We start from the raw sequence: 56,405 nt of genomic DNA, 5'->3' as shown, positions 1-56,405 counted from the left end.
CCGCGACGTCCTCCGGTGTGCCCTCGCGCGGCAGCGGGCGGTCCTCCTTCATCGACGCGCGCACCGACCGGGTGAATCGCTCGATGCGTTCGGCCGACATGGTGGTGGCCGAGGCCGCGAGGAACGGGGTCGGCACGTTGCCGGGAGCGATGCAGTTGACGCGAATCCCGTACTGCGCCAACTCGATCGCCGCCGACTTGGTGAAGTGGATGACCGCGGCCTTGGAGGCGCGGTAGGTCTGTACTCCCCCGCCGGCCTGGACGCCGCCGATCGAGGACAGGTTGACGATGGACCCGCCGCCGTGCTCGACCATGTGCCGCGCCGCGAATTTCGTGCCCGCCATGACCCCGAGCAGGTTGACGCCGAGCACCCGGTGGAAGTCGGCGAGGTCGTCGACCAGCAGGCTCGGGTGCATGGTGCCCGGCACTCCCGCGTTGTTGCACATCACGTGCAGGCCGCCGAAGGCGCGCACCGCGAGTTCGACCAGCCGTTCGACCTGTTCGGGCTCGGCGACGTCGGTCTGCTGGAAGATCGCCGCGCCGCCGTGGTCGGCCACCGACGCCGCGCCGCGCTCGGGATCGAGGTCGCCCACGACCACCCGGGCGCCCTCGGCGACGAACCGCGCGACCGTCGCCGCGCCGATTCCCGAGGCGCCGCCGGTGACCACGGCGACCTTGCCGGCCAGTACGTCGGTCATGGTGTGTTCCTTTCCAGGAAGGTGAGCAGCAGGTCGTTGACGATCCGCGGCTGCTCGATCTGCGGGCAGTGCCCGGCCTGCGGGACGACCGCGTGGCGGCCGTCGGTGATCCGGCCCGCGATCTCCGCGGCCCAGCCGGCGGGGAGCAGTTTGTCGCAGGCGCCCTCGACGATCAGGGCCGGTACGCCGATGCGTTCGTACGCCCGCTTGCTCGAGGGGTTGGACGGCGGCTCCGCGCCGGGACGTCGAAAACGCGCGGCGGCCAACGCTTCCCAGGCGCCCGGCGCGATGCTCGCCTCGTAGCGTCGGCGCACGTAGGCCTCGTCCGCCGGGTACGACGCCGCGTGGAACAGGGCCGTGACGATGCGGCGCATGCCCTCGAAGGTGGCGTCGTAGTCGTAGAGGGCGCGCATGTGCTCGTTGTTCCGGATCTCGCCGCCGCCGCAGAGCGCGACCAGGCTGCGCACGGGCAGGCGGGGCGCGCCCGAGGTCACGTCGACCAGCAGGTTGATCGCGCCCATGGAGTTGCCGACGAAATGCGCGGAGCGGATTCCCAGGAGTTCGAGGAACCGCGCGATGTGCCGGATGCGCAGGCCGCGGCCGTCGGTGAAGTCGACGACCTTGGCCGACTCGCCGAAACCGAGCATGTCCGGCGCGAGCACCCGGTAGTGCTCGGCCAGGGCGTCGATGGTGTGCTCCCAGCCGATTTCGGCTCCCACACCGAATTCGCCGCCGTGCAGCAGCACGACCGGCTCGCCCGACCCGGCCTCCAGGTAGCTGGTCGTCGAGCCGTCGACCACCAGTGTTCGGCGCTGTGCGTTCACGAGGCCCTCCCTATCCCGCCGCTGACGCTCGTCGGAGACGTCGCGGCTGGTGCTCGGAACTCGTTGTCCCACAGCGCAATCAGGTCGAGGATGCGCACGGGATCAGCGATCGCGTCCCAGCTTCGCCCGGGTTCGGTACCCGAGCGTGGGATGGGCACGGGTGTGCTGTCCTGCCTCGGGGTCCGAGCTTGTTCGTTGGTGTCGCGAGCGGAGTCGGTCAGGAGCCGGATCTCGTGGAGGCCGAGGTCGTCCAGGATGTCGAAGGCGGTGCGGAGGTCCCACTCCTCGAGGGGATGTGCTGCGGGAGAGAGCGTTTCATAGCTTGCGGCTTGTGCGATGCCGTGCGTGAAGCCGCCCCGGGAGCGGAGGTAGACCAGTACGCCGTGGCCCGCGCGGGCGATGCGATCCAAGGCCCGGTCCAGGCCGGTGCGGCAATCGCACAGGAGGGAACCGAGGGCGTCGCCGGACAGGCATTCGCCGTGGACGCGGACGAGTGGCGTGACGGTGGAGACCGGGTGGCCGTAGACGAAGGCGATGTGCTCGCGGCCGAGCCCGTCGATGAAACCGTAGGCGCGGAACTCTCCAGCCGCCAACGGGATTCGCGCCGTGCCGCAGCGGCGCACCCGCGCCAGCTCGCGTCGGCGATACGTGACGAGATCGTCGATCGTGACGACGGGGAGCCGGTGGCGGCGGCCGAGTTCGAGCAGTTCGGGCAGGCCCGCCAGTTCGCCGTCCGCGGCGCACACCTCGCACAGCGCGGCGGCGGGCGCGGTCCCGGCGAGTTCGGCGAGTTCCGCCGCGGCCTCCGGCGGTTCCGGTACCGAGAGCACTCCCCCGGCCCCGCAGCCGAGCGGGAAGACGTGACCCGGGCGGGTGAAGTCCGTCGGCGCACTGGCCGGATCAGTCAGCGCGCGAACAACTTTCGCGCGCTCGGAGGCTCGCACCCCCGTGCCCGCACCCGCGAGGCCCACCGACATCCGGAACCGCTCCCGGCTCGGCCCGGTGGCACTGGGATCAGCAGGCGGAATCTCCAGCCGATCCAGCGCCGCCGCGGGCATGGCCACATGCACCAGCCCACGCCCGAGCGTCATCAGGGCATTCACCGCCTCGGCCGTCGCATGCTCGGCGGCCACCACCAGATCCCCGCGATATCCCCCGTCGGCGGCACTCACCACGAGCACCATCCGCCCGTTCCGCAGCGCGGCGACGGCAGCCTCCACGGACGTCCGCACCGACACCGCGCCCACGCCCGGCACGCTCACGCCCGGGCTCCGCCGGTCGGGGCGAAGGTCAGCACCTGGGTGGCCAATACCTCGAGCTGGCCGCCGACGGTGTCGTCGGTGAGGGTGCCGTCGGGGCCCCAGATCGGTTCGGCCGAATTGATGGCCACGCCGAGCGGGGTGGGCCAGGCGCGCAGGGCGTGGCCGACCGCGCGGAGCTGGCCGAGGGTGCCGACGGCGGCCTGCCAGCCGTAGGCGCAGGTGATGCAGCCCCACGGCTTGTTGTCGAGGTAGACGGTGGGTTCGCCGCGCAGGTCCTCGATGTAGTCCAGGGCGTTCTTCACCATGCCGGAGATGCCGCCGTGGTAGCCGGGCGAGGCGATCACGACGGCGTCGGCGCGGCGCAGCGCGTCGACGAGTGCGCTCGCGGCGGCGGTGCGGCTCGCGTCGTAGGGGTTGTACATGGGCAGGTCGAGGGCCGCGCCGCAGAACAGCGCGGTGCGCCCGCCCCGGCGCTCGACCGCCGCCAGGCAGTGCCGCAGCGCGCGCTCGGTCGACGAGTCCGCGCGCAACGTGCCGCCGACGCCGACGACGAACGGCCGTCCCTCGTCGGTGCCGACGGCGGTGGTCGCGTCGGTCGTACTTGCAGTCACAGCCGGAACCTCCTGGTTGGCTTACTTGATGGCGATCGGGTTGAGCGGCGAGCCGACGGCCCCGACCACCCGCAACGGCGGTGCGATCAACTGGAATTCGTAGACGCCGTCGGCGGCGCAGTCGGCGGCCAGCGCGGTCAGGTCCCAGTACTCGCCGAGCATGAGGCCGATGTCGCGCAGGCAGAGCATGTGCATCGGCAGGAAGGTGCCCTCGACGCCGGACACCACGTCCTCGACCATCAGGTTGTCCGCCGCCACCGCCGCGACCTCGCGTTCGTGCAGCCACGTGGCGCACATCCAGTCCAGGCCCGAGTACGGCTCCGCGCCGTCGCCGGTCTCCTGGAAACGGGACCACCAGCCGGTGCGGATCAGCACGATGTCGCCCCGCCCGATCTCGACGCCCTGCGCCCGTGCGACCTCGTCGAGTTCGTCGGGGGTGATCGGGTTCCCGGGTTCGAGGAAGACGTCCGCGCCCCGGTGACGGACCAGGTCCAGCAGCACGCCGCGGGTGGTGATGCCCTTGCCGTCGACCTTGTCGATGCCGCAGTGGAAGGCGCCCGCGCTGGTCACCGAGTCGGCGGGAAAGCCGTTGTACAGCTTGTCGTCGTAGTAGACGTGCGACAGCGCGTCCCACTGGGTGGCGGCCTGTAGCGGCATGACGATCATGTCGTCGTTGAACCGGAACGGGTTGTCCGCGCCCGCGAAGAAGCCGCCGAACTCCTGGCCGAAACCGTTGCCGGCCCACTTGGGACCGTACTCGGCCATCGTCCGGGCGTCGCCGCCGTCGACGGTCATCACGTGCACCGGGTTCTGCCGGAACTTGAACGCGCCCTGCGGTCCCGAGGAGTCGAAGTCGACGCCGAGCGGGAACACCCGCCCGTGCCGCACCAGCCCGGCCGCCGCGGCGATCTTGTCGGGGGTGATGAAGTTGAGCGTGCCGAGTTCGTCGGCGGCGCCCCACCGGCCCCAGTTGCTCACTTGCTCGGCGACGCGCCGGAATTCGGTCAGGCTGGCCATGACGACTCTCTCTCTGTGCTGCGCGCGGCCACGTTGCCGCCGTCCACCCACAGCACCTGTCCGGTCACATAGCTCGCGGCCCGGCTGTTGAGGAACACCAGGACGGCCGCCTGCTCGTCGGGCACACTGACCCGGCCGAGCGGTTTGGGGATGGTGTCGAGATACTGCGGCCCGTACGCCGAGCGCAGCTGGTCCAGGATCGGGGTCTCGGTGACGCCCGGTCCCGTGCAGTTGACGCGGATGCCGCGCGCCCCCAGGGGCACCGCCTGCCGCATCGTGTAGTAGATGACGGCTTCCTTCGACAGCCGGTAGCCGCCGTCGGCGAGGGCGTCGGGATGCGCCTCGCACCAAGCGATTCCGTCCGCCATGTCGGCGGTGTCGAGCAGGCCGAACACCTGGTCGCGGTGGTCGAGATAGCCGGCCGCGGCGAGCGAGGACACGCTGGCGACGGACGATCCCGGGGCCATGCCCGGGGTGAGCGCGTCGGTGAACCGGCGCAGGCCCAGGAAGTTGATCGTGACGACGCGCAGCGGGTCGCCGATGCCCGAAGAGACCCCGGCGACGTTGAACAGCGCGTCGACCGGTCCGCCGACGGCCACCACGGCCCGGTCGATCGACGCGGCGTCCGCCATGTCGACACGGTGGAACTCGTCGAGTTCGGCTGCGGGCGTGGCGATGTCGAGCCCGACGACCGCGCCGCCGAGTTCGCGCACCTGCTTCGCCACGCACGCGCCGATCCCGGAGGCGCAGCCGGTCACGACGACCCGCCGGCCGTCGTAGCGCCACAGTTCGTCCACACGTCCCATGCCGGGCACCTCGTCCTCGCGGTCGGCTACTGCTCGTCCTTGGCGCGCTGCGCGGCCTGCACGCGGCCCTCGTTGATCTCGGCCATCGCCTCGGGGATCTCGCTGGCGGTGAACTTGCCGCCGCGGCCGGTGGGCAGGCCGCCGAAGGCGTAGGACTCGTCGAAAGCGGGCGAGGCCAACGGCTTCCGCCGGGCCTCCACCTTCTCGATGATCGGTTCGAGCCGCTTGGCCTTGGCCGCGACCGCCTTCTCGTCGCGTTCGATGAACTCGGGCAGCACGTGCTTGCCCATCAGTTCGATGGACTCCATGGTGCCCTCGTGGCTGCGCGGGTTGAGCAGCAGGATGATCTCGTCGACGCCGCTCTCCTCGTAGCCGCGCAGGAACTCCCGCACGGTGTCGGGCGAGCCGATGGCACCGCGGCCGGGACCGTAGGCCAGCGTCTCGTCCTCCCGCACCGCGTCCAGGTAGCGCTCCCAGACCTTGGTGCGGCCCGGGGTGTGCTGGCCGGTCATGTAGTAGTGCATGATGCCGAAGGAGAAGAACCCGCCGCCGACGTCGAGGCGCTGCAGGGCCTGCTCGTCGGTCGGGGCGACCATCATCGACAGGTCGCCGCCGATGGCCAGGATGTTCGGATTGAGCTGCGGGATGGTCGGTTCCGCCTTGTCCTCGAACTCCTGGTAGTAGCCGCGCACGCGCTCGGCGAGCGGCCCCGGGCCGGTGTAGGCGAAACTCAATGCGCCCAAACCCTTCTGGGCGGCCATCTGCACCGACGAGGGCCGGGTACACGCCACCCAGACCGGCGGGTGCGGCAGTTGCTGCGGCTTGGGAATCACGTTGCGGGCGGGCATTTCGATGTGCTCGCCCTGGAAGCCGGTGAACGGCTCCTCGATCATGCAGCGGATGGCGACGTCGAGGGCTTCTTCCCACTGGCCGCGCTTGTCGGCGGGGTCGATGTTGAACCCGCCCAGCTCACCGACCGACGACGATTCGCCGGTGCCGAATTCCACCCGCCCGTTGGAGATCCGGTCCAGGGTGGCGACGCGCTCGGCGACGCGGGCGGGGTGGTTGATGGCCGGTGGCAGGTGCATCACGCCGAAACCGAGCCGAATGTCCTTGGTGCGCTGGCTCGCCGCGGCGAGGAACATCTCCGGCGCGGTGGAGTGGCAGTACTCCTCCAGGAAATGGTGCTCGGTGAGCCAGACGGTGGAGAACCCGGCCTTGTCGGCGGCCTCCACCTCGTCCAGGCCGTCCTGGAACATTTCGCGCTCGTCGTCGTGGGTCCACGGCCGCGGCAGCGCGAATTCGTAGAACAGCGAGATCTTCATTGGGTTCCTCCGTTGGAAAGGGACGACATGTGCTGGGCCGCTATGTATCCGAACGTCATCGCGGGCCCGATGGTCGCGCCCGCGCCGGCGTAGCTGCGGCCCATGACCGCCGCGGACGTGTTGCCGGTCGCGTACAGACCGGGGATCGGCGTGTCGTCCGCACGCAGCACGCGGGCGTGCTCGTCGGTGCGCAGGCCGCCCGAGGTGCCGAGGTCGCCGGGGACCAGGCGGAACGCGTAGTACGGCGGCTTGCCGATCGGATACAGATTGGGGTTCGGCAGCGTCGGGTCGCCGTAGTAGTTGTCGTACACGCTGTCGCCGCGGCCGAAGTCGTCGTCGTGGCCCTTGCGGGCGAGTTCGTTGAAGCGTTCCGCGGTAGCGCGCAAGCGATCCGGCGGAACGTCGATCTTGGCGGCGAGCTCCTCCCACGAGTTCGCGGCCTTCACCACGCCCGACTCCAGCCAGGCGCGCGGCATCTTGCGCCCGGTCGGCACGGGGGCGAACGGCACCTTCGGGATCGGAAGGTGCCCGGCCACGACATACCGCCGCCAGGACCGTGTGTCGGTGATGAGCCAGCTCGGGATGTGCGTGACGCCCGACTTCTGACCTTCGATCATCGCGTGCCCGAAGTCCATGTAGGGCGCGGCCTCGTTGATGTACCGCTCGCCCGCGCCGTTGACGATGAGCTGCGCGGGCATCATGCGCTCGTTGAGCATGAATTGCATACGCCCGTCGGGCCATTGGATGGCGGGGAACCACCACGCCTCGTCCATCAGGTCGGTGCCCGCGCCCACCCGCTCCCCCGCGCGGATGCCGTCGCCCGTCGACGCCGGGTTGCCGAAGCTCCAGTCCTGGTCGATGACCGGTTCGAGTTCTTTGCGCCAGGCCATGTCGTGCTCGAAGCCGCCGGTCGCCAGGATCACGCCGCGGTCGGCGCGCACGCGCAGCGCGCGGCCGTCCTTCCGGATCACCGCGCCCACCACCGCGCCGTCGGCGCCGGTGAGCAGCGAGGTCATGGGGGCGTCGAGCCACAGCGGAATGTCGCGCTCGCGCAACGCGAGTCGCAGCCGGGCCACCAGCGACTGGCCGATGGCGGCGATCCGGTCGCCGAACACCCGGGCCCGGAACATCCGCCACACCAGCTTCACCAGCACGGCCTTGCCGCGCCAGTGCTGCCGCACCTGATAGAACAGCCGAAGATCCTTCGGGCCCAGCCAGATTCCCTTCGGCGCGAGGGCGAGGGGACGCAGCAGCAGGTCCTCGTCGGGGCCCAGTGCGCGCAGATCGATGGGCGGCACGTTGATGGTGCTGCCTTCGGGCGAGCCGCCGGGCAGTTCCGGGTAGTAGTCGGCGTAGCCGGGCTTCCACACGAATTCCAGCCAGTCGCTGCGTTTTTCGAGGAAATCCATCATCTCCGGCGCGCGCTCCACGTAGGCGCGCAGCCGTTCCTCGCCGACCAGGCCCTCGGTGATGCGCAGCAGGTACCGGACGACGTCCTCCGGGTCGATCCGGTAGCCGTCGCGGCGCTGGGCGGGCGCGCCCGGCACCCAGATGCCGCCGCCGGACAGGGCCGTGGAACCGCCGTAGTGCGAGGACTTCTCGACCACCAGGGTGCTCAGGCCCGCAGCCTCGGCGGTGAGCGCCGCGGTGAGACCGCCACCGCCGGAACCGATCACCAGGACGTCCACGGTGTGGTCGAAGGAGGTGCCCGGCGTGGCGGACGACGACCGTCCTGCGGGCGGTGCGGGCTCGGAGGCCTGGGCTCCGTTCGGTTCAGCTGTCACGCTTCCCTCCTGGGAATGGGTCGGCGGCGTGCGCGGGCAGCGCGGTGCGCACGGCGAATCCGGCGATCAGCGCGGGCGCGGGCCGGTAGTAGCGCACGGTGGTCCGGTACGGCCCCTGGCTCGCGAGCGCGGCGAAGGCGGCGACCCAGGTGCGCACCTCGTGCGCGGAGTTGCCGGCGACCTCGGTGATCCACGCGTTGGACCAGTCGTCGAACTCGTCGAGGCGGCCCTCGTCGAGCGCGGCGAGGAAGCGCCGGTCCCACTCGGGGTTGAGCGGGCGCAAGGGCCCACTGCCCGAGGCGAATTCGCGGGCCGCCTCGATCACCTTCTCCTGCCGGGTCCGCCGCTGCTCGGCGGTCATTACCCCGCCGTGCACGATCCGTTCCCGCACCGGGCCGGTCGCGGTGGCCAGCGCGGGAACCGGCGGGTCGTGCGACAGCCCGCCGGAACCGAGTACCAGCACCCGCTTGCCCAGCCTCGAAAGGTGTTCTCCCACCGCTGTTCCCAGGGCGGCGGCACGCCGCAGCGGTCCGAGCGGCACCGCGACCGAGTTGACGAAGATCGGCACGACGGGCCGGGCCGTGGCCGCGCCGAGCAGTCGCTGCAGCGGCTGCACCGTGCCGTGGTCGACCTCCATCGTCAGCGACACCGCCACGTCCACCTCGGCCGCGAGCACCGCCTCCGCCAGATCGCGGGCCAGGTCCGCGGGCACGTCCAGGGCGCCGGCGTGCGTGCCGTAGTCGCCGACCCCGGTGGCCGCCGTGCCGATACAGAACGGCGGCATGAGCTTGTAGAAGAAGCCGTTGTAGTGATCGGGCGAAAACGTCACCACCAGTTCGGGATCGAACTCGCGCACGAAATCCGCCGCCTCGTCCAGCGCGGCCTCGATGTCGTCGAGCAGGTCGCGGTCCGGGCCGGGCAGATCAAGCAGAGGGCTGTGCGAGACGCAGCACAGGGCCAGCGGCATCGGATCCTCCTCCCGGCGCGAGAGCGAGGGTGCGCAGCAGGTCCGCGCTCAGTTCGGGAGCGAGCTGGGCGATGGTCGCACCCGCCACACAGCGGTCCGGGCGCAGGAACAGCACCGAGTCGCGCTGTCCGTCGAACCACGTCTTCAGCGCGCCCGTGCGGTCGCCCACCACCACGACATCCGGATCGTCGTGGCCGGTCCAGTGCAGCTGCGTAGTCGGCCGCAGCTCGAAGAAGTTCGCGCCCAAGGCTTTCCACGAGGCGAAGGCGTCCGCGCCGAGGAGCTCGCGGGGCCGGTTGTTCCAGCACAGCACCGCGAAACCGGGCCCGAGAATGTCGTCGAGCAGGGCGTTCGCCCGCTCGCGGGTGTCCACGCGCGGCTGGATGAACAGCGTGCCGACGGCCGAATTCGGCGAGCGCGACCAGGTGTGGACCACCGCGCCCCGCTCGTAGCGCGGCATCGGCTTGAACCGCATGCCCAGCACGTAGCGCCGCACCGGGGGTATCGCGGACGCCGCCCGAACCAGCACGTCGCGGACCGCGGCGACGGTGCGGTCGGTCGGCGAGATCACCCGGCCGACCATCGTCGACAGGTCGATCATGGCGCGGGCGTGCTTGCGCCGCTCCAGGTCGTAGCTGTCCAGCAGCGCGTCACCGGCGTGACCCCGCACCACCGCGGCGAGCTTCCAGCCGAGGTTGGCGGCGTCGCGGATGCCGCTGTTGTAGCCCTGCCCCTGCCACACCGGCATCAGGTGCGCGGCGTCGCCCGCGAGCAGCAACCGGCCCTGCCGGAAGGCGCCGGCGATGCGCGAGTGGTGGGTGTAGACCCGCCGGCGGATCACGTCCAGGCGGTCGGGGTGCGGAACGAACGGCGCGACCATCCGGGCCACGAACGCCGGATCCTCGGCCAGTTCGTCGGATTCGTCGTCGTGGATCATGAATTCGAAGCGCCGGATGCCGTGCGCGATCGACACCGACACGTACGGCCGCGCCGGGTCGGCGCCGACCTCGCTGTTGGGATGCCCGAGCGGATCCGACGCCAGGTCCACCACCAGCCACCGCGTCGGCGAGGTGGTGCCCTCGAACGTCACCCCCATCGTGCGGCGCGTCGCACTGCGCCCGCCGTCGCAGCCGACCAGATACCGCGCGGTGACCGCGGCGGGCCCCGACGCCGTGGTCAGCTCGGCGGTGACCCGGTCGCCGGATTCGGCGCAAGCGGCCATGGCCGTGCCCCACACCACCTCGACGTGCGGGAACCGGTCCAGCCCGGCGAGCAGCTCTGCGTCGACCAGCGGCTGTACGAAGCCGTTGCGTTTGGGCCAGCCGAATTGCGCGTCGCTCGGGGCGATCTCGGTGAGCAGCCGGCCCTTGCCGTCGACGAACCGCATGATCTGGTTCGGCGTCGTGTGCGGCAGGATCCGCTCGACGAGCCCGATGGACTGGAAGGTCCGCAACGCCTCGTCGTCGAGTCCGACGCCGCGCGGATAGTCGATGAGCGTGGGCCGCTCCTCGATCACCCGGGTGCGCACGCCGTACATGCCGAGCACGTTCGCCAGCGTCAGGCCCACGGGGCCCGCGCCGATCACCAGCACGTCGACGTCGACGTCCGAAGCCGTTGCGGGGGAAGCGTTCTGCTCGGTCACGGCAGGCCGCCCAGCAGGAAGTCCAAGTGCAGCGCGTTGAACGCCTTGGGGTCCTCGTACTGCGGCCAGTGCCCGCAGCCGGGCAGCACCTCGAACCGCGCGCCCGGGATCATCGACGCGATCCGCCGCCCCTCGGCGACGTCGGCGGTCGGGTCGTCACTGGTCCACAGCACCAGCGTCGGCGCGGTGATGCGGCCGTAGTCCTGCGGCCCCAACAGGTTTCGCTGCCGGATCTCGGGGTCCTGCAGCGCCATGATGTCGCGCATGGCGTCGACGAAGCCGCGCTGCCGGTAGATCCGCTGCCGGCTGGCCACCACGTCGTCGTAGCCCTTCGACTTGTCGGCCATCAGCCACTTGATCCGGGCCTGCACCGTCTCCCAGGTCGGGTCGGTGACCGCGGCCATCGACAGCGTGACGATGCGGCGCATCACCTCCGGATCGGCCTGCGAGCCGCCCGCGGTGTTGAGCACCAGCCGCTCGACGCGGTCCGGGTGATCGATGGCGGTGCGCGCGGCCACCCACCCGCCGAGCGATTCGCCGCTCACACTCGCCTTACGCACACCGACCGCGTCGAGGAACGCGATCAGGTGCGCCACATAGTGTTTCACCTCGAGCGGGTGTCCCGGGCGGCCGGTGTAGCCGTGGCCGAGCATGTCGATCACCCAGGTCGAGAAGTGTTCGGCGTGCGACTCCAGATTCCGCACATAGGCCTCGGCGTGCCCGCCGGACCCGTGCAGCAGCACCAGCGCCGGTCCGTCGCGGTCCCCGGCGTGCAGGTAGCGGGTGCGTACACCGCCGACCTCGAGGTAGCCCTGCGTGAACGCGACGCCCTGCAGGTCGCTCCAAATGCTCTCGTACTCCGACAAATTCGTTCCCTCCGTTACCCGTCCGTGCTCAGCTGTCGACGGACTTGCCGGTCGCCGCGGCGTGCCCGGCGCGGAAGCCGAACACCATGCCGGGGCCGATGGTCCCGCCCGCGCCGCCGTACGCCCGCCCGGTCACCCCGGCCATCGCGTTGCCCGCGGCGAACAGGCCGGGGATGACGATGCCGTCCACGTGCAGCACCCGGCCGTCGCGGTCGGTGCGCGGGCCGCCCTTGGTACCCATCGCGCCGACGGTCACCGGCACGGCGTAGTAGGGGGCGGTGTCGAGGGGGCCGAGGGTCCGTCCCGCAACGGTTTTCGCGGTCTCGTCGCCCCACCAGCCGTCGTAGGCGCTGGCGCCGCGGCCGAAGTCGGGGTCCACCCCGTCGGCGACGTGGCGGTTCCAGGCGGCCACCGTCGCGGCGAGCCCGTCCGGGTCGATGCCCGTCTTCGCGCCCAGTTCGGCGAGATCGGCCGATTCGCGGAACCATTCGGGGACCTCGCCGTCCGGCGCGATGCCGAGGAACCCGTAGCGCCGCAGATGCACCGAGTCGAAGACGATCCAGCCCGGGTCGTTGACGTACCCGCCTTTGGGGTCGAGGTAGTGGAACGCGCCGGCCATCGAGTTGTACTCCGACGCCTCGTTGACGAACCGCCGCCCCGCACGGTTGACCATGATGCTGCGCGGCCGCGTCCGCTCCAGCCGCACGCTGCGGCTGCGCGGCTTGCCCTCGATGGTGTCGCCGGGAATCCGCACCACCGGCACCCACCACGCCTCGCTCATCGTGCCCAGGTCCGCGCCGCGCGCCATCGCCATGCGCAGGCCGTCGCCGGTGTTGTTCGGCGGCGACACCGGCCCGTGCATCGGGCCGCGCAGATAGGCGCGGACCAGGCGGGGGTCCCATTCGAAGCCGCCGGTGGCCAGCACGACGCCGTGGCGCGCGTGCACGATCCGCTCGCCGGTGGCCGTGCGCAGCCGGACGCCGGTGACGGCGCGGCCCTCGGACAGCAGCTCGACGGCCCGCGCCCCGGTCTGCGGCACCACGCCCGCGTCGAGCACGCCGCGCAGCAGCCCGGCGACGAGAGCCGTTCCGGCGACGCAGAAGTCGGCCGAATCGCTGCCGGTCTGCGCGTGCAGCCGGGCGCGGGTCTCGGCGTCGAAGCCGACATTGCTCCAGTCGGCCGGGAAGGAGGTGATCCGGTCGCGCCACTCGCCGAGGCGGGCGAGGTCGAAGGCGGCCGGGCTCAGCGACCGTCCGCCGCCGGGGCGGCCGCCGGGCAGCTCCGGCTTGTAATCCGGGAAACCGTCGGCGATCTCGAACCGCGTGCCGCTGTGCGCCTCGACGAAATCCACCATCGCCGCGCCGGTGCGGACGAAGACCTCCACCAGCTCGTCGTCCATCGAGCCCAGCGACTGCGCGTGCAGGTAGGCCAGCGCGTCGGCCACGGTCAGCGGCCCGTCCGGGGCGCGGTCGTGCGCCGGAATCCACGCGATGCCACCGGAGACGGCGCTGGTACCCCCGACCGTGGCGGCCTTCTCGAACAGCGCCACCGACGCGCCCTGGACCGCCGCGGTCAGCGCGGCGGTCAGGCCCGCCGCACCGCTGCCGAGGACGACGACATCGACGGTGACCTCGCCGTCCCGCGGCGCGGTGGACCGTGCGGGAGCATTCATGAGACCTCCATTCGCGAATGACAAGAATCATATTCTCGTCAGATGGATGTGGCAATCCGCTCCCGGATCAGATGTTTGCGGACCTTGCCGCTGGGGGTGCGCGGATAGTCCTCGACCTCGAACAACCGCTCCGGCCACTTCTGCCGCGCGACACCGGCGGCGGCGAAATGCGTTCGGACCGCGGCCATCGTCGGCAGGCTGCGACCGGGCCGCAGCCGCAGGACGGCGCCGACGGTTTCACCCAGGCGCTCGTCGGGCACGGCCACCACCACGGCCTCGGCCACCTCCGGCAGCTCGGCCAGCAGCTCCTCCACCTCCAGCGCGCTGACGTTCTCGCCGCCCCGAATGATCACGTCGGCCTTGCGGTCGGTGATGGTGAGGTGGCCGTCGGGATGCAGGACGCCGATGTCGCCGGTGTGGTACCAGCCGTCGTCGTCGAAGGCGGCCGCGGTCAGCGCATCGTCGGTGTAGCCGAGGCACAGATCGGGTCCGCGACTGAGGATTTCGCCGTCCTCAGCGAGCCTGATCTCCACGCCGGGCATCGGCCGCCCGTCGGTCGACAGGCGCTCGAATTCCGGTGCGTCGTAGCGTGAGGAGGTGATGGAGGGGTGCTCGGTGCTGCCGTAGGCGCGGAACGGGACCAGGCCCAGATCCGCCAGCCGCCGGGTGACCGCGACGGGCACCGTGGAGCCGCCGAGCCCGACATAGCGGAAGTTGTCGAGGTATTCGGGCGCGAAATCGGGGTGGTCGAGCAGGCTGGTGACGAAGTAGGGCGGCCCGCCGCCGACCACGACCCCGTCACTCTTGATCAGCGCCAGCACGCGGCCCGCGTCCCAGACGTCGAGCAGGTGCACCGGTTTGCCGTGCAGGACCGGCAGCAGGAACGCGCCGACCATCCCGATGAAATGACCCACCGGCGTGGCGGTGAGCATCGTGCCGCGATCCAGCGCGTTGTGCTCGGCGAGCTGGCGGGCCTCGCAGCCCAGGGTCTGGTGGCTGTGCACCACGCCCTTGGGGGCGCTGGTGGTGCCCGAGGTGAAGGCGATCAGCGCCGGGGCCGCCGGGTCGGCCGGGAGCACGCCCGGCATCGGCTCGTCGGCGAGCAGCGCGTCGAAGTCCTTGCCGACCGTGCCCACGATCGGCACCGCCGCGGCCACCTCGGGGTCGAAGACGGTGCGGCCGAAGCGTTCCGCGGTGACGAACACCTCGGGCCGCACGGTGGTGAGGATGTGCGCGACCTCCTTGCGCCCGTAGAAGTGGACGATCGGAACGACCGCCGCGCCGAGGAACGCCGCCGCCCAGAACGTCGCCGCCGCCTCCATCCAGTTCGGCAGCTGGAACGCGATCACGTCGCCCGGCCCGACGCCGCGGGCCCGCAGGCCCGCGGCCAGCCGCCGCCCGACGCGCTCGACCTCGGCCACGGTGCCCGACCACGGGCGCACCTCGGAATGCACCCGGAACGCGGCGTCCGGCGCCGCCGCGAGTCCGCGACTCAGCAGGTCTCCCAGTGTTTCCCGGCGCCACCAGCCGGCGTGCTCGTAGCGGGTGCGCAATTCCTCGGGGATGTCTCGCATCTCGGCCTCGCTCGTTCCTGCGGGTGGGCGTGTATGACGCCGTCGGATTCGCGGGCCGGATCCGCCGGCACGGCAGCCCGCCCGCGCGGTCTCCTCGACCACTGATGAAAATACCGTTCTCATAGAACGGAAACGGGAAAATCTACCGGGATGATCGGAATCCGCAGTGGTGGACCGGCTTTTCTCGCCGCGCTTGCGACGCCCGCTCGGCGATGCCGGAGCGTCGGACGACCTTGCGGCACGAGTTGTGCAAGAGTAACGTTCTCATCTACTGCAAGGAAAATTCTTGCTTAGGCCACGGCCGCGCCGACGCGGCCGCGGGCAGTCGGCGCCACGGCAACCGAGCGAGGCGCGCGATCCGCCGGGACGGCACCGCCGCCGCGGTCACGAGGAAGAACGGAAGGGTCAGCTGTGGGACGTGTCGAGGGCAAGGTCGCGTTCATCACCGGCGCCGCGCGCGGGCAGGGTCGCAGCCACGCGGTCCGCCTGGCCGAGGAGGGCGCCGACATCATCGCGGTCGATCTGTGCGAGGACATCTCGACCATCGGCTACGCGCTCGCGCGGCCGGAAGACCTGGAGGAAACGGCGAACCTGGTCGCCAAGACCGGCCGCCGCGTGGTCACCGCCAAGGCCGACGTGCGCAGCGCCGAGCAGTTGCGCAAGGCGGTGGAGGACGGGATCGCCGAGCTGGGCAAGCTCGACGTCGTCGTCGCGCAGGCCGGTATCGCCGGCATGAAGGGCGAGCCTGCCATGCAGGCCTGGATCGACGTCATCAACACCAACCTGATCGGCACCATCAACGCCATCCAGGTCTCGCTGGGGCATCTGAAGGAAGGCGCGTCGATCATCGCGACCGGCTCCACCGCCTCGCTGATCGACATCAACAAGATCGACAACCCGGGCAACGACCCGGGCGGCATGGCCTACGTGCACTCCAAGCGCGCCTTGACCGCCTACGTCTACGAGCTGGCCCGCCAGCTGGCGCCGCGCGGCATCCGCGCCAATGTCGTGCACCCCACCAACTGCAACACCCCGATGTTGCAGAGCGAGCCGATGTACCGCTCGTTCCGGCCCGACCTCGACAAGCCCACGCGCGCGGACGCCGAACCGGTGTTCGGCGTGCAGCAGGCCCCATGCGCATCCCCTACGTCGAGCCCGAGGACATCAGCAACGCGGTGGTCTACCTGGCCTCCGAGGAGTCCCGGTACGTCACCGGCACACAGCTGCGCGTGGACGGCGGCGGCTACCTGAAGTCCTACGACTACCACATCTGAGCGCCGGGGGAAGAATATCGTGAGCATCGACGACGCACGCGCCGACCAGGACCGCAAGCGGAACCGGTACCACTTCGACCGGCACACGCCCGAATACCGGCACCGGTTCGTGGAGATCACCCAGGAGATGCAAGCCGAGTGCCCGATCGCCTGGAGCGACACCTACGGCGGGCACTGGGTCGCCGCGGGCAGCACCGAGGTGTTCGAACTCGCCCGCTGCCCGCACGTGTCCAACGACCACGACCTGCGCGGAGAACGCAAGGGCTACAAGGGTATTTCGATCCCCACCGCCCAGCGGGTGCAGGCGGTGCGGGGCGGCATCCTGGAGATGGACGATCCGGAACACCGGACCTATCGGCAGGCCATCAACCCCTACCTGTCCCCCGCGGCGGTCCGGCGCTGGGAGCCGGTCATCGACGAGATCGTGCGCGCCGCCCTCGACGAGAGGATCGAGAGCGGGCACATCGACTTCGTGGACGACCTCGCCAATATCGTCCCGGCCGTGCTGACCCTGGCCATGCTCGGAATACCGATGCGGCAGTGGTCGATGTACAGCGAACCGGTGCACGCGGCGGTGTACACCCCCGAGGACTCGCCGGACGCCCCGCGGGTGGCGGAGATGCACCGCGCGATGGGTCTCGACCTGCTCAACAACCTGATCGAGATCAAGGCCGATCCGCGTCCCGGCCTGGTGGACGGGCTGGTCAAGCTGCGTATCGACGGCGAGCCGGCACCCGACCTCGAGATACTCGGCATGCTCGGCCTGATCATCGGCGGCGGCTTCGACACCACCACCGCGCTCACCGCGCACTCGCTGGAATGGCTGTCGGAGCACCCGGATCAGCGCGCACTGCTGAGCGAGGAGCGCGAGCACCTGCTCGACTCCGCGACCGAGGAGTTCCTGCGCTACTTCACCCCCGCGCCGGGCGACGGCCGAACCATCTCCGCCGACATGGAATTGGTGAACACCCGCTTCGAAGAGGGTGAGCGCCTGTGGTTGTCGTGGGCGATGGCCAACCGGGACCCGCAGGTCTTCCCCGACCCGAACGAGGTCGTGCTGGACCGAAGGGGCAACCGGCACTTCAGCTTCGGGCTCGGCGTGCACCGGTGCATCGGGTCGAATGTGGCGCGCACGGTGTTCAAGTCCATGCTCACCGCCGTGCTGGACCGGATGCCCGACTACCGCTGCGACCCCGAGGGCACCGTGCACTACGAGACCATCGGCGTCATCCAGGGCATGCGGAAGCTGCCCGCCACCTTCACCCCCGGCCCGCGGCTGGGCCCCGGGCTGGAGGAGACCATCGACAAGCTGCAACGCATCTGCGACAAGCAGGAACTCGCCGCGCCGGTGACCGAGCGGCCCGACCGGGCACGGATCGAGTGATGGCCGACGCCACCGGCACCCCGCTCATCGACGCCAGCGTGCACATCTTCTTCACCTCGAACCGGGACATGCGCGGCTTCCTGCGCGAGCCGTTCGCCAGCCGCGGCATCCCGGACGTCGAGATGGATTGGTACGGCGCACCGGGCGGGGAGTACGCCGAGGGCACCCGCGGGCCGAGCGAGCGCGGCCAAGACAAGGGGTATCCGGGCTCGGATCCCGAATTCGTCGGCGAGCAGCTGTTCGTGGAGCGCGGCGTGGACGTGGCGGTGCTGCATCCGATGACGCGCGGCATCCTGCCGGACCGGCACCTGACCACGGCGATGCTGGCCGCGCACAACGAGATGATGGTCTCGCGGTGGCTGGAGTCGAACCGGTTCGCGGCCCGCTACCGGGGCACGATCCGGGTCAACCCGGAGGACATCCCGGGTGCGCTGCGCGAAATCCGCAGGTACGCAAGCCATCCCGGCGTCGTACAGGTCGGGGTGCCGTTGCAGTCGCGGGAACTCTACGGCAAGCCGCAGTTCTGGCCGCTGTGGGAGGCGGCGGCGGAAGCCGGGCTGCCGGTGGCCGCGCACATCGAAACCGGGGAGAGCATCGCCTTCCCGCCCACACCGTCCGGCCACACCCGCACCTATGAGCAGTACCTCGGGTTCATGTCGCTGAACTACGTCTATCACCTGATGAACATGATCGCCGAGGGCGTGTTCGAGCGGCTGCCCGAGCTGAGATTCGTGTGGGCCGACGGCGCGGCGGATTTCCTCACGCCGTTCACCTGGCGGATGGACACCTTCGGCCGGCCGCATCTGGAACAGACGCCGTGGGCGCCGCGCATGCCCAGCGACTACCTGCCGGGCCACGTGTATTTCGTGCAGGGCGGCCTCGACGGGCCCGGCGACACCGAATTCGCCTCCGAGTGGCTGGGTTTCACCGGCAAGGAGGACATGGTGATGTTCGGTTCCAGCTATCCGCACCGGCATGGCGGCGACGCCGCCGCGCTGCCGTCCGCGCTCACCGCCGAGCAGCGCGAGAAATTGCTCTGGCGCAACGCTTCCCGGCTCTACGGCATCGACATTCCCGTCGTAGCCACCGCCTAGCCGAGAGCCCACTCGTCCATCGGAGGGAGACGACCATGACGCTGGCACACCGGCACCATCGCGCCCCGGCACCCGAGCAGGTCGCCGTCCGGGTGGTCGACTCGGACGTGCACCCCGTACCGCGGCGCGGGGAACTCGTGGAGTACCTCCCCGAACCGTTTCGGAGCAGCTACTTCCTCAGCCACCGGGTCGGCGACACGATCATCTACGACGCCCCCGACTACGCGCACACCTACGCCATGCGCGCCGACGCCTTCCCCGACGGCGGCGAATTCCCCGGCAGCGACCCGGAACTCGCGTTCCGGCAGCTGATCGTCGAGGCCGGGTCGGACATCGCGATCCTGGAGCCGACGGTGAAGGCGACGCGGCTGCCCGAGGCCACCCAGGCGATGGCCACGGGCATCAACCACTGGCTGGCCGCCCACTGGCTGGACTCGAAGAACAACTGGCATCAGCGGTGGCGCGGGTCGATCTGCGCGGCGGTCGACGACCCGCAGGGCGCGGTGCGCCAGATCGAGGAGTGGGCCGGGCATCCGTTCATGGCGCAGATCCTGATCAAGGCCGAGCCGCGACCGGCGTGGGGCGACCCGAAGTACGATCCGATCTGGGCGGCCGCCACCAAGCACGATCTCGTGGTGAGCTGTCACCTGGGCCGCGGCGCGTACGAGACGATGCCCATGCCGCCGGTCGGATTCCCCAGCTACAACCATGATTTCATGGTCACCTACTCGCTGCTGGCGGCGAACCAGATCATGAGCCTGATCTTCGACGGCGTGTTCGACCGGTTCCCGGCGCTGCGAATCGTGTTCGTGGAGCACGCGTTCACCTGGATCCTGCCGCTGATGTGGCGGATGGACGCCATCTACGCGGCGCGTTCGTCGTTCACCGGGATCCGGCGCAAGCCCTCGGAGTACGTCGAGGAGCACATTCGGTTCACCACCCAGCCCCTGGACTATCCCGAGGACAAGACGGAACTCACCCGCGCGTTCGAGTGGATGTCGGCCGAGCGGATCCTGCTGTACTCCTCGGACTACCCGCACTGGACCTTCGACGATCCGCGCTGGCTGGTCAAACACCTGCCGCCGTACGCCCGCGACCGGGTCATGTACCTGAACGGGATCGAGACCTACCACCTGCCGGAGTCGGTGCCCGCCGTCGACGGCCAGCGACGGGTGCTGTGATGGCCGACTCCGACCAGCCGCGGCTCGCCCAGGGCCGCGAGCACGTGGTGGCGACGGTCGACGAGATCCCACCCGGCACTTCGAAAGTCGTGCCGATCGGGCGGCACGGCGTCGGCGTCTACAACGTCCACGGCACGTTCTACGCCATCGCGAACTACTGCCCGCACGAAGGCGGGCCGCTGTGCGCCGGGCGCGCGCGGGGCCGGACCGTCGTCGACGAGTCGGTGCCGGGCGACCAGGTGATGGTGCGCGATCAGGAGTTCGTCTACTGCCCGTGGCACCAGTGGGGATTCGAGCTGGCGACCGGGACCACCGCGGTGAAGCCCGAGTGGAGCATTCGCACCTATCCGGTGCGGGTCGTGGGTGACTCCGTCGTCGTGCTGGCCTGAGACGCGCCGGCATGGAGAGCAGGAAGGAAGTCGCATGCCCACCGTGGCGGTGAACGGCGGCGAGGTCGGCTACGAAATCCTCGGTGCCACCGGCGAACTCGTGGTCCTGACGCCGGGCGGACGATTCGGCATGGACGTGCCGGGGCTGCGGCCGCTGGCCGAGGCGATCGTCGCGGGCGGGTACCGGGTGCTGCTGTGGGACCGGCCCAACTGCGGCGCGTCGGATGTGCAGTTCTACGGGCAGACCGAATCGCACATGCGGGCCGAGACGCTGGACGGCCTGCTCACCGCGCTCGACGCCGGGCCCTGCGTGCTGGCGGGCGGTTCCGGCGGGGCGCGCGACTCGATACTGACCGCGATCCTCTACCCCGAGCGGGTCACCAAACTGGTGCTGTGGAACATCGTCGGCGGCGTCTACGGCATGTTCAATCTCGGTGCGTACTACGTGCTTCCGAGTCTCCAGGCCATGCGCGGCGGTGGCAGCGCGGGACTGTTGCGGATGCGGGAATGGCGGGAGGCGGTGGAGCGCAACCCCCGCAACAAGCAGCGGCTGCTCGAGCTGGACCGCGACGAGTTCGTGAAGTTGTCGCTGCGGTGGCTCAACGCCTACGTGCCCAAGCCCGGGCAGACCATTCCGGGCGTGGACGACGAGCTGTTCGACCGAATCCGGGTGCCCACCTTGATCATTCGCGGCGGCGAGCACGACATCGACCATCCGAAGCGCACCTCGCTCGAGGTGAGCTGCCTGATCGCGGGCTCGACGCTGATCGATCCGCCGTGGCCCGAGGACGCCTGGGAGCGGGCCGTCGAGGAGCGGGGGTCGGGAAAAGTGAAGCACTACAACCTTTTCGAGACCTGGGTGCTGGCCGCCCCGGCCATCCTGTCGTTCCTGGACAGCTGATGGACGGCCATCCGCCACCGGGGCCGCGTCCGCTATCGGGTGCGGATGCGGACCTCGCAGTTCAGGGAGGCCTCCAGGGCGGTGTGGACGCGGCTCTCCGGGACGCGCGCCAGCGCCGCCTCGGGCAGCGTGACGTGCACGATGTCGAAACCGTCGGGGCCCGGCTCCCGCGCCACCTCCCCGCTGAGCCCGAAGCCCGCGAGCACGCCGTGCGCGTCGTCGTCGGTGCCGCGGCTGACGTAGGTCAGCACCCCGGGCACCGGCTCGGTGCCGAAAGCCTCGGCGCACAACCGCACCGCCGCGCCCACGGTGGCCTCGGGATCGGCTGTGCCGACCAGCAATTGGACCTCGCGCCGATGCGGCGGCCGCCCCGCCACATAGTTGTCGAGCACCTCGGCCCCCAGCGCCCCGGCCCCCTCCCGCAGCACCGCCACCCCCTGCGTCAGCCGCGCCACACTCAGTTCGCCGGCCGGATCCACATCGATCCGCACCACCGCCGTTCTCATGATCGCCAGCGTAGCGCGCAGCCCTCCCCCGCCACCACGGCACCACCCGCCACCACCACTGTTCCGGCACGCGCCACCATCAACACTCGGCCGCGCGCCACCACCCGCGTCCCGCCACGCGACATCAACCCCGCCCCTGCGCGCGACATCACAGCCATCCGGGCACAGGACATCACGGTCATCCCGGCACATGCCACCCTCGTCGTCCCGGCACACGCCACCCTCGTCAGCCCGGCGCACGCCACCCTCGTCATCCCGGCACGCTTTCGGCCGGGATCCATCTCCCCCCGGAAACTCCCCGTCATCGAGCCGAAAGAGGTTGTCATGCAAGAGACTTTCGAGCCGTTCGGGGCGCTGACCGTGGGTGTGCTGCCCGGGTGTGAACCGCGGCTGCTGCGGGAGGTCGGGGAGGTGGAGGACCTGGGCGCGTATCGGGGTGCGGGTGGGTACGCGCCGCTGGGGGATGTCGAGACGTTGTCGAGCGAGGTGCGGCACAGCGGGCTGCTGGGGCGCGGCGGCGCGGCGTTCCCGATCGCGGTGAAGCTGAGCACCGTGCGCGAGGCCCACCGGCGGGGTCGGGAGACCGTCGTCGTCGCCAATGGTGAAGAGGGCGAACCGGCTTCGGTGAAGGACAAGTGGTTGTTGCGCCGCCGACCGCACCTGGTGCTGGACGGCTTGCGCCTGGCGGCGGCGATCGTCGGCGCGCGCCGGGCCTACGTGTACGTCTCGGATCCGGAATCCGCGCGCCGGGTCGACGCCGCGCTCACCGAACTCGACGCCGCCGGGAGCACCGGCCTCACCGTCGAACTGGACACCGCCGGGAGCACCGGCCTCACCGTCGAACTCGTCACCGTCGCAGCGGGTTACGTCGCGGGCGAGGAGACCGCCGCCGTCCGCGCGATCGACGGCGGCCCCGCGAAACCCTCCGACAAGCCGCCGCGCCCGTTCGAACAGGGCGTGGGCGGACTGCCGACGGTGGTGAGCAACGTGGAGACGCTGGCGCACCTTCCCTACGTGCACCGCCACGGCGGGGCCGCCTTCCGCGCGGTCGGCACCGACGCCTCCCCCGGCACCTTCCTCGCCACGATCACCGGCGGCGACCGTCCGGCGGCGCTCTACGAACTGCCGCACGGCACCCCGTTCACGGAACTGCTTGCGCTGCACGGTATCCCGGCCGACGCCGTGCGCGGCGCGCTCACCGGCGGCTATTTCGCGGGCATGGTCGACCGTACGATCCTGGACGCCACCCTGGACCACGCGTCGATGCGCGGCCTCGGCGGCGGCCTGGGCTGCGGCGCGTTCTCCTTGATCACCCGCGAATGCCCGGTGGCCGTGGCGGCGGGCGTGCTGAGCTATTTCGACCGCGAGAACGCCGGGCAGTGCGGCTCATGCTTCAACGGCACGGCCGCCATGGCCGCGGCGGCGCTCGCCTTGCGCGACGGGCAGGCCGCGACCGCGGACATCGACCGGTTGCGGCGCTGGTCGGTGGTCCTGCGCGGGCGCGGCGCGTGCGGCACCCTCGACGGCGCGGCCAATGCCGCCGCCACACTGCTCGCCCGCTTCCCCGACGCCGTCGCCGCGCACCTGTCCGGCGGCTGCGCGACCTGCGCCCGGGGCATCCACGTGGCCGAACGGCCCTTCGACGCACAGGCGGTGACGGTCTCGTGAGAATCCGACTCGACCGGACGCTGTGCGACGGGTTCGGCCTCTGCGCCCGGCACGCGCCCCGCCACTTCTCCCTCGACGACTGGGGTTACGCGACGGCGGAGGGCGACCGCACGGTCGCCCCCGCCGACCGCGACAGCGTCATGCGCGCGCTGCTCGACTGCCCCGTGCACGCCATCACCGTGCTCTCCGACCACGAAAACGGCACTGCCGCAACGGCTCCCACGGAGACCGCACCCGCCGCGGAGCCGGGCCGATGACCGACCCCGACGACATGCCGCCGGACGCGGACCGGTCCCCGGCCGACGACCCCGGACAACTTCCCGCGTGGAAACAACGCGCCGTGGAACGTTCGCTGCGCTCGGCGAAAGCGCGAGCCGGGCAGCGGGTGCAGCGCTTCCTGGACGCGGCGCAGGCCATCATCACCGAGAAGGGCAGCACCGATTTCACCGTGCAGGAGGTGGTCGACCGGTCCCGGCAGTCGCTGCGCAGCTTCTACCTGCAATTCGACGGCAAACACGATCTGCTGCTGGCACTCTACGAGGACGCACTGGGGCGCACGACCGACCAGATCCGGGCCGCCACCGCCAACAACGTGCATCCGCTGGACAAGGTTCGCACCGCGGTGGAGCTGCTTTTCCAGCTGTGCCGGCCCGACCCGCACGCGCGCCGCCCGCTGTTCACCGAGTTCGCGCCGCAACTGCTGAGTTCGCACCCGGCGCAGATCCGGCTCGCGCACGCGTCGCTGTTCGCACTGTTCACCGAGCTGCTCACGGAAGCCCATCACGCGGGCCGGCTCACCGGCGAGGCCAACCCCCGCCGCCTGGCCGCGCTCACCATGCAGACCGTCATGTTCATCGCCCAGCCCTCGGCGACCGAGTCCGAGGCCCACCCCATCACCGCCGACGAGGTCTGGACCTTCTGCGCCCACGGCCTCACCCACGGCCGCAGCGCCACCTGACCGCACACCTATCCGAGGAGTGAGGCGCCACCTCGGTGTTCGCTACGTGTCCGTCGCTGGGGCCAGACGCACGCAGGCGCGCGCAAGGTGAACGCAAGAGTGGCGCAATCGCCGATCGGCACGCTCGGCGGCATGAGCGATTCAGTGACGATTATCGGAGCCGGTCTCGGTGGGCTGGCATTGGCGCGCGTGCTGCACGTGCACGGCCTCGCGGCCACGGTGTACGAAGCCGAGCCCGGGCCGGCGGCGCGGGCGCAGGGCGGGATGCTCGACATCCACGACTACAACGGGCAGCTCGCGATCGAGGCGGCGGGCCTGACGACGGAATTCCGGGACCTGATCCTGCCCGGCCGTCAGGCGATGCGGGTCCTCGACCCGGACGGGACCGTGCTGCTGGACAAGCCCGACGACGGCTCCGGCGGGCGGCCCGAGGTGCAGCGCGGTGAACTGCGCCGGCTCCTGCTGGACTCGCTGCCCGCGGGCACCGTCCGGTGGGGCCGCAAGGTGAACACCGTCCGCGCGGTCGGCGCGGGTCGCCACGAGGTCGTCTTCGCCGACGGCGGCACCGTCGCCACGAGCCTGCTGGTCGGCGCGGACGGCGCGTGGTCGCGGGTGCGGCCGCTGTTGTCCACGGCCACACCGGAATACACGGGCGAATCGTTCGTCGAGACCTATCTGTACGAGGCCGACACCCGCCACCGCGACGCCGCGCGAGCCGTCGGGGGCGGGGCGATGTCCGCGCCCGCACCGGGCCGGGAGATTCACGCGCACCGGGAACGGGGCGACACCCTGCACGCCTACGTGGTGCTCGCCGAGCCGCACGACTGGTTCGCCGCCATCGATTTCACCGACGCCGCCGCGGCCACCGCCCGGATCGCGCGCGAATTCGACGGCTGGGCACCGGAACTCACGGCGCTGATCACCGAGACCGACATTCCGCCGGTCTGGCGGCCGCACTACGCGCTGCCCACCGGCCACCGGTGGGACCGGGTGCCCGGGGTCACCCTGCTCGGCGACGCCGCCCACCTCATGCCGACCAACGGCGAAGGCGCCAACCTCGCGCTGCTCGACGGCGCGGAACTCGGCAAGGCCCTCGCCGCGCACCCCGGCGACCCGGAGACCGCACTCGGCGAATACGAGCGCGCCATGTTCGCCCGCAGCACCGAGGTCGCCACCGCGACCGCCGAACTGTTCGGCGACTCCTTCGACGGCACCGCGCGGAGCCTGGCCGCGGCATTCGCCGGCGACGGCCTCTCGCCGCACTGACCGCCGAACACATCTCGACGGTGTGCGGCTAGACTCGGCGGAGATGACTACCGGGACGGCATTGCGCCACACACAGATCGGTTACCCGGTGTTCCGCTGAGCGCCGCGCGGGCCCGCGGCCCGCTGTTCGATCGCGTATCGCCCGCGGGTGCGCGGGATCCGCCTCCGTCGTGTTGATCAAGCCTTTCAGCAACGACGACAGGAGAATTCATGACCATCGAGAATGTGCGGATCCCCACCGCGGACGGCGTGGCCGACGCCTTCGCCGCGTTCCCCGACGACGGCGAGCAGCACCCCGGAGTGCTGATGTACGGGGACGCTTTCGGTCCCCGTCCCGCGCTGCGCGAAATGGCGCGAGAACTAGCCGGGCACGGCTATCACGTGCTGGTGCCCAACTATTTCTATCGCCACGGCCCGGCGCCGGTGATCGAGCTTCCCGAGTTCATCGGCGAAGCGGAGCGGCCCGGGATCATCGCCCGGCTGATGCCCTTGATCCAGGCGCACACCGTCGACCGGGTCCGCGTCGACGCCGAGGCCTACCTCGACTTCCTGACCGCCCGCCCCGCGGTGGCCGCCGGACCGGTCGCGGTCACCGGCTACTGCTTCGGCGGCCTGCTGGCCACCCGCACCGCCACGGCCGACCCCGCCCGCGTGGCCGCCCTCGCCGCCTTCCACGCCCCCGTCCACGCCGACGGACCCGACAGCCTCGCCGCACTCACCGTCCCGCTGCACTTCGGCCACGCCGCAAGCGATCTGACGCCGCAAGAGCTGGCCGACCTCAACCGAGCCCTGGACAAGGCGGGCATCCCCTACACCTCCGAGATCTACCCCGGCACCGTCCACGGCTTCACCATGCCCGACACCGACACCTTCGATCCCACCGGCGCACAACACCATTGGACCCGCCTGCTCCCCCTCTTGTCGACCGCCCTGACCGGGTGACGCTCGGGACTCAGTCGCTGGCCGGTAGGGGCTTGGCTTCCTTCAGCGACAGGGGGGTGGGGCCGATGCTCAAAGTGCCGGTGCCGGCCTTCGTCACCAGCACCTCCGCGCCGGACTCGTCGACGTAGCGCTTGCCGAGCTGGTTGCCCTCGCAGAGGCTCGGGTCGGCGGTCGCGCCCGCCGCCGGCTCGGCGCCCAGCGGGATCATGGCGACGCCGCCGGCGCGCAGATCGTCCAGGCTGTCGGTCGCCTTGACCACGATTACCTCGGTGTCGCAGACCTGGCTGCGCAGCCGAGTGCCGTTGTTGACCATTGTCATCCTTTCCTGGCGGCGCTCACCGGCCGGCCGCCGCGTCCACGGCGGGCCCGTACTCCTCGACGAGGCTGCGCCGCAATACTTTTCCGGTCGGGGTGGCGGGCAGCGAGTCCCGGAACACGATCCGGTCCGGGGTGCGAGAGCCACGCAGGGCGGCGCGCACGAACTCGCGCAGCTCCGCCGGGTCGGGCGACGTGCCCGCCTCCGGCACCACGACCGCCACGATGATCTGCCCCCACTGCGCGTCCGCCACGCCGATGACCGCGACCGCCCGCACGTCCGCGTGCTCCACCAGCACGTCCTCGATCTCGGCCGGTGCGATGTTCTCGCCGCCGCGGATGATGGTGTCGTCGGAGCGGCCGCCGATGTACAGGTAGCCGTCGGCGTCGAGGGTCGCGACGTCTTTGGTCGGGAACCAGCCCGCGGCGTCGAGCACCGAGCCGATCCCGGTGTAGCGCCCCGACACCTGCGGGCCGCGCACGAACAGCTCGCCGGTCTCCCCCGCGGGCAGCACGCGGCCGGACTCGTCACGGATCTGCACCTCGATGCCGGGGACGGGCTGCCCGACCGAACCGAGCCGCCTGGCCAGCGCCGGATCGGTCGCGGCGTACGCGGCCCGGTGGTCCTCCGGGCCCAGCACCGCTATCGTCGAACTGGTCTCGGTCAACCCGTAGGCGTTGACGAAACCCACCTCCGGCAGCAGCTCGAGCGCCTTGCGGACCAGCGGCAGCGCCACTTTCGAACCGCCGTAGGCGAAGTTGCGCAGCGTCGGCAGCCGTGCGCCGGTCCGCTCGAGTTCGGTGACGATCCGGTCCAGCATGGTCGGCACCACGGTCGCGGTCGTCACGGACTCCGCGGCGATCAGGCGCACCCAGCGCGCCGCGTCGAAGGCACGCAGGTACACCATTCGCCGCCCGGCGTAGAGGTTGGACAGCGCGGCCCCGATACCGGCGATGTGGTACGGCGGCACACAGATCAGCGCGGCGTCCTCCGGTGCGGCGGAAGCGAATTCGACCGTGCCGGTGATGTAACTCAGCAAGTTCTGGTGCGACAGCTCGACCGCTTTGGGCGCGGAGGTGGTGCCGGAGGTGAACAGCACCACCGCCACCTGATCGGGATCGGGCGACTCCGACACCGGCTCGGCCGTCTCCGCCGCCGCCACGAACTCCGCCGACCGCATGACCCGCACGCCGAAACCGGACACCACGCCGTAATATTCGTCGTCGCACACCAGCAGCGGATCGTCCAGGCGCGCCACGAGTTCGCGCAGCGCGTCACCGCTCAGTCGGTAGTTCAGGGGCGTGACGGGCACGGCCGCGCCGGCCGCCGCGAAGATCAGCAGCGGCAGCAGGTGCCCGCCCGTGCCGACGTAGGCCACGCTGCGCGCGCCCGAGGCCGCGACGACGCCCGCGCCGCCTCGCGCCCGGATCTGCAGCTCCCCCACGCTCCAGCGCACGTCGTCGCAGACGATCGCGGTGCGATCCGGGTCGCCGGAGGCCGCCATGTCGAGCAACAGCGACACGGTCATGACCGGGCTCCGCCCGCCACCGGCACGCGGCGCCCCGCGATTCGCTCATTCCCTCGGCTCATGCGCACCTCTCCGCGAGCACCCGGCCCGCCCGAATCGACGGGCGGGAATTCTCGTGATATCACCATTCTCTTCTGGAGAGAATATCATAATCGCCGGTGCACTCAGCCCGCCGAGACCAGGTCCGAGCCGCCCCACAGGCCGGTGAGCAGCAGCTCTCCGCACCGGAACACCTCCGCGCCGCCGACCTCGGCGGCCGGTTCGCCAGCCGCGGTGAGCGCCGCGGTCTTGAACGCGCGGGCGGCGACGCTGAGCGGATGCCGGACCGCGCCGAGCCGGGTGTCGAGTTCCTCGGGCAGCGTCCCGCCCCACAGCGCCACCTCGATCAGCCCGTGGTCCAGGCAGTCCAGCACGCCGCGCCGCACCCGGGCATCGGCGGCGAACAGTCCCGGATCCACCGCGACGGCGTGCGGCCAGGTGTCGTGCACCGGCGAGGCCAGCGACCGCTCCAGATCCAGCACGGCGGCGCCGAGGATCCGCAGCGGCCGCACGTCGGTGGCGTCGGCGAGCAGCACCGTCACCTCCCACCCGGCCATGGTCCGGTCGCACAGCCAGCCGCCCGCGTGCCGCACCGCCTCGACGGCGGTCGAGGCGACGACGGCGAGCCGGTAGCGCAGCGGATGTTCGCGAGCGTGTGCGCGCCAGCTCGAAACCGAGTGCAGCGCATCGAGTTCCGGTGTGCCCGAGTCGAAATGCTGTGTCATGGTGACCATCCCGATGACGAGGGCCGTGGCGACGTCAGCCGCGTGGCAGGCCGAGCACCCGCTCGGCGATGATGGTGCGCTGGATCTCCGACGTGCCGCCCGCGATGGTGCCGGCGAAACTGCGGATGTAGCGCTCGAACCAGCTTGACCAGTAGTGGTCCAGGGTCCACGGACTCGGTTCCGAACTCGACGCGGGATGCGCGAGCCCTTCCGCCCCAGCGGAATTCAGCGCCTGCTCCGACGCCGCCTGGATGGCCTCGGAGCCCAGCACCTTGAGTACCGACAGCGAGGGGACGTCCTGTTCCCCGCGGGATTCGCGCGCGAGCGCCGCCGAGCCGAGCAGGCGCAGCGCCTCGGTGTCCATCACCAGCCGGGCGTAGGCGTCGCGGTCGAAGACGTCGCGCGGGCGGAAGTCGCGGAGCAGGTCGTCCAGGCGGTCGGCGTAGCTCAGCCACAGCATGGTGCGCTCGTGGCCGAGCGAGCCGTTGGCCACCGACCAGCCCTTGTTCAGTTCGCCGATCAGGTTCTCGGCCGGGACGCGGACGCCCTCGAAGTAGACCTCGTTGAAGTCCAGGTCGTCCGGCGAGGCAACCGACGCGAACGGTCGTCGCGTCACCCCCGGCAGGTCGGTCGGGATGAGCAGCACGCTGATGCCGCGGTGCTTGGGCGCGTCGGGGTCGGTGCGGACGAAGGTCAGCAGGACGTCGGCGTCGTGCGCGCCGGAGGTCCACACCTTCTGGCCGTCCACGACGAACTCGTCGCCGTCGCGGACCGCGCGGGTGCGCAGCGAGGCGAGGTCCGAGCCCGCGCCCGGCTCGCTCATCCCCAGCGACGCGGTGATCTCGGCGCGCAGGATCGGGACCGCCCAGCGGCGCTTCTGCTCCTCGGTGCCGAAGGTCAGCAGCGAGGCCGCCACGATCCCGACGCCCTGCGGGTTGAAGCTGTGGTAGATCCGCCGCTTGGACAGTTCCTCGAGGTGCACGTACTGCTGCAGCACCGAGGCGTTGCGGCCGCCGAACTCCGGCGGGTTGGCGGGCAGCAGCCAGCCGTTGTCGAACAGCAGCCGCTGCCAGCGCCGGGCCCATTGCGGCACATCGGAACTCGAATGCGACCGCTCGGCGGTCTCGGCGGCGGCGGGCAGGTGTTCGGTGAGGAAGGCGACGAATTCGGCGCGGAACGCCTCGACGTCGGGATCAAACGTGAGCTGCACGGTACTCCTCGGCGATCAGTGCCCGGTGCTGAGCCGCGCCGCCGAGCATCAGCTCACCGGCCTTGGCCCGTTTGAGCGCGAACTGTAGGTCGTTTTCCCAGGTGAAGCCCATGGCGCCGAACAGCTGCAGGCCGTGCCGGAAGACCAGCGACTGGCACTCGCCCGCGGCCGCCTTGGCCATCGACGCCGCCAGCCGCCGCCGCGGGTCGTCGGCCGCCAGGCACAGCGCGGCGAAATAGCCCAGGGCGCGGGCCCTTTCGATGGCGATGTGCATATCGGCCGCCTTGTGCTGCACCGCCTGGAACGAGCCGATGGCGGCGTCGAACTGGCGGCGGGTGCGGACGTGGTCCAGAACCATGTCGAGGATGCGCTGGCAGGCGCCGACGGTGGTCAGTGCCAGGCCGGTGAGCGCGTGCTGGCGGGCCTGTTCGGGATCGATCTCGCGGCGCTCGGCGGCGGTGACACGCACGCCGGGGAAATCGATCTCGGCGACGTGCAGCACCGGGTCGAACACCGGCACGCGGGTCGCCGCGACCGCCGCGGCGGGCACGACGAACACGCCGGCGTCGGTGACCACGGCCACCCGCTCGGCCCGGTCCCCGTCGAGCACGTGCTTCGCGGTGCCGTCGAGCCGCCAGCCGGAGCCGTCGGGGGTGGCCGTCACGTCCGAATACACTGCGGCACCGGTGGTTTCGAGCTTTCCGGTCTCCCCGGCGAGCGGGGCGAATTGCGACATCGTCGCCAGGAACGGGGTCGGGTCGGTGGCGCGGCCGAGCCCCTCGAACACGATGCCCAGTTCGACCGACAGCGCGGGGTCGGCCAGTTCGGTCCAGCCGACGTCGGCGTAGGTCTGCCACAGCGTGCCGGGTTCGACGTCCTTGTCGACGACGTCCCGGATCAGGGCGGGCGGGCACGCCCGCGCGGTGACCTCGCGCACGGTGTCGCGCAACAGTCGCTGGTCGGCATCGAACTCGAAGAGCATCGCGGCCTCCCTTCCTTCGCAGCCTCACATGCAACATGGAGAGAATAACATTCTCCCTCAAGGAGAGCCTACTTACTATGGATCGGGTTTCAGACCGCGTCGGCTGCGGTCAGCCGGCTCGCCGCGCGGGCGAGTCCCGCGTTGTAGTCCTGCACGAAGCGCACCAGCGCCGCGAGTGCCGCGTCGTCGTCGGGGAGACTGTCGGCCAGCGCCGCCAGCTCGCCGAACAGCGGCGCCACCGCGACTTCCGCTCGGACCGCGATCGGCTCGACCCGCACCCGCCGCCGATCCGCCGCGTCCCGGCTGCGGCGCACGTAACCCGCCCGTTCCAGGCGATCGATCACGGTGGTGATGGCGCCGCCGCGCGCGATGCTGAGCAGGTCCGCCAGCTCACCCGGGGTCAGCGGCCCGCGCATGCGCAGCAGATTCAGGCACGACAGGTCGGTCACGGTGATGCCCAGCCGCGACGCGAGCGCGGAATGGAACACGACCGTGCGGGTGGCCTGCACCCGCAATTCTTCCCGCAGCACGGCCACGACCTCGGCCCGCGTGCTCACTGACGGCATCGACGCCTCTCCTTCTCACCGGCCGCCCCGACGGCCGGCGGCATTGCCACGGATCTGTAGAGAGAATATCATTCTCGCAGACAGGTAAGCATCGTCTCATTATGATGGGGCCGTGTCCTCACCCTCACAGACCTGCGTACTTCCGCCGACGCTCGCGCCGGCGGGGCAGGACCGGCTGTGGTAACCCCCGTGGGGCGCGCGCCGGCGGCTGTTCCAGTGCCATCCCGACCGGGCCGCCGCGCCGACTGCCACAGCCGGGCGCGCACGGGATCCGGATTCCGCCGTTACCACCGGATCCCGTGCTCGCGTCCCCCTGCCGACGCACGGAACGGGTGCCCATGAACGACTTCACCGACCTGGACCTCCGGCCCGACGGTCAGCCGGGCACACCCCTCGTAGTCCTCGAGCCGGACCCCCACGACACGACCACCGCAGCCGCCGTGCGCCTGGCCGCCGCCGTGGAACACGCTCTCCCCCTTGTCATTACGGTGCTTCGCGAACCACCGACCCCACAGCTGCGCCCCCTGCTCAGCGCCGCCACGCTGACGTTGATCGATCAGCGGGCATGCGGAGGACAGCACCAGGTTGCTTTCTCCCAGAACCAACAGCCGGTGGTGGAGCGTTGGCAGCAGGTGGTTGTGGTGCCCGATGTCGACGAGGCGGTGGAGAGGCTGCGGCGGGCGGTGGCTTATTCGCCGCGGGCCGCTGTGGCGTGCGGGCAGTTGTTGCGGCAGACGGTGCTGCTGCCCACGATGCCTGCGCTTGCCGCCGAGGCGGCGGTGTACTCGACGTTGTTGGGCGGCAGTGAGTTCGGGAGGTGGCTCGACGGTCGCCGCCGGGCCTCCGCGTCGATGGCGGGCGGACCCGCTCGGCCGGAGGCGGAGTGCGGGCACGCGCCGGTGCGGTTGCGACGCTCGGGTGGGCGATTGTCGATCACGCTGGATCGGGCGCGGCGGCGCAATGCCCTCAGCGCGTGGATGCGCGAGGAACTGCTGGCGGCGCTACAGCTGGCGGAATTGGATCCGAGTATCGAGTCCGTCGAGCTGTCGGGCGACGGTCCCGCCTTCTGCAGCGGCGGCGACCTCGACGAATTCGGCACCGCCACCGACCTCGTCGCCGCCTACCTGGTACGCCTCGACCGCGCCCCCTGGGCGGTCATGGACCGTATCGCCGGCCGCCTGACCGCCCGCGTACACGGCGCATGCATCGGCGCGGGCGCGGAAATGGCGTCCTTCGCAGGCACCGTAATAGCCGCCCCCGACACCATCTTCCGCTTCCCAGAACTGACCATGGGCTTGATCCCGGGCGCAGGAGGCACCGTCGCCGTCCCCCGCCGCATCGGCCGCTGGCGCGCCGCCTGGCTGATGCTCACCGGCGAGTCACTCCCTGCCCCCACCGCCGTGCAGTGGGGCCTGGCCGACCGGCTCGACGAGTCCTCCACCACACCACTCGGAGACACCAATTTGTCGGCGGTCTCGCGGTGAACCGGCACGGCGGCCGTGGTCGCGTCGTGCGAGGCGTGGATTCGCGGGGCGGTGGTCGGAATAACGGTCGGGGGGATGATCGAGGGAACGTTCGGGGGGTGCGGTCGCGTGGTGATGGGGTCGAGCGGGTGGTGCGGGGATGGTTGCGGACGCTGGGGGTTGAGCTGGGTGAGTTTGGGCGGGGCGAGTCCGCGCAGGTCGCGTTCGGGTGGAAAGAGTCCGGGCGAGGTGATGTCGGCCGCGAAGAGTCCAGGCAGGCTGTGTTCAGGCGAGGCGAGTCCGCGCAGGTCGCGATCAGGCGGGATGAGTCCGAGCAGGGTGAGTTTGGGCGGGGCGGGTTGGGAGGGGATGGGTGTGCGGCGTTGGGGTGGGCGGGGTCGGGGGGGATGGCTCTTACCGGGACTTCGGAAGGGCCGCCGGTGCTTTCGCCTGCGCCCGCTTTCGGGTTGCTGGTGGAGGTGGCTCGGGTTTTCGGGGAGTTGACCGAGTGGGTGGGGCGGCGCGTGGATGTGGATCCGGGGGAGTTGTTGGCCGGGCGGGCGGCGCTGGGTGGGTTGCGGCGGGGTGGGCGGCGGACGGCGGGTGGGGCGGGGCGGTTGTTGCGTACCGGGGACGGCTGGTGTGCGGTGAACTTGAGTCGGGTCGATGATGTCGAGGCCGTGCCCGCGATCGTCGGCGGGGTCGGGGGCGGAGATCCGTGGCTCGCGCTGGAGGCCGCGGCGACCGAGTGGACCGCGGAGGCGCTGGCCGAGCGGGCGCAGCTGCTGGGTGTTCCGGCGGCCGCGCTGCCGACGATTCTGCGTCGCCGGGTGCCGTGGCGGAGCAGCCGGATCGGGGAGCCGGTGCGCGGGCGTGGTCTGGGTGATTGCGTGGTGGTCGACCTGTCGTCGCTGTGGGCGGGACCGTTGTGCGCACACCTGCTGGGACGGGCGGGGGCGCGAATCATCAAGGTGGAGAGCGTCCACCGGCCTGATGCCGCCCGCGCCACTCCCGCGTTCTTCGACCGCCTGCACGAGGGTCACGAATTCCGCTCGATCGACTTCCGAACCGACTCGGGCCGTGCGGAATTGGGGGCTCTGCTGGACTCCGCCGATATCGTCCTCGAGGCGTCGCGGCCCCGGGCGCTCGAGCAGCTGGGTCTCGGCCCGCACGCCCGCCCGCATCGGCCCGGGCAGATCTGGTTGAGCCTCACCGGTTACGGCCGCGACCATCCGATGCGCGTGGCCTTCGGTGACGACGCGGCGGTCGCCGGCGGCCTGGTCGGCTGGCATGAGGGCGCACCGGTGTTCTGCGCCGACGCCGTGGCCGACCCGCTGTCCGGGATGTGCGCGGCCCTGGCCGTCGCCGCGTCCGTGGCGGCCGGTGGCGGTCACCTCGTCGACCTGTCCATGCGCACCACGGCCGCCGCCTTCGCCACCGCCCCCGCCCTCCCCCACGGCGGCCACCGCCTCGTGCACGACGGCTCGCACTGGACGGTCGAATGCGACCACCTCCACCGCACCCAGCCCGTCCTCGAACCCCACTCCCACAACGACTTTCACCAGCTTCGGACAGCGCGGGGGTGAGGAGGCGTGCTCATACGGAATGCGGCGGTGTTCGGTGCGAGGTGTACCGATGTGCGATGGGAGCGGGGGCGGATCACCGAGTGTGGGCGGGGGTTGCGGGCGGTGGTCGGTGAGAGTGACATCGACGCGCGGGGTGGGTGGCTGCTGCCGGGGCTGCACGACCATCACACGCACCTGCGGGCGACGGCCGCGCTGGCACGGTCGGTCCGGCTCGACGAGCCGCCGGTGCGTGACCTCACACAGCTCGTCGAGCGGCTGCGGCTGGCCGACCGAGACCTCCCCGCCGGGAACTGGATTCGGGCGGTCGGCTATCACGAGCCGCCGGACCGCATGCTGGATCGTGCTGCGCTGGACAAGGTTTCGACCGATCGCGCAATCCGCGTCCAGCATCGCTCGGGGGCGCTGTGGGTGCTCAACTCGCGGGCCTGCGAACTCCTTGGCGTGGACGCCTGCCCGCTGCCCGGCGTCGAACGCGACGCGACCGGGCGGGCCACGGGAAGGCTGTGGCGGATGGATGCCTGGCTGGCGGCGAAATTAGACATGGTCCGGCCCGACCCGGCGGCAGTGAGTACCTGCGCGGCCGCCCGAGGAATCACCGGATTCACCGACGCCACACCGGGTCTGGCACAGAACGAGGTCGACCGCTTCGCACGGCAGGTCGCCGAGCGTCGGATTCTGCAACGGATGCACTGCATGGCTCCTCCGGAGGTAGCGGACCCGGCGACGCCGCGATTCACGCTGGGCCCGACCAAGTTCCTCCTCGACGACGACTCCCTGCCACCCCTCGACGAGTTCACCGCCGCCATCCGCACCGCACACGAGGCGGGCAGATCCGTTGCGGTGCACTGCGTCACGCGCGTGCAGCTGTTCCTGACGATGGCCGCCCTGGAGGATGCGGGCCTTCGCCAAGGCGACCGGATCGAACACGGCGCGATCATCCCGGCGGACGCGCTGCCGTGGTTACGGAAGCACGGGGTGCCGGTGATCACGCAGCCGCACTTCCCGATCGAGCGCGCGGAGCAGTACGCCCGCGAGGTACCCGCCGACGAGCACAAGGACCTGTGGCGACTGCGATCGTTACTGGAGGCCGGGATCACGGTCGCCGCGGGCACCGACGCACCTTTCGGCGGCGCGGACCCTTGGGACGTCATCCGCGCGGCCGTCCAGCGGCCCCCGAATCCGACCGTTGCGGAATGTGTTTCGCTACCCGAAGCCATCGCGTTGTTCACCGCCCACGCGCACTGCCCGGCCCGGCAGCGCACCATCGAACCCGGCGCAGTCGCGGACCTCACGCTGCTGCACACCCCACCCAGCGAGGTAATCGACACGCCCACACCGGAATTGGTGGCCGCGACCGTGGTCGACGGCGAGCCGGTCCACCTCGCCGAAGCGTGACACCCCGCCTCTCCACGGGCACAAGCACAAGGCATGGGGCGCGAGACGCCACCTAGCGCCGCATAGCCCGCACCACCGATTCCCCGAACTCGGCCAGGGTCGGCGGTGGGGCGAAGTCGGCGAACCAGACGTAGAACCGCTCTACGCCCTGGCGCGCGAAGTCGCTGAAGTGTGCGATCAGTTCCTCGGCCGTTCCGCAGTGCAAGCCCGCGCCGAGGTAGCCGAAGCGGCGGGTGCTCACCTCGCGTATCTGGGCCGCGGAGCCGCCCGCGCCGATGAAGCCGACCATCTGTTGCACCGACACTCGTGCGCGGCCGACCGACGGCCGGAGCTCCGCCAATCGGCCGAGTTCGGTGGCGGGCAGATTCCACCAGGTCGCGTACTCGCGAACCAATTCCAGTGTGGCGGGGCCGGTTCCGCCCAGGATCAGCGGGATCGGTGTGGTCGGCGGCGGTGGGAGCGCGTCCTCACCCGTGCCCCAGTACCGCGTGAGCGCCGCCAGTGTCCGCCCCAGCCGCTCCCGGCGCTCGGCCGCCCGTTCCCGGGTGACGCCGTAGCGCACCAGTTCCGCGGGCACCGAACCGGAGCCCAGCCCGAGTTCGAATCGCCCGCCGGACGCTTCCTGCAGTGTCACAGCCTGTTTCGCGAGCACGGCCGGTTGCCGGAAGGCGTCGCACAGCACCAGGTGACCGATCTTGAACCGGTTGGTCCGCGCCGCCACCCAGCTCGCCACGGTCACGGCCTCCCACAGCGGCTGGTGTTCCGCGCCGGGCGCCACCAGGTGGTCGATGAACGCCACGCCGTCGAAGCCGACCGACTCCGCGACCTGCGCCCGCTCCACGATGTCGGCCATCGACATCCGGATCTGGGGTATGAACAAGAAGAATTCGGCCATCGTCCCTCACTGTGTCATCGGCGGTCGATCCGCACCGGCGCGACCGTGCCGACACCGCGAATCTCGGTGACGGGCAACGGCGTCGATCGAAAATCCGGATGGTCGGCCAGCGCCTCGGCGACCGCGGGCGCGGCGAGCACGGTGTCCGGGTCGGCCAGCGCGGTCAGGCGGCTAGCGAGATTGACGGTCAGCCCGAAGATGTCGCCGAGATACCGGATCACCGGGCCCAGCGCCACCCCGACGCGCAGCCCGGGAATGTCGGGGTCCGTGGCGAATTGGGCGATCAGCCGGGTCGCGATGTCCGCCACCGCGCCCGCGTCGCGCGCGGTGAACAGCACCTCGTCGCCGAGCGTCTTCACCACGCTCCCGCCGGACTCGAAAATCACCTGGGTGGAGCGGAATTCGAACCGGCCCACGATGCGGGTCAGCTCGCTTTCCGACCGGCGGCGGCTCAGTTCGGTGAAGTCGACGATGTCGGCGAATCCGACCGCGACCGCCGCGGCCGGATCGGGGTCGGGGTCGGTCTCGAAAGCGTGGATGGCCCCGGCCAATTGGCGCACCCAGATCTGCCCGAGCACCCGCTGCACCTCCGGCATCCGGTGCCGCATCTGCGCCACCACGTCGATGCCGCCCGCACGGGCACGGGCCTGCTGGCTGGCCAGGATTTCCACCTGCAGGTGCGCCAGGTGCGCGATCGCCCGCGTCAGCACCCGGGTCAACCGCAGCGTATCCGCTTCCGTCAGTATGCCTTCCGACACGTAGCCGCTGATGGTGCGGAGCAGCTGCACGTCCGAGGCGCCGAACGCCACCACGGCGTCGCCGATGGGCGGATAGCCCAGCGCCCGCCAATACTGCCGGGCCTGCACCAGCGGGATGCCGACGGCCGCCGCCGCCTCGCCGGCCGTATAACGCGCGGGCTCACCGAATCCCGGCAGCAGCGGGAGCGCCGTCCCCTCGCGACGCGCGGACATGGCCGTGTCGTCAGCTCGGGTCCGCGGCGCCGAGCGCCCGCACGAAACCAGGCGGCAGCACCACGTCGTCGCGGCCCAGATCGTGAATCGAGTTGCGCCCCAGCGCCGTCAGCGTCGAGTCGATGCCGCCGCGCAGCACGTCGAGCACGTTCTCCACCCCGGCCTGGCCGCCCGCCGCGAGGCCCCACAGGTAGGCGCGGCCGATCAGCACCGCGCGAGCGCCCAATGCCACCGCCTTCACCACGTCGCTGCCCCGGCGGATGCCGCCGTCGAGCAGCACCTCCACCCGGTCCCCGACCGCGTCGGCGATCGCGGGCAGCGCCCGGATCGTCGCCGGGGTGCCGTCGAGATTGTTGCCGCCGTGGTTGGACACCGAGATCGCGTCCACTCCGGCATCGGCCGCGCGGCGCGCCTCGTCGACCCGGATGATGCCCTTCACCAGCAGCGGGCCCTCCCACTGGTCGCGCAGCCAGCGGACGTCGTCCCAGGTCGGTTTCGGCGAGTTCATCCACTGCCCGTAGGCGCCGAAGAAGGTCGGAATCTCGCCGTCCTCGGCCATGTTCGGCACGCTCAGGTCCGGCAGGCCGCGTGAGCGCAGGTAGGTCCACAGCCAGCCCGGCGTGCGCGCGGTCTGCGGCGCGAAGCGCAGCGCCTCGCGGACCGTGAGCCGCTCGGGGATGTGCGGGCTGCCCCAGTCGCGGCCGTAGGAGAACGACCAGTCGAGGGTGAGGATCAACCCGACCGCACCGGCGGCGCGGGCTCGTTCCAGGCGGCGCAGCACGGCGTCGCGGCCGCCGATCCAGTAGATCTGGAAGAACGTCTGCGGATTCGCCGCCACAACCTGCTCGATCGGCTTGCTCGCGAACGAACTCAGGCCCATCGCGGTGCCGCGGGCCGCCGCGGCGCGCGCCACGGCCACCTCGCCGTCGGGGTGGACGGCCTGCACACCGGTGGGCGAGATCAGTACCGGCAGCGAGATGTCCTGTCCCAGCACGGTTGTCGCGAGGTCGCGTTTGTCGGACAGTCCGGCGGTGTAGGGCGCGAAGGCGATCTCGTCGAAGGCGTCGACGTTGTCGCGCAGCGTCACGCCCTTCTCCGACCCGGCCAGCAGCGCGCTGTACACCGAGGACGGCAGGCGCCTGCGGGCCCGCCGCTGTGCCTCGGCAACGGTTTCGAACCAGCTCCCGGCCATGGAAACTCCTGTCCTGTAACTCTTCTCGGAAACTCAGCGCTCGCGGCGGGGCAGCGCCAGGCGCGGCCGCAGCGGTGTCGTGGTGCGGTGCCGCAGGCAGCCGGCCCAGACGCCGGTGCCGTAGGCGATGTCGTCGGCGATCTCGCGCAGCGGGTTGCCGCGGCGGCCCTCGGTGTAGGCCGCGGCCGCCGATCCGAGCAGCAGCGCGCCGATAGCGCAGCGCCGCCCGCGGCTGCGCCCGGTGCGCGGCACCGCCAGCGCCAGCAGCAGCGGCGCACAGAACTGGGTGCTGTAGCGGCAGATCGCCAGCCCGGTACGCCACAAGCCAGCCGCCGCGTAGCGCACGGCTTGTTCCGGCGGCGCGTTCAGCCGCCGCAGCGTCGCTCCGTTGCTCAGCACCGAGGCGAGGAACGCGGCGGCGGCCGCCACCGGGCGGCGGTCCAGCAGCGCGACCACAGCGGCCGCCGACCACAGCGGAACAGCCAGCGGTGGAACAGAATTGGGGTGCCGCCGGGCCAGTGGGGCGGCCGATGTGCCGTAACGGAATCGGCGGGCGAGCAAGCGGCGCAGCGATCTCGGTTCCTCGTGGAGAACCACCACGCTCGGGTCGTAGCGGACCCGCCACCCGGCCCGGTCCAGACGCCACACCAGGTCGACGTCCTCGCCGACCCGCAGGTCGGGGTCGAAGACGGCGGTGTGCCGGGCCACGTCGACCAGGGCACCACGCCGGGCGAGCAGCGCAGCGGTAGGTACGAAGGCCACGGGCGTGTTCGGCACCACCCGCGCGGGGCGGTCCCCGAGATCCAGGCCGCACGGCCCGGCGTGGAGCGCGGTGATGCGCGGCGCCACCGCGGCCACCATCGGGTCGTCGAAATGTCCTGCGAGACGGGCGATCCAGTCGTCGCCGGGCACGCAGTCGCTGTCCACGAAGGCGACCAGTTCGGTGCGCACGCGCCGCAGGGCGGTGTTGCGCGCGGCGGCGGGGCCGCGATTGCGGTCGTGGCGCAGCAGTTCGGCCCGGTATCGACCGGTGACGGCGGCGATTGCCCGCGGGTCCGCGGAACCGTCGTCGACCACGATCACCGGGTGGTCGTCGCCGAGGGCGGCCAGGCAGCGCGCCAGCGGCACGGGCCGGTCGCGCACGGGGACGATGACGGTCACCTCGGCGGTGCGGCGCGGTCGCGGGCGGGGGTGGGCGAAGCCGGAGTCGGTCAGGCGGCGAGCCAGCACCGCGGTCGCGCCGCCGGTCACCGGTCCTATTCGAAGTTGTTGCCAGGCAACATATCCGGCGGCGGTGAGGCGCAGCAGGCGGGTGGGCGAGCCGCCCCACCACAGGTTGCGGTCGAGCATGCGGACGCTCGGGTCCAGCGTGACCCGCACACCCTCGGGAAACGGGTCGGTCATAAGGCGAGCCCGCCGTCGACGGGAAGCACGGCGCCGGTCATCGCGCTGTTGTCGGCGCCGGCGAGGAAGGCCAGCACGGCGGCGATCTCCTCGGGTTCCAGCAGGCGTCCCACGGGCTGCTGGCCACCGAATCGGGCGGCGTCGGGCAGGCCGTAGAGGCGCGCGGTCTCGTCCAGGATCGCGGTGCCGGTGGATCCGGGGCTGACCGCGTTGGCGGTGACGCCGGTGCCGCCGAGTTCGGCTCCCAAGGCCCGGATGAGCCCCGCCACACCGGCTTTCGCCGCGCAGTAGGCGGCCAGCCGAGGCAGTCCCTTGGTCGCGGCGGCCGACGCGACGGCCAGGAATCGGCCGGAGCGCGGTTCCGGGCGGGCGAGCAGCGCGGGTACCGCCGCGCGCGCGAGGTTGGACACTCCGCCCAGGCAGATGTCGAGCACCGCGCGCTCCTGCTCACGGGGCATCTCCCACAACGGCACGCCGCCCGCGATCACCCCAGCCGCCGCGATCGCCGCGTCCAGCCCGCCCCAGGTGTCCACCGCTTCGGCCACGGCCGCGGCCAGTGCTTCGGGATCGCGCACGTCGGCCACGAACGGCCGCACCGCCCCCACCCGGTTCACCCGCCCACCGGCCTCGGTCGTTACTGCCAGCAGCTCCTGCTTGGTCCCCATCGCGTACGGCAGCACCGCATTGTCGGCAGCCACATCCACCGCCAACACCGACCACCCCCGATCGGCCAACGCCAGCACGGTCGCCGCCCCGATCCCCCGCGCCGCCCCGGTCACCACCGCGACCCGCCGATGCCCACTGGAATTACCTACATTTCGAGCCCGCGCCACAGCACGCCTCCCCTCCCCCTCGGCTCGCCCGCTGCGCGCTCATGCCGCTGCCGTTTCGTTCCACCGTTCGATCCTGGTCGACAGGGTCGATACCAGGCGGTCCAGCAGTGCGCTGCCCTCTGTGCTCGTGGCGCCGGCCGGGTTGCCGAGGATGCCGGTGTCGCTGACGGCGCGGACGCCGCAGGAACGCAACTGCGGCAACAACTCCGGGAGGGGGCGGGTGTTTCCCGCTATGGCGCGGTAGTCGCGGACTGCCAGGGGGCGGACGGTGAGCATAAGCGCCGTTTCGGTGCGGCCGGCGTGCGGGTCGCCGTGCCATTGCGGGGCGAAGGCGCGGACGTCGCGGGATTCGGCGCGCAATCGGTCGACCGCGCGGGCCACGGATTCGGCATTGCCGCCGTGGGCCGAGACGAATACGACGCGGGCGAATGTCTCGCAGGCGCTGCGGCCCAATTCGAGGAGCAGCAGCTCGGTCGCGGCCTGGCCGATCGACAGGGTGCCCGCGAAACCGGCGTGCTCGCCGCTGGATCCGTACGCGACCGCCGGGGCGACCAGCACGTCCGCGCGGGACCGGGCCAGTCGCTCACACAGCGTGACCGCGATGTCGCTGTCGGTGGACAGCGGCAGGTGCGGCCCGTGCTGTTCGGTCGCGCCGACCGGAATCGCCAGCAGCGCACCGGCGGCCGCGCGGTCGCGCACCTCCGGCCAGGTCAGGTCGGCCAGCCGGTACCTGCCGTTCACGACCCGGCCCTCCGCGCATCGACGAAACCGGCCAGCGGGCTCTCGTCACAGGCCCGCTGCGGCATCCCGGGCATGCCGATCACCAGACCCGCGCCCCGCCGCGAGGAAGCCGCGGCATTCTGCTCGGCCCCCGGGCGAGGCCCACACGAGCAGACCGCCGCGGCCGGAGTAGAACCGACCGAGGAGGTGGGGGCGCTCGCACCGTTACGCGGGCGGGTGCGGTGCGAATGGTCCTCCGAGGGCTTCGGGACCACGGTGCGGTCCACTACCGACAGCGCCGAATCACCGTGTCCGCGCACGCATTCGGGGTCAGGGCCGTCCAGGGGCAGGCCGGTGAAGAACTTTGCCGCCATACAGCCGCCGCGGCAGGCGTCGTAGGCCGAGCACGCCGTGCAGGCGCCGCCGGTCTGTGGCCGCCGCAGGTCGGTGAACAGGTCCGATTCCCGCCATACCCGTTCGAAACCGCCTGGGGTGCGGATGTTTCCGGCGCGGAACTGGTCGTGGATCGCGAACGGGCAGGCGTAGACGTCCCCGACCGGATCGATCAGGCACACCACTCGCCCGGCCCCGCACAGGTTCAGACCCGGCAGCGACTCGCCGTAGCCGGACAGGTGGAAGAACGAGTCGCCGGTGAGCACCGACTCGCCGTGCTCGCGCAGCCAGTCGTACAGTCCCCGTTGCTGTTCCGCGGTCGGGTGCAGCTCGTCCCAGGTGTCGGCGCCGCGCCCGGACGGCCGCAGCCTGGTCAGCCGCAGCTGGGCCCCGAACAGGTCGGCGACGGCCTTGAAGGCGTCCAGCTGACCCGCGTTCTGCCGGGTCACCACCACCGAGAGCTTGAAGTCGTGCACCCCGGCCGAGGCCAGCCGCTCCATGGCGGTGATCGCCGTGCGGTACGACCCCGCGCCGCGCACCGCGTCGTTCACCGCCTCGGTGGCGCCGTCCAGGGAGATCTGCACGTCCACGTACCCGCTCGTGGCGATCTTGTGCGCCGCCGCCGGGGTGATCCGAATACCGTTGGTGGAGAACTTCACTCCGACGTGGTGGCCGGTGGCGTAGTCGACGAGATCCCAGAAGTCCGGCCGCACCGTCGGCTCGCCGCCGCCGATGTTGACGTAGAAGACCTGCATGCGCTCGAACTCGTCGATCAGGTCGGTGCATTCGCGGGTGCTCAGCTCGCGCGGGTCGCGCCGTCCCGAACTGGACAGGCAGTGGATGCACGACAGGTTGCAGGCGTAGGTCAGTTCCCAGGTCAGGCAGATCGGGGAGTCGAGGCCGTACTGGAACTGGTCGACCAGCGGCAGCGGTGCGCTCATGGCGTGGTCCTTTCCCGGATCATGTCGGAGGCCGCGAGCGCGGCCAGCGCCGTCCGATAGGCGGGCAGCTGGGCGTCGGGCACGCCCGCCGCGGCGCAGGCCTGCCGCGCCGAACCGGCGTCCGACAGGCCCGTGACGACCCGGAACAACATGCGGCTCTTCAGAAACGACAACCGGCGGGTGCCGAAGTGGTACAGCAGCGCCCCGAATCGCTCGGGCCGCACCGACACCTGCTCCGACAGCGACCAGCCGGTGTCGAGGTCGAACGGCCGCGGCTCAGTAGACACCGCACATTCCATCGATCGAGACGTCTTCGACCAGTGTCTCGTCGGCGATCACGGCGTCGACGAATTCGATGTCGTTGTCGAACATGGGGACTCCCGGAGGTGCGCTTCCGTCACCGAGTGACGAAATGGAAATATTGTTCTCTTCATACGATAATGTCATTGCGTGCCAGAAACAAGATCGGGGCGCCCCCGCGGCACCAGCCGCCGCGAACTGGAACTCATCGCGCTGGAACTGTTCACCGCGCAGGGCTTCGACGAGACGCCCGTCGAGCAGATCGCCGCGATCGCCGGGGTCAGCCGGCGCACCTTCTTCCGGTACTTCGACTCGAAGGCGGCGGTGCTGTGGCATCGGTTCGACAGCGAAGTGCGGGCGATCCGGGCGCTGCTCGACCGGACTCCTCCGGACCTGGACCTGCTCGCGGCCATCCGCCGCGCGGTGCTGGCGGCCAACGACTACCGCCCCGCCGACATTCCCGAACTCCGCATGCGGATGAGCCTGCTCAGCACGGTGCCGGACCTGATCGCCAGTGCCGCAGTGCATTACGACGCCTGGGAGCGGGCGATCAGCGACTTCGCCGCCCGGCGCACCGGGCAGCCCGCGGACGGCCTGTTCCCGCTCGCGGTCGGCCGGGCGACGCTGGCGGTGTGCCGGGCCGCCTACGACAGCTGGGTGCAGCGGGCCGACGCCGATCTGACCGACTACCTCGACACCGCCCTGCGCGCGCTGGCGAGCGGCTTCGCCGACCACACCGCGCCGCGACCCGGACGCGGGTGAGCGGCGGACCGGCCCGAGCCACGGGCACCCGCCGGATTCTCCCCCTCGGCAGTGGGCGAGTGTATCGTCTACGACGGATACGAGAGTATCATTCTCACAACGGAGATTGCAGATCTCACACCGCGCTCGGGGTCGACCCGTACGACAGCAGCACGAACAGCGAGGAGTCCCGTGAACATCGACGACATGATCCTGGTGAGCATCGACGACCATGTGGTCGAGCCGATCCACATGTTCGACGGCCACGTCCCGAAGAAGTGGGCCGACCTGGCGCCCAAGGTCGTCGTCGACGACAAGGGCGTCGACCGCTGGGTCTACCGGGACCGCCCCACCGGCGTCACCGGCCTCAACGCGGTGGTGTCCTGGCCGCCCGAGGAGTGGGGTTACGACCCCGCGGGCTACGCGGAGATGCGGCCCGGCGTGTACGACGTGCACGAGCGCGTCCGCGACATGAACGCCAACGGGATCCTGGCCTCGATGTGCTTCCCCACCTTCGCCGGTTTCAGCGCCGGGCACCTGGCCTACTTCAAGGACGAGATCACCGTCGCGATGATCCAGGCCTACAACGACTGGCACATCGAGGACTGGGCGGGCGCCTACCCCGGGCGGTTCATCCCGCTGTCGATCCTGCCGCTGTGGGAGCCGGAACTGGCGGTCGCGGAGATCGCGCGGGTGGCCGCCAAGGGCTGTCACTCGGTGTCGATGCCGGAGCTGCCGCACCTCGACGGCCTGCCCAGTTACCACGACATGGAGTACTGGGGCCCGGTGTTCGAGGCGCTGTCCGAACACGACACGGTGATGAATCTTCATATCGGCCAGGGCTTCCGGGTGCTGAACCTGGCACCGAACGCGCCGATCGACAATCTGATGGTGCTGGCGCCGAGCGTCTCGCTGATCGCCGCCCAGGATCTGTTGTGGGGACCGGCGTTTCGCACGTACCCGAAGCTGAAGGTGTCGTTCTCCGAGGGCGGCGTCGGGTGGATCCCGTTCTTCCTGGACCGGTCCGACCGGCACTACACCAACCAGAAGTGGCTGCGCCGCGACTTCGGCGGCAAGCTGCCCAGCGAGGTGTTCCGGGAGCACACCATCGCCTGCTACGTGACCGACCGGACCTCGCTGAAGATGCGCCACGACATCGGCATCGAGAACATCGCGTGGGAATGCGACTACCCGCACTCGGACTCGATCTGGCCGAACGCGCCGGAGTTCGTGCTCGAGGAGTTGCAGGCCGCGGGCGCCGACGACGCCGACATCGACAAGATCACCTGGGAGAACGCCTGCCGCTTCCTGAACTGGGATCCCTTCGCGCACATCCCGAAGGATCAGGCGACCGTCGGCGCGCTGCGCGCCCAGGCGAAGGACGTCGACACCTCGACCACCTCGCGCAAGGAGTACGCCGAGGCCTACGCCGCGAGGGCGAGCTGACGGGCCGCATCCGGCCGGGCCCCGCAGGCCGCTCCGCATGCCACGCGGCGGTCTCGGGCGGGCACAGGAGCGAGCCGGGCACGCACACCGCGGTGCGGCCGTGGACTCAGCGGGAGCTCGAACGCCTCATGGACGTGCGGGGGGCGGGTGGCGGACGCTATCTCGCTCCGGCGCACGGGCCGACCGAGCGCAATGTGGTGGAGGCCGGGCAGCTGCTGGGGGCCGCGGTCGTGGCCGCCGCGCGAGAGGTGCCCGGGCAGCGGGTCACGTCGGTGTCGATGATCTTCTCGCGGATCGTCGAACACGAAGCGCCGGTGGAGATCTCGGTGGAGGTGTTGCGGTCGGGGCGCACGTTCACCACCGCGCAGGTCCGGGTGGGCCAGCACGAGAAGCTGTGCGCCGCAGGCGTTGTGCTGCTCGACGCCGGTGCACCCGACCTGGTGCGGACGGTGGAGCCGATGCCGCCGGTGCCTCCACCCGAAAGCCTTCGCCCGCTGGCGATTCCGGGAACCGAGGTCGCGGGCCGGGACATGCGCGTGGTCGACGACGCCTACGATCCGGACCCCGACCGGGTCGGTCCGCCGGAGCTGTTCGTGTGGACCCGCTTCGCCGACGCGCCCGCGCACGAGCACCTGCACGCGGCGTTGCTGAGCCAGTCGGCCACGCATTGGACGGTGGCCGCGGCGCTGCGCCCGCACGCGGGCTTCGGCGAGGCCATGGCGCACCGGTCGATATCGACCGGAATCACCATGGCCACCATCACCTTTCACGACGACGCGGACGTGTCGGGGTGGCTGCTGTACGCCACTCGCGCCACCTACACCGGCCGCGGCCACGCACACAGCGAGGGACGGGTGTATACCCGAGAGGGCGGGCTGGCCGCCTCCTACAGCGTGCACGCCATGCTGCGCGGAATCCCGGACTCCGCGGCGGCGACCGCCGGGCCTCTGCTCTGATCCGAGGAGACACCATGCAGCAGTCAGGTTTCGCCGAATGGCCCGACTATCGCGTCGACGTGCACCGGATCCGCAATCTGATCCGGGTCACCTTCGACGAGCAGACGCTCGCGCAGACCACGGCCGGGCTGCTGGTGACCGAGCAGGATCACGGAATCGCCTTCTACATACCGGAATCCGACGTGCGGTTCGACCTGCTGGTCCCGGTCGAGCTGACCAGCCGCTGCCCGTTCAAGGGCACCGCGCGGTACTGGCGTCCCGCCGCGCACGCCGACCCGGTCGCCTGGGAGTATCCCGAGCCCTATCCGGAGGTCGCGCTGCTGCGCGGGCACCTGGGCTTCTATCAGGATCGGGCGCGTGTCGAGGTGGGGGTGGCGGTGCCGGCGGTCAGTGCGCCGTATGCGAGGAATCACTGACGGCTTCGGCGCGCCGCCGCTCGAGCCGGTCCAGGTGCCGCTCGACCCAGTCGAACGTCTCCGGGTGGCCGCCGGTCACGTCGAGTGATTCCTCGATCATCAGCAGCCGCGACATGCCCGCCGCCATGACGGCGAACACGGCGGGCGGGTAGCCGTCGGTGTCGATCCGGTACTCCGGCAACAGTTTTCGCAGCGCGGTGATCTCGGCCTCGCGGAATCGTTGGGAGTACTCGGTCAGCGCCGCGCGGATCACCTTGCGGTGATTGGCCAGCGCCGCGAACTCCATGATGAGCTGGGCGGCCCCGGGCTTGGTGCTGAACTGCCACAGCGCGCGCAGCGGCTCGGGCCCCGCCAGCGCCTCCGCCTGCCGGCGCAGGCCCTCCTCGGCGCGGCGCTGGAACACCGCGAGCAGCAGGTCGTCCATCGTGCGGAAGTAGTAGTGCACCAGCTGGTACTTCAGCCCCGCCTTGCGGGCCACGCTGCGCGAGGTGACCGCGGCGTACCCCTCCTCCAGCATCAACTCTTCCACGGCATCCATCAGCACCGCGCGATTCTTGGCGTCGGGCGCACCGATCCTCCTCGGCGATGCCATCTCGACAACCTCCCTAACTCCCACCCCACCAACAACCTCACCACGACCTGCCACCGCACCACCCGCAATGCTAATAACCCCACCGCACCCAATCGTTACCGCACCCGCGCGCATGGTTGGCAGGTACCAGCGTCGCATCCGAATGGAAGGACCTTCTCACCCTCCCCCTCAGGCCCCGTCTCGAAAGTACTTCGCATCTGTCATCGACGCTGCAGTCGTGGTGAACAAGTTGCCGGTTTGCTGCATCAACGGATACGTGACGCTCGTCGGCTTGCCGTCACCGGTGAGGTAATCCGGATTGAACCGAACTCGTTCGATCTCACCGACCGTGATCCCATGGTCACCGCCCAGATCCAACCGCGCGACCACCCGGCAGGCCAACCAGCCGATCCCGGCAGGCACCACCGGTCCGTACGCGGAGGCGTCGTAATCCAACTCCAGACCGCACGCGGCCAACTTCTCGGCCGGATCGGTGATCGGAAACTTGGAATAACGTGCACCGAGTTTCCACACCGCATCCAACTGATCGATCGTCGGCACCGTCACCGTAAACCCATCCGCAACCAGAAGATTCGCGTACGTCACCCACTCTTTGAAGACGGCCAACGCCACCTGCTGCGGACGGGTCGACACCGACGTCAGATTCGATACCGGAATCAGATCGGCCTTACCGCCCTCATCCCTGGTGCCGATCAGATACGCGATCCGCGGCGCCAGCAACCGATGCGCCACGGCAACAGCGTCATCCACCATCTACCGCCTCCGTCATCCTGTCCGGCAGAAACGCCTCCACTGCCGCCCGCAAGGTACGACCATGCGCGGTGGCCGCCGCCGAGTGGGCACACAAATCACCGCGCACGGCACGAACGGCCGTCGCAACCTGCGGAATACGCTGTCCGACTGGTATTTCCAGTACGGGACGCAGCGCGTCGAACGCTTCCGCCGCCCCCTCGGTGTGCAACAGCGCACGCGAGAGGTTGAGTTGTGCGAGCGTGAGCGTGGCCGGCCAGGTTTCTACTTGACGTGGCGAGTAGAGGCTGATGACGGCCTCGGCTTCGGAACGCACACTCGCCCATTCACCGAGTAGAGCGAACGTGGTCGCGTCGTAATAGTGCTGGCGCGCGTGCGAGAAGTCGAAGATCGGGCCGAGTTCTATCAAATCATTTGCGGCCGAGAGATTGTCGCGCTCGCGACGCGCAGCAGCGACCGCAGCCAGCGCGGACGGTCGATCGCCGCGCTGCGCGTGAGCACGTGCCGCGAGCCCCGACAGGCGTATGCCGGGAATGCCCGAGATGCCCCCAGCTCTCCCGACCTCGCGCAGCACTTGCTCCGGCTGCCCCCACCACGAAACGATCATGGCGCGTGTGCAGTACACCCAGGCCAGTAGCGACTGGTGGCCCGTGAGTTCGGCGAATCGACCGGCGGCTCGCGTCTGGATCATGGCGGCACGGGGTTGCGCCAGGTCATGCGAGACCGAAGCCAGCAGCGCGCACGTCGCGGCGAACAACACGTGCAGGTCCTCGAGATCGCGGACGCGGCCCGCTCGTTGGATGGTTGCGGCCAGTTGATCACGAAGGACCGTGAGCCGCAGAAATATCGGCTCCAGATCGGGATCGACGGCATAGTCGGTCGACAGTTGATACAAGTCGTCGGCAGCGTCGAGCAGCACGGACGGATCGACCGACGACCGATCGATGACATTCACCAATCGAGCAGACTCTCGGGCAGCGTCGAGAACAACACCACCCACGTCGGCACCGATAGCAATCCCTCCCACCCCCATGGCGCGCAGGACATTTCGGCGGTCCGTGGGATCACCTCCTTGATCGAACGCCGGAAGTGGGTCGACGGGATCCGATGCACGATGCCGAGCCCGCCAGGCAACTTCTCCTTCGGTCACCAACTGCTCGAATCGGACGCGATCTTCATCTGTCGCCCGCTGTTCGAGTGTGGTGTCCAGGATGGCCTGGGTGTTGAAGCGTGGCTTCACCGCACTCAGACCGGTCCGCCAGTTGACGACCGTGGTGGCTTCGATGCCGAGCAAGTCGGCGAAGTCACGCACCGACCGCCGCATCGCCTCTTGCAGCGCTGCGGCTTCGAATCCGGTCCATTGTCGCCCTCTCACCATCGCCCCACCTACGTTACGACGCTTGAACTGGGCAAACCTCACGCTAGCCGAACATTACCCGACCGCTGCGCGATCGTTCCGGGAACGGATGTACAGGCACGGTTGGAGCAGCGCTGGCACCGGAGCTTCTTCGCACCGGGACCTCGAGCGTTCATGTCACTTCTCTGGGAGGGATGCTCGCCGATGTACACGATGCTCGCTATCCATCAACTCGCCATGTTGGCTCGTGGCCAGAATCGCATGCCTCTCACACCGTCCCACGAGAGATGCGTACACCATATTCACATTGAGTCCGGAGCATTGACGCTCGATTATCAGGCCACTGCCGAGCAGATACGGAGTGTGGCCGCTCTCTTGGCACAAAGTGCTCCGGATCTGACTGTCACGGTCGACGACGACGTGCACATCGGTCTCCCGACCTTGCCGTGTGCCGGACTGTGGGATTGAGCCGGGCATGTATCCTCCAGAACCCTTGCGGCACAGAACTTTTGTGCACGCGGACGGGAAGCTCGCCGAGTTCATGTGCCAGGTGCATCTTCTGGAGCTGACACTCGCGCGTGCTCGCGAACTCCGGTCCATCCACGGGCTTCATCACCCCGAAGAGTGCATAGTGCATCTGGAGTGCGCATACCTCCTGGTGATGGAGGACGGCGGTTGAGCTCTGGGCGTTCAGGGGAGTTCGACCTTGCTGGCGAGCCAGTGGTTGTCGACCTTTTGCATGGTCATGAGGATGCGGTTGCGGTCTATGCGGGGTTGGGGGTTGGTGATGTTGGTGATTTCGGCGTCTACGAAGAGCATGATGACGGCCTGGGTTTCCGTGGCGGACTGGATGGCGGCGGCTACCACGTGGCCCTTGCTGACCGACTTCGCTTGCAGGAGCATGGGTTTGAGTTGGTCGGCGGATTTGGTGTACATGTCCTTGAATTCGCCGGTGGCTCCGTCGAGGACGGTGGCGGTGTCGGTGTCCAGGTGGGCGGAGTCGATGCTGGTCAATGCCACGGCGTAGTTCTGGGCCGCGGTCAGTGCCGCTTGGCCGGCGGCATTGCGGTCGTTGCGGTTCTCCAGCTTCCAGCCGAACACCACCGCCAGCACTACCGCCACCACCAGAAGCGTGGCAAGTACGGCGGTCAACGGGCGCGGCAGCCATCGCCGCCACGAACGGCCTGGGTCACCGTCGGGCGCGGAGTTCTCCTCTGAGCCTTCGGCCACCGCGTCCGCGCTCGCCGCTTCGGCCGGGCTCGTGTCGGTGTCGCCTGCTGCCGCGCCGACCGCGTTGTCGGCGGCGGCGGCCGGTTCCGGTGGCACCACCGAGGTCTTGTTCATCGTTGTCTCCCATCGTTTTTCGCGCGCACCGGGCTGTGGTGCGCTATCCCCCCGGGACGAACGGGCCGCCGTAGGTAGGGGGCACTGTGTACGGGCCGGTCGGTGTGGGGTCCGCGCGTTGGAGCGGGTCGACGCCGGGTGGGATGGTCGCGGTGTTGTCGCCCGGCGGACGCGGGGCGTTGGCCGCGCCGCGCGGCATGAGCGAGGGGTCGGGGTTGGTGCAGCGGGCGTGCAGGAACGGTTCGGGGTAGTCCGGGACCGAACCCGGGTCGCGCGGCAGGTCGTAGTCGCAGGCGTACTTCGGGTAGGGACTCACGATGGCCCAGACCGCGCCGTCGTGCATGGCGGAGTGGATGGCGTCGAGGGTCGAGCCGGTGCGCTGCTGCGGCCAGAAGAACTCCCGCAGCGCCGGGATGTGCAGGTAGGCCATCTGCGCCGTGGTGGTCAGGTTGCCCAGCAGCTGCACCATGGTCGGCGAGTTGTCGGCGATGATGCGGTCCGCGGCGGCCATGGTGTTCGGCGCGTTGTCGACCAGGGTGCCGTAGCCTCCGGTCATCGCACCGACGCCCGACATGGTCTGCGCCAGATTCGCCGACGTCGCCCGCAGTCCCGGCGCCACGTCGCCCAGCGTGGTGAGCACCGCCTTGCTGTTGTGCAGCAGCGAAACCGTCTCCGGCAGCACCGAATCCAGCGTCGAGAGCAGGAACATGCCGCCGTCGACGACGGCCGTCAGCTTCTCGGGACCGTCCGCGCCCGCGCCGAGTTCGCGCACGATGCCCTCGATCTCGGCGGGGTCGATCTGCGTCAGCGTGCCGCTCATGCTGCCGAGCGCGGCGGCCATCGTCACCGGCGTCGAGGTGCGGTCCTGGGTCACCAGGTCGCCGTCGGACAGGTAGGGCCCGCTCTCGTTCGCGGGCAGGAAGTCCAGGAACTGCTCACCGGCCGCGGACAGCGAGGACACCCGCACGTCCCCGCTCTTCGGAATGCGCACCCCCGAGTCGATCGCGGCGACGGCGACCACCTTGCCGCCGTCCACGCCGACCGTCCGCACCCGGCCCACCCGCACCCCGCGCAGCGTCACGTCCTGGTCGGGCAGCAGCCCACCGGATTGCGCCAGTTCCACCCGGACCCGGTACTGCGAGCGGAACGGATCGGTCTGCAGGGAACCCAGCAGCAGGTACCCGACACCGAGCACCAGCACGAGCATCAGGCCCAGGACGGAGGACAGCAGGCGATGCCGCGACACCAGCCGCGCTGAGAACACCACCGCGCGCGCCGGTGGCTCCACTGTCACATTTCGGATGGCTGCTGCGTTCATCGGCCCGGCTCGACTCTGTCCTTCAGACGGTTGAGGGTGTACGACAGCGACCCGATGAAATTCGCCCAGTCCGTGGCGTCGGGCACCCGGCCGCCGGAATCGCCGGGGCTGTTGGGATCGGGCACCGCGCCGACCGCGAGCTGGGCGATGTCCACGTTCACGTGCGCGGACGCCGCGTTGGTCACCTTCATGATCAGCGGAATGTTGGAGATGAGCGCGTCGAGATTCGCGCCGGGCGTGTTCGAGGCGATATTCAGGTTGGCCGCCAGTTTGTTCACCGATTCGATCAGGCTGCGGTCGTTGCTGCCCCGCACCGACGGGAATTTCGCGATCTGGTCGGTAATCCGGTGCACCTGGTCGACGAGATCGACGATGTTCTGGGTATTGTCGCCGACGACCTGCAGAGCCGGTCCGGCGGCGGCCAGCGCGTCGGTCACATCGCCGCGCCGCGCCGCCATCGTCGCGCTGAGATCGCCTGTGCTGGCGAGTATTTCGCGGATCCGGTCGGAGCGGGCGGCGAGATTGCGGACCAGGTCCCGGGTTTCGCGGATGAGCGTGGCCAGCCGGTCGCCGCGGCCGCCGACCGCCTCGCCGAGACTGTTCGCCAGGCTGGTGACGTTCTCGATGGCGCCGCCGTTGACCAGCAGCGCGGCCCGGGTGAGCACCTCCTCGATGGTGGCCGCCGCGGCGGTCGACGCGAGCGGAATGGCCGCGCCGTCAGCGAGATTCGGCGCACCGGGGTCCGGCCGGGCGGGCGGCGTCAGCGCGATGAAGACGTCGCCCATCGGGGTGGCCGAGCGCAGCTCGGCGGTGGTCCCCGCGGGTAGTCGCACACCGGACCGGATGCGCATCGACACCACGGCCGTGTAGTTCTCCGCCCGCATCGCCTCCACCTGGCCGACGTCGGCGCCGTTGAGCCGGACCTTCGCCTTGGTCGGCAGATTGAGCGCGTTGGCGAAAGTGGCTGTCAGCGAATACCCTTCGACGCCCGGCGCCGGCAGCGGCAGCCTGTCCAGGCTCACCGAGCACCCGGTGGTCGAGATCGCCACCGCCGCGGCGACGCCGATCAGCCGCCGCCGTCCCGAGCCGAATTTCATGCCCATACCCTTGCCATCCCTGCTATTTCGGCGGTGCTCCCGCGATCACGGAGAGCATCTGGCCGATTCCGAAATCCGGTCCCATGTCGCGCGCGGTCCCGGTCGCGCAGCCGAGTTCGCGCAGACCCAGCAGATTGCACACCGACTTGAGCATCTGGCCGTCGAGCAGGAATTTGTCCAAACCGACGGTGCCGCGCAGCGCGCGGATGTTCGGATCGATCGCGTTGAAGGCGTTGTCGGTCACGAGCGGGAAGACGTCGAGGAATTCGGCCAGGTTGTCGTTGTAGTCGGCCATCGATTTCGTCATGGTGTTCGAATTCGCCGCCAGGTTCCGGAGATTGTCGCGATTGCGCTCCATCAGATCGGTCATCCGGACGAGGATCTGGTTGAGTTTCGCGCCGGTGTCCCCCGATCCGAGCTTCTGATCGGCCAGGATGTCGCTGAGTGTCCTGATCCCCGAACCGAATTCGCGCAGCGCCTGATCGTTGCGGGCGGCCGCGGCGGTGAGGGCGTCGAGATTCCGCACGACCTCGGTGACCGCGGCGCGGGTCGCCGCGCCGTTGTCCGGCCCCAGTTGCAGGGCGCGCGACAGTTCGCTCATCGCGTCGCGCAGGTCGTTGCCGTTACCCGCCGCGATCTGCGCGCCGACGTCGAGCAGCCCGGCGACCGGGCCCTGACCGTCGCCGGTCCTGCCCAGCGAGGTGGACAGCTTGTCGGCCATGGCCAGCAGGCTGTCGAACTCCACCGGCGTGCGGGTGCGCTCGGTGCCCAGCACGGCGTGGTCGGCCAGGGCCGGGCCGCCGCGATAGACGGGGGTGAATTCGATGTGGCGGTCGGTCAGTACCGAATCCGACACGGTGACCGCTTGGGCGTCGGCGGGGATCTTCACCCACTTGTCGACCTCCATCGTCACGTCGACGTGGCCGCCCCGGGGCTCGATGGCCGAGACCTTGCCGATCTTCATGCCCAGCACCGACACGGGATTGCCGACGTAGAGCCCGTTGGCGTTGGCGAACTGGGCGGTCACCGTGTTCGACGTGTCGGTCAGGCCGAGCGGGCCGCTCGAACAGCCCGCCACGACCGCGCCGAGCAGGGCGACGGCGGCGAGTTTCAGCCCTCGCAGCGCGCTGCTCATTTGCAGTCCTGGAAATAGGTGGGCTGGTTGAGCTTCTGCGCGTAGGCGCTCAGCGTGCACATGAAGGAATCGATGAACGCGCCGTCGGGACCGTTGCCCACCAGTTCCTGCCCGGTGCCGGTGGCGTTCGCGAACAGCCGCCACGGCACCGGCAGGATCTGCAGGATGTTGCGGAGCAGATCGTCGTGGCCGGCGATCATGCCGGTCATCTGCGCCAGGTTGTCGAGCAGCTGCTGGATCTCGGGCTGGTCGTCCACGGCGATCGGCTGCAGCTGCTGCACCAGCGTGGTCGCGGCGTCGAGCAGGCCCACGACGGCCTGCTGCCGGGAGATGAGCTGCTGCACCACGTTCCGGCCCTGGGTGACCATGCCCGCCAGCTCGCCCTGCTGCTCGCGCAGCACGGTGGTCACCTGGTCGGTGCTGGTCAGCAGCTGACCGAGTTGCGCCCGGCGGTCGGCGATCACGGTCGCGAGCGATCTCATGTTCTGCAGGGTCTGGGGCACCAGCGCGGGCGTGCCGCGCAGTTGATCGGTCAGCGCGCTCATGGTCTGCGCGATGCGGTCGGCGTCGATGCTGCTGAAGGTCGTGGTGGCGTTCTGCAGCGCGGTTTCCAGGTCGTAGGGCACCTCGGTGCGGGACAGCGCGATCGCGTTGCCCGGCAGGTGACCCGAACCGGCGGGCCGCAATTCGACGTAGCGCGAGCCCAGCAGCGTCGTCAGCTTGATCGCCGCGCCGGTGTCGGCGCCCAGGGGCAGACCGCGATTCAGCTTCATGGTCACCAAGACGTGGTCCCCGGCCAGCCGCGTCCCGGTGACGGTGCCGACCTGGATGCCGGCGAGGGTGACCCCGTCACCGGCGCTCACCCCGGCGGCCTGGGCGAAATCCGCGCGGTAGGTCTCCTGGCCCGGATGCAGCGAATTGACGAACACGGTCACCGCGACGACCACCGCGAGCACGCTGACCGCGACCAGGCCGATGCGCAGTTTGCTGTATTCCTCGAGCGTCCGGCCGGGGCGTCGCGCCGGGGTAAGTCGTCTCGCCATCGTCCTCACCTACAGATCCCGGAGTTCTCGACCTTGCCGCTGGGTGTCGCCTGCCCGAGGATCGCCGACATCAGCGGGTCGGCCCCGGGGATCATGCTCACCTGCACCTCGCAGACGTACGCGTCGAGGTAGGCGCCGTTG

Annotated in this window: 55 protein-coding genes and 1 pseudogene (2 of these 56 cut by a window edge); 18 read left to right on the top strand and 38 right to left on the bottom strand. The window is 70.4% G+C overall.

From position 1 onward, the window contains the following. The 13 genes in view from IU476_RS00985 to IU476_RS00925 are tightly spaced (at most 38 nt apart) and all read right to left on the bottom strand, a layout consistent with a single transcriptional unit that may run on beyond the window. Positions 1–697, bottom strand: the 5' portion of a protein-coding gene (locus tag IU476_RS00985; RefSeq protein WP_195095591.1) for an SDR family NAD(P)-dependent oxidoreductase. The gene continues 140 nt to the left of window position 1, outside the view; only the first 697 of its 837 coding nucleotides appear in the window; its start codon is at positions 695–697; its stop codon lies off the left edge, out of view. Then, the gene (locus tag IU476_RS00980; RefSeq protein WP_195095589.1) at positions 694–1,521 is read right to left on the bottom strand and encodes an alpha/beta fold hydrolase; all 828 of its coding nucleotides are present in this window, start codon (positions 1,519–1,521) and stop codon (positions 694–696) included. The genes IU476_RS00985 and IU476_RS00980 overlap by 4 nt, the downstream gene beginning before the upstream one ends. After that, the gene (locus tag IU476_RS00975; RefSeq protein WP_195095587.1) at positions 1,518–2,783 is read right to left on the bottom strand and encodes a 3,4-dihydroxy-2-butanone-4-phosphate synthase; all 1,266 of its coding nucleotides are present in this window, start codon (positions 2,781–2,783) and stop codon (positions 1,518–1,520) included. The genes IU476_RS00980 and IU476_RS00975 overlap by 4 nt, the downstream gene beginning before the upstream one ends. After that, on the bottom strand, positions 2,780–3,394 hold the full coding sequence (locus IU476_RS00970) for an NADPH-dependent FMN reductase (protein WP_195095585.1): 615 nt from the start codon (positions 3,392–3,394) through the stop codon (positions 2,780–2,782). The genes IU476_RS00975 and IU476_RS00970 overlap by 4 nt, the downstream gene beginning before the upstream one ends. Positions 3,395–3,415: 21 nt before the next feature. Then, the gene (locus tag IU476_RS00965; protein ID WP_195095582.1) at positions 3,416–4,411 is read right to left on the bottom strand and encodes a cyclase family protein; all 996 of its coding nucleotides are present in this window, start codon (positions 4,409–4,411) and stop codon (positions 3,416–3,418) included. Next, entirely contained in the window at positions 4,399–5,217 is an 819-nt protein-coding gene (locus tag IU476_RS00960) for a coniferyl-alcohol dehydrogenase (protein ID WP_195095580.1), read from the bottom strand. Before IU476_RS00960 ends, IU476_RS00965 begins: the two co-directional genes overlap by 13 nt. Before the next feature lie 26 nt (positions 5,218–5,243). Beyond that, positions 5,244–6,542 carry an LLM class flavin-dependent oxidoreductase gene (locus tag IU476_RS00955; protein ID WP_195095578.1) on the bottom strand — a complete coding sequence of 433 codons (1,299 nt, stop codon included), beginning with the start codon at positions 6,540–6,542 and terminating at the stop codon, positions 5,244–5,246. Further along, a complete protein-coding gene (locus IU476_RS00950) occupies positions 6,539–8,326 on the bottom strand; it encodes an FAD-binding protein (RefSeq protein ID WP_195095576.1) in 1,788 nt (595 codons plus the stop codon). The genes IU476_RS00955 and IU476_RS00950 overlap by 4 nt, the downstream gene beginning before the upstream one ends. Further along, positions 8,316–9,293, bottom strand: coding sequence for a 3-carboxyethylcatechol 2,3-dioxygenase (locus IU476_RS00945; protein ID WP_195095574.1), 978 nt, complete (start codon positions 9,291–9,293; stop codon positions 8,316–8,318). Before IU476_RS00945 ends, IU476_RS00950 begins: the two co-directional genes overlap by 11 nt. Beyond that, positions 9,250–10,935: a bifunctional 3-(3-hydroxy-phenyl)propionate/3-hydroxycinnamic acid hydroxylase gene (locus IU476_RS00940; protein ID WP_195095572.1), complete on the bottom strand. Its 1,686-nt coding sequence runs from the start codon at positions 10,933–10,935 to the stop codon at positions 9,250–9,252. Before IU476_RS00940 ends, IU476_RS00945 begins: the two co-directional genes overlap by 44 nt. Continuing rightward, positions 10,932–11,801, bottom strand: coding sequence for an alpha/beta fold hydrolase (locus IU476_RS00935; protein ID WP_195095570.1), 870 nt, complete (start codon positions 11,799–11,801; stop codon positions 10,932–10,934). The genes IU476_RS00940 and IU476_RS00935 overlap by 4 nt, the downstream gene beginning before the upstream one ends. A 28-nt stretch (positions 11,802–11,829) precedes the next feature. Beyond that, positions 11,830–13,473, bottom strand: coding sequence for an FAD-dependent oxidoreductase (locus tag IU476_RS00930; protein WP_195095568.1), 1,644 nt, complete (start codon positions 13,471–13,473; stop codon positions 11,830–11,832). A 38-nt stretch (positions 13,474–13,511) separates the two neighbouring features. Continuing rightward, the gene (locus IU476_RS00925; protein ID WP_195095566.1) at positions 13,512–15,047 is read right to left on the bottom strand and encodes an AMP-binding protein; all 1,536 of its coding nucleotides are present in this window, start codon (positions 15,045–15,047) and stop codon (positions 13,512–13,514) included. A 411-nt stretch (positions 15,048–15,458) separates the two neighbouring features. Between IU476_RS00925 and IU476_RS00920 the strand changes: the two are divergent. The 6 genes and pseudogenes from IU476_RS00920 (at position 15,459) to IU476_RS00895 (ending at position 21,270) form a co-directional block, all read left to right on the top strand. Further along, a pseudogene (locus tag IU476_RS00920) lies at positions 15,459–16,321 on the top strand (mycofactocin-coupled SDR family oxidoreductase). A gap of 19 nt (positions 16,322–16,340) precedes the next feature. Further along, positions 16,341–17,705, top strand: a complete 1,365-nt coding sequence (locus IU476_RS00915) for a cytochrome P450 (RefSeq protein ID WP_195095564.1) — start codon at positions 16,341–16,343, stop codon at positions 17,703–17,705. Beyond that, on the top strand, positions 17,705–18,799 hold the full coding sequence (locus IU476_RS00910) for an amidohydrolase family protein (protein ID WP_195095562.1): 1,095 nt from the start codon (positions 17,705–17,707) through the stop codon (positions 18,797–18,799). Before IU476_RS00915 ends, IU476_RS00910 begins: the two co-directional genes overlap by 1 nt. A 35-nt stretch (positions 18,800–18,834) precedes the next feature. Then, positions 18,835–19,980 (top strand): amidohydrolase family protein, encoded by a 1,146-nt coding sequence (locus IU476_RS00905; protein WP_195095560.1) that lies wholly within the window; start codon positions 18,835–18,837, stop codon positions 19,978–19,980. Further along, positions 19,980–20,369, top strand: a complete 390-nt coding sequence (locus IU476_RS00900) for a Rieske (2Fe-2S) protein (RefSeq protein WP_195095558.1) — start codon at positions 19,980–19,982, stop codon at positions 20,367–20,369. Before IU476_RS00905 ends, IU476_RS00900 begins: the two co-directional genes overlap by 1 nt. A gap of 34 nt (positions 20,370–20,403) precedes the next feature. Next, positions 20,404–21,270, top strand: coding sequence for an alpha/beta fold hydrolase (locus IU476_RS00895; RefSeq protein WP_195095554.1), 867 nt, complete (start codon positions 20,404–20,406; stop codon positions 21,268–21,270). A gap of 32 nt (positions 21,271–21,302) precedes the next feature. Here IU476_RS00895 and IU476_RS00890 read toward each other — a convergent pair whose 3' ends face one another. After that, positions 21,303–21,776, bottom strand: coding sequence for a hypothetical protein (locus IU476_RS00890; protein ID WP_195095553.1), 474 nt, complete (start codon positions 21,774–21,776; stop codon positions 21,303–21,305). A gap of 324 nt (positions 21,777–22,100) precedes the next feature. Between IU476_RS00890 and IU476_RS00885 the strand changes: the two genes are divergently transcribed. The 5 genes from IU476_RS00885 (at position 22,101) to IU476_RS00865 (ending at position 26,610) form a co-directional block, all read left to right on the top strand. Then, on the top strand, positions 22,101–23,444 hold the full coding sequence (locus IU476_RS00885; RefSeq protein ID WP_195095552.1) for an NADH-ubiquinone oxidoreductase-F iron-sulfur binding region domain-containing protein: 1,344 nt from the start codon (positions 22,101–22,103) through the stop codon (positions 23,442–23,444). Further along, entirely contained in the window at positions 23,441–23,701 is a 261-nt protein-coding gene (locus IU476_RS00880) for a ferredoxin (RefSeq protein WP_195095550.1), read from the top strand. Before IU476_RS00885 ends, IU476_RS00880 begins: the two co-directional genes overlap by 4 nt. Then, positions 23,698–24,402 (top strand): TetR/AcrR family transcriptional regulator, encoded by a 705-nt coding sequence (locus IU476_RS00875; RefSeq protein ID WP_438943961.1) that lies wholly within the window; start codon positions 23,698–23,700, stop codon positions 24,400–24,402. Before IU476_RS00880 ends, IU476_RS00875 begins: the two co-directional genes overlap by 4 nt. A gap of 132 nt (positions 24,403–24,534) precedes the next feature. Next, complete coding sequence (locus tag IU476_RS00870) at positions 24,535–25,668, top strand: FAD-dependent oxidoreductase (protein WP_195095548.1); 1,134 nt, start codon at positions 24,535–24,537, stop codon at positions 25,666–25,668. A gap of 210 nt (positions 25,669–25,878) precedes the next feature. Then, complete coding sequence (locus tag IU476_RS00865) at positions 25,879–26,610, top strand: dienelactone hydrolase family protein (RefSeq protein ID WP_195095546.1); 732 nt, start codon at positions 25,879–25,881, stop codon at positions 26,608–26,610. 10 nt (positions 26,611–26,620) lie between these two features. On the opposite strand, the gene IU476_RS00860 is transcribed toward IU476_RS00865, so the two are convergent. From IU476_RS00860 to IU476_RS00835, 6 genes are all read right to left on the bottom strand, one after another. Continuing rightward, a complete protein-coding gene (locus tag IU476_RS00860) occupies positions 26,621–26,923 on the bottom strand; it encodes a hypothetical protein (protein WP_195097304.1) in 303 nt (100 codons plus the stop codon). A gap of 22 nt (positions 26,924–26,945) precedes the next feature. Continuing rightward, a complete protein-coding gene (locus IU476_RS00855) occupies positions 26,946–28,454 on the bottom strand; it encodes a class I adenylate-forming enzyme family protein (RefSeq protein WP_195095544.1) in 1,509 nt (502 codons plus the stop codon). A gap of 164 nt (positions 28,455–28,618) precedes the next feature. Next, positions 28,619–29,131, bottom strand: a complete 513-nt coding sequence (locus IU476_RS00850; protein WP_195097302.1) for a hypothetical protein — start codon at positions 29,129–29,131, stop codon at positions 28,619–28,621. Between the two features lie 121 nt (positions 29,132–29,252). Further along, a complete protein-coding gene (locus tag IU476_RS00845) occupies positions 29,253–30,428 on the bottom strand; it encodes an acyl-CoA dehydrogenase family protein (protein WP_195095542.1) in 1,176 nt (391 codons plus the stop codon). After that, positions 30,412–31,410 (bottom strand): acyl-CoA dehydrogenase family protein, encoded by a 999-nt coding sequence (locus IU476_RS00840; RefSeq protein ID WP_195095540.1) that lies wholly within the window; start codon positions 31,408–31,410, stop codon positions 30,412–30,414. Before IU476_RS00840 ends, IU476_RS00845 begins: the two co-directional genes overlap by 17 nt. An 89-nt stretch (positions 31,411–31,499) precedes the next feature. Beyond that, entirely contained in the window at positions 31,500–31,976 is a 477-nt protein-coding gene (locus tag IU476_RS00835) for a MarR family transcriptional regulator (protein WP_195095538.1), read from the bottom strand. Between the two features lie 338 nt (positions 31,977–32,314). On the opposite strand from IU476_RS00835, the gene IU476_RS00830 reads away from it, so the two are divergent. From IU476_RS00830 to IU476_RS00820, 3 genes are all read left to right on the top strand, one after another. Beyond that, on the top strand, positions 32,315–33,460 hold the full coding sequence (locus tag IU476_RS00830; RefSeq protein ID WP_195095537.1) for an enoyl-CoA hydratase/isomerase family protein: 1,146 nt from the start codon (positions 32,315–32,317) through the stop codon (positions 33,458–33,460). 419 nt (positions 33,461–33,879) lie between these two features. Continuing rightward, positions 33,880–35,025: a CoA transferase gene (locus IU476_RS00825; protein WP_324193807.1), complete on the top strand. Its 1,146-nt coding sequence runs from the start codon at positions 33,880–33,882 to the stop codon at positions 35,023–35,025. A gap of 102 nt (positions 35,026–35,127) precedes the next feature. Continuing rightward, positions 35,128–36,420 (top strand): amidohydrolase family protein, encoded by a 1,293-nt coding sequence (locus IU476_RS00820; RefSeq protein WP_195095536.1) that lies wholly within the window; start codon positions 35,128–35,130, stop codon positions 36,418–36,420. A 52-nt stretch (positions 36,421–36,472) separates the two neighbouring features. Here IU476_RS00820 and IU476_RS00815 read toward each other — a convergent pair whose 3' ends face one another. Genes IU476_RS00815 through mftA form a run of 9 tightly spaced genes read right to left on the bottom strand, consistent with a single transcriptional unit; the run spans position 36,473 to position 44,141 of the window. After that, the gene (locus IU476_RS00815; protein WP_195095535.1) at positions 36,473–37,315 is read right to left on the bottom strand and encodes an LLM class flavin-dependent oxidoreductase; all 843 of its coding nucleotides are present in this window, start codon (positions 37,313–37,315) and stop codon (positions 36,473–36,475) included. A 14-nt stretch (positions 37,316–37,329) separates the two neighbouring features. After that, positions 37,330–38,286: an adenylate/guanylate cyclase domain-containing protein gene (locus IU476_RS00810; protein WP_195095534.1), complete on the bottom strand. Its 957-nt coding sequence runs from the start codon at positions 38,284–38,286 to the stop codon at positions 37,330–37,332. Positions 38,287–38,296: 10 nt separating this feature from the next. After that, on the bottom strand, positions 38,297–39,478 hold the full coding sequence (mftD, locus tag IU476_RS00805; protein ID WP_195095533.1) for a pre-mycofactocin synthase MftD: 1,182 nt from the start codon (positions 39,476–39,478) through the stop codon (positions 38,297–38,299). 33 nt (positions 39,479–39,511) lie between these two features. Continuing rightward, the gene (gene mftF / locus IU476_RS00800; RefSeq protein ID WP_195095532.1) at positions 39,512–40,882 is read right to left on the bottom strand and encodes a mycofactocin biosynthesis glycosyltransferase MftF; all 1,371 of its coding nucleotides are present in this window, start codon (positions 40,880–40,882) and stop codon (positions 39,512–39,514) included. Then, positions 40,879–41,715 carry a mycofactocin-coupled SDR family oxidoreductase gene (locus IU476_RS00795; protein WP_195095530.1) on the bottom strand — a complete coding sequence of 279 codons (837 nt, stop codon included), beginning with the start codon at positions 41,713–41,715 and terminating at the stop codon, positions 40,879–40,881. The genes mftF and IU476_RS00795 overlap by 4 nt, the downstream gene beginning before the upstream one ends. A 39-nt stretch (positions 41,716–41,754) precedes the next feature. Beyond that, complete coding sequence (gene mftE / locus IU476_RS00790; protein WP_195095528.1) at positions 41,755–42,456, bottom strand: mycofactocin biosynthesis peptidyl-dipeptidase MftE; 702 nt, start codon at positions 42,454–42,456, stop codon at positions 41,755–41,757. Then, a complete protein-coding gene (mftC, locus tag IU476_RS00785; protein WP_195095526.1) occupies positions 42,453–43,769 on the bottom strand; it encodes a mycofactocin radical SAM maturase in 1,317 nt (438 codons plus the stop codon). Before mftC ends, mftE begins: the two co-directional genes overlap by 4 nt. Next, positions 43,766–44,068 (bottom strand): mycofactocin biosynthesis chaperone MftB, encoded by a 303-nt coding sequence (mftB, locus tag IU476_RS00780; RefSeq protein ID WP_195095524.1) that lies wholly within the window; start codon positions 44,066–44,068, stop codon positions 43,766–43,768. The genes mftC and mftB overlap by 4 nt, the downstream gene beginning before the upstream one ends. Then, positions 44,046–44,141: a mycofactocin precursor MftA gene (mftA, locus tag IU476_RS00775; protein ID WP_195095522.1), complete on the bottom strand. Its 96-nt coding sequence runs from the start codon at positions 44,139–44,141 to the stop codon at positions 44,046–44,048. The genes mftB and mftA overlap by 23 nt, the downstream gene beginning before the upstream one ends. Before the next feature lie 78 nt (positions 44,142–44,219). Between mftA and mftR the strand changes: the two genes are divergently transcribed. The 4 genes from mftR (at position 44,220) to IU476_RS00755 (ending at position 47,628) form a co-directional block, all read left to right on the top strand. Then, complete coding sequence (gene mftR, locus IU476_RS00770; protein WP_195095518.1) at positions 44,220–44,831, top strand: mycofactocin system transcriptional regulator MftR; 612 nt, start codon at positions 44,220–44,222, stop codon at positions 44,829–44,831. A 171-nt stretch (positions 44,832–45,002) separates the two neighbouring features. Further along, the gene (locus IU476_RS00765; RefSeq protein ID WP_195095516.1) at positions 45,003–46,256 is read left to right on the top strand and encodes an amidohydrolase family protein; all 1,254 of its coding nucleotides are present in this window, start codon (positions 45,003–45,005) and stop codon (positions 46,254–46,256) included. A gap of 128 nt (positions 46,257–46,384) precedes the next feature. Next, positions 46,385–47,212 carry an acyl-CoA thioesterase gene (locus IU476_RS00760; RefSeq protein ID WP_195095513.1) on the top strand — a complete coding sequence of 276 codons (828 nt, stop codon included), beginning with the start codon at positions 46,385–46,387 and terminating at the stop codon, positions 47,210–47,212. Positions 47,213–47,226: 14 nt separating this feature from the next. After that, complete coding sequence (locus IU476_RS00755; protein ID WP_195095511.1) at positions 47,227–47,628, top strand: DUF427 domain-containing protein; 402 nt, start codon at positions 47,227–47,229, stop codon at positions 47,626–47,628. Here the strand turns inward: IU476_RS00755 and IU476_RS00750 are convergent. The 9 genes from IU476_RS00750 to IU476_RS00710 form a co-directional block, all read right to left on the bottom strand. Then, positions 47,600–48,220, bottom strand: coding sequence for a TetR/AcrR family transcriptional regulator (locus IU476_RS00750; protein WP_195095509.1), 621 nt, complete (start codon positions 48,218–48,220; stop codon positions 47,600–47,602). The two genes, IU476_RS00755 and IU476_RS00750, sit on opposite strands and share 29 nt — an antisense overlap. Positions 48,221–48,388: 168 nt before the next feature. Then, positions 48,389–48,973, bottom strand: coding sequence for a flavin reductase family protein (locus IU476_RS00745; protein ID WP_195095506.1), 585 nt, complete (start codon positions 48,971–48,973; stop codon positions 48,389–48,391). After that, the gene (locus tag IU476_RS00740; RefSeq protein ID WP_195095504.1) at positions 48,963–50,390 is read right to left on the bottom strand and encodes a hypothetical protein; all 1,428 of its coding nucleotides are present in this window, start codon (positions 50,388–50,390) and stop codon (positions 48,963–48,965) included. Before IU476_RS00740 ends, IU476_RS00745 begins: the two co-directional genes overlap by 11 nt. A 627-nt stretch (positions 50,391–51,017) precedes the next feature. Continuing rightward, positions 51,018–51,671 (bottom strand): Rv1363c family protein, encoded by a 654-nt coding sequence (locus IU476_RS00735; protein WP_195095501.1) that lies wholly within the window; start codon positions 51,669–51,671, stop codon positions 51,018–51,020. A 43-nt stretch (positions 51,672–51,714) separates the two neighbouring features. Further along, positions 51,715–52,965, bottom strand: coding sequence for an MlaD family protein (locus tag IU476_RS00730; protein ID WP_324193804.1), 1,251 nt, complete (start codon positions 52,963–52,965; stop codon positions 51,715–51,717). Between the two features lie 20 nt (positions 52,966–52,985). After that, positions 52,986–54,092: an MCE family protein gene (locus IU476_RS00725; RefSeq protein WP_228822938.1), complete on the bottom strand. Its 1,107-nt coding sequence runs from the start codon at positions 54,090–54,092 to the stop codon at positions 52,986–52,988. A 16-nt stretch (positions 54,093–54,108) separates the two neighbouring features. Continuing rightward, positions 54,109–55,221, bottom strand: a complete 1,113-nt coding sequence (locus IU476_RS00720; protein ID WP_195095497.1) for an MCE family protein — start codon at positions 55,219–55,221, stop codon at positions 54,109–54,111. Continuing rightward, positions 55,218–56,264, bottom strand: coding sequence for an MCE family protein (locus tag IU476_RS00715; protein ID WP_195095495.1), 1,047 nt, complete (start codon positions 56,262–56,264; stop codon positions 55,218–55,220). Before IU476_RS00715 ends, IU476_RS00720 begins: the two co-directional genes overlap by 4 nt. A 5-nt stretch (positions 56,265–56,269) precedes the next feature. After that, positions 56,270–56,405: the final stretch of an MCE family protein gene (locus IU476_RS00710; protein ID WP_195095493.1), read on the bottom strand. It continues 902 nt past the right edge of the window; the window shows 136 of its 1,038 coding nt (coding positions 903–1,038); its start codon lies beyond the right edge, outside the window; its stop codon occupies positions 56,270–56,272.

It is taken from the genome of Nocardia blacklockiae (genome assembly GCF_015477355.1).
Lineage (GTDB): Bacteria > Actinomycetota > Actinomycetes > Mycobacteriales > Mycobacteriaceae > Nocardia > Nocardia blacklockiae.
Note: the sequence above shows the minus strand (reverse complement) of the source record. Positions and strands in the feature narration are given on the sequence as shown.

What these genes read in the sequence shown, in the direction of transcription:
- IU476_RS00885 (WP_195095552.1), top strand. Translation starts at nt 22,101, where the DNA reads ATGCAAGAGACTTTCGAGCCGTTCGGGGCGCTGACCGTGGGTGTGCTG.
- IU476_RS00930 (WP_195095568.1), bottom strand. Translation starts at nt 13,473, where the DNA reads ATGAATGCTCCCGCACGGTCCACCGCGCCGCGGGACGGCGAGGTCACC.
- IU476_RS00890 (WP_195095553.1), bottom strand. Translation starts at nt 21,776, where the DNA reads ATGAGAACGGCGGTGGTGCGGATCGATGTGGATCCGGCCGGCGAACTG.
- IU476_RS00835 (WP_195095538.1), bottom strand. Translation starts at nt 31,976, where the DNA reads ATGCCGTCAGTGAGCACGCGGGCCGAGGTCGTGGCCGTGCTGCGGGAA.
- IU476_RS00870 (WP_195095548.1), top strand. Translation starts at nt 24,535, where the DNA reads ATGAGCGATTCAGTGACGATTATCGGAGCCGGTCTCGGTGGGCTGGCA.
- IU476_RS00865 (WP_195095546.1), top strand. Translation starts at nt 25,879, where the DNA reads ATGACCATCGAGAATGTGCGGATCCCCACCGCGGACGGCGTGGCCGAC.
- IU476_RS00860 (WP_195097304.1), bottom strand. Translation starts at nt 26,923, where the DNA reads ATGGTCAACAACGGCACTCGGCTGCGCAGCCAGGTCTGCGACACCGAG.
- mftB (WP_195095524.1), bottom strand. Translation starts at nt 44,068, where the DNA reads ATGGAATGTGCGGTGTCTACTGAGCCGCGGCCGTTCGACCTCGACACC.
- IU476_RS00960 (WP_195095580.1), bottom strand. Translation starts at nt 5,217, where the DNA reads ATGGGACGTGTGGACGAACTGTGGCGCTACGACGGCCGGCGGGTCGTC.
- IU476_RS00955 (WP_195095578.1), bottom strand. Translation starts at nt 6,542, where the DNA reads ATGAAGATCTCGCTGTTCTACGAATTCGCGCTGCCGCGGCCGTGGACC.
- IU476_RS00855 (WP_195095544.1), bottom strand. Translation starts at nt 28,454, where the DNA reads ATGACCGTGTCGCTGTTGCTCGACATGGCGGCCTCCGGCGACCCGGAT.
- IU476_RS00840 (WP_195095540.1), bottom strand. Translation starts at nt 31,410, where the DNA reads ATGCTCTTCGAGTTCGATGCCGACCAGCGACTGTTGCGCGACACCGTG.
- IU476_RS00750 (WP_195095509.1), bottom strand. Translation starts at nt 48,220, where the DNA reads ATGGCATCGCCGAGGAGGATCGGTGCGCCCGACGCCAAGAATCGCGCG.
- IU476_RS00760 (WP_195095513.1), top strand. Translation starts at nt 46,385, where the DNA reads ATGGACGTGCGGGGGGCGGGTGGCGGACGCTATCTCGCTCCGGCGCAC.
- mftF (WP_195095532.1), bottom strand. Translation starts at nt 40,882, where the DNA reads ATGACCGACCCGTTTCCCGAGGGTGTGCGGGTCACGCTGGACCCGAGC.
- IU476_RS00725 (WP_228822938.1), bottom strand. Translation starts at nt 54,092, where the DNA reads ATGGGCATGAAATTCGGCTCGGGACGGCGGCGGCTGATCGGCGTCGCC.
- IU476_RS00830 (WP_195095537.1), top strand. Translation starts at nt 32,315, where the DNA reads ATGAACGACTTCACCGACCTGGACCTCCGGCCCGACGGTCAGCCGGGC.
- mftA (WP_195095522.1), bottom strand. Translation starts at nt 44,141, where the DNA reads ATGTTCGACAACGACATCGAATTCGTCGACGCCGTGATCGCCGACGAG.
- IU476_RS00720 (WP_195095497.1), bottom strand. Translation starts at nt 55,221, where the DNA reads ATGAGCAGCGCGCTGCGAGGGCTGAAACTCGCCGCCGTCGCCCTGCTC.
- IU476_RS00925 (WP_195095566.1), bottom strand. Translation starts at nt 15,047, where the DNA reads ATGCGAGACATCCCCGAGGAATTGCGCACCCGCTACGAGCACGCCGGC.
- IU476_RS00905 (WP_195095560.1), top strand. Translation starts at nt 18,835, where the DNA reads ATGACGCTGGCACACCGGCACCATCGCGCCCCGGCACCCGAGCAGGTC.
- mftC (WP_195095526.1), bottom strand. Translation starts at nt 43,769, where the DNA reads ATGAGCGCACCGCTGCCGCTGGTCGACCAGTTCCAGTACGGCCTCGAC.
- IU476_RS00875 (WP_438943961.1), top strand. Translation starts at nt 23,698, where the DNA reads ATGACCGACCCCGACGACATGCCGCCGGACGCGGACCGGTCCCCGGCC.
- IU476_RS00910 (WP_195095562.1), top strand. Translation starts at nt 17,705, where the DNA reads ATGGCCGACGCCACCGGCACCCCGCTCATCGACGCCAGCGTGCACATC.
- mftD (WP_195095533.1), bottom strand. Translation starts at nt 39,478, where the DNA reads ATGGCCGGGAGCTGGTTCGAAACCGTTGCCGAGGCACAGCGGCGGGCC.
- IU476_RS00900 (WP_195095558.1), top strand. Translation starts at nt 19,980, where the DNA reads ATGGCCGACTCCGACCAGCCGCGGCTCGCCCAGGGCCGCGAGCACGTG.
- IU476_RS00715 (WP_195095495.1), bottom strand. Translation starts at nt 56,264, where the DNA reads ATGGCGAGACGACTTACCCCGGCGCGACGCCCCGGCCGGACGCTCGAG.
- IU476_RS00745 (WP_195095506.1), bottom strand. Translation starts at nt 48,973, where the DNA reads ATGGTGGATGACGCTGTTGCCGTGGCGCATCGGTTGCTGGCGCCGCGG.
- IU476_RS00895 (WP_195095554.1), top strand. Translation starts at nt 20,404, where the DNA reads ATGCCCACCGTGGCGGTGAACGGCGGCGAGGTCGGCTACGAAATCCTC.
- IU476_RS00965 (WP_195095582.1), bottom strand. Translation starts at nt 4,411, where the DNA reads ATGGCCAGCCTGACCGAATTCCGGCGCGTCGCCGAGCAAGTGAGCAAC.
- IU476_RS00735 (WP_195095501.1), bottom strand. Translation starts at nt 51,671, where the DNA reads ATGAACAAGACCTCGGTGGTGCCACCGGAACCGGCCGCCGCCGCCGAC.
- IU476_RS00815 (WP_195095535.1), bottom strand. Translation starts at nt 37,315, where the DNA reads ATGGCCGAATTCTTCTTGTTCATACCCCAGATCCGGATGTCGATGGCC.
- IU476_RS00755 (WP_195095511.1), top strand. Translation starts at nt 47,227, where the DNA reads ATGCAGCAGTCAGGTTTCGCCGAATGGCCCGACTATCGCGTCGACGTG.
- IU476_RS00810 (WP_195095534.1), bottom strand. Translation starts at nt 38,286, where the DNA reads ATGTCCGCGCGTCGCGAGGGGACGGCGCTCCCGCTGCTGCCGGGATTC.
- IU476_RS00945 (WP_195095574.1), bottom strand. Translation starts at nt 9,293, where the DNA reads ATGCCGCTGGCCCTGTGCTGCGTCTCGCACAGCCCTCTGCTTGATCTG.